This is a genomic window from Variovorax trehalosi, assembly GCF_051216415.1.
Lineage (GTDB): Bacteria > Pseudomonadota > Gammaproteobacteria > Burkholderiales > Burkholderiaceae_C > Variovorax.
In genome coordinates, this window is sequence record NZ_JBPJZG010000001.1 from 1,624,566 (window position 1) to 1,680,913 (window position 56,348).

A 56,348-nucleotide genomic window follows, 5' to 3' on the forward strand; every position below is an offset into this window, starting at 1 on the left:
TATGCGCGCGCGCTCACGGGCAACACGTGGGCGGCCGACGACCTGGTGCAGGACACCCTCGAGCGGGCCTGCAGCAAGTGGCGGCTCTGGGTGGTGGGGAGCGACCTGCGCGCATGGCTCTTCACGGTCATGCACAACATCTTCGCGAGCCAGGTGCGGCGCACGCCGCCGCCGCACAGCGTGGTGCCGCTGGACGATGCCACGCACGAGTTGCATGGTGGCATCGATCCGGGCCGCGACCAGGGCGCGAGCCTCGACCTGCAGCGCTGCCTGCTGCAATTGCCCGAGGAACAGCGCGCCGTGCTTCTGCTGGTGACGCTCGAAGACATGTCCTATGCCGAGGTGGCGAAGGTGCTGGGCATTCCCGCCGGTACCGTGATGTCGCGCCTCTCGCGCGCCCGCGTGCGGCTGCAAGAACTGCTCGACGGTGCCGCCGCCCCGCATCGTCCGGGCCTCCGCCGCCTCAAGTGAAACCCGCCGCCGCACCATGAACCGCCCCGCCCCGCCCCCCATCGATGTCACCGACGACGAATTGCATGCGCTGGTCGACGGCCAGCTCGGCCCGGATCGCCGGCTCGCGGTCGAGGAGGCTCTGGCGCGCGACCCGGCCATGGCAGCGAAGGTCGCGGCCTGGCACACGCAACGCGATGCCCTGCGCCGCTTGCATGGCGAACTGCTGGACGCCCCCATTCCGGCGCCGCTGATGAGCGCACTCGACCGCAACCTGCCCCGGCAGGCCCGGCGCAGCAGCTGGATGCGCTGGGGCGGCATGGCGGCCGGTGTGCTCGTCGCGTTTGCCGCGGGCTGGCTCGGCAACGCGCAATGGTCGGCATCGCGCAACCCGTCGGCCGTGCTGGCCAAGGCGCCCGCGATGCGCGAGTTCGTGCACGACGCGTCGATCGCCCATGTCGTCTACGCGCCCGAGAAAAGACACCCGGTCGAAGTGGCCGCTTCCGAGCAGCAGCACCTCGTGCAATGGCTCTCGAAGCGCCTCGACAGGCCGCTCAAGGTGCCCGACCTGAGCACCCTGGGATACACGCTCGTCGGCGGCCGTCTGCTGCCTGGGGAAACCGGCGCACGCGCCCAGTTCATGTTCGAAGACGCGGCGGGCGAGCGCATCACGCTCTACATCGGGACCCTCGACGCGCAGGCCGCGGGATCGTCGTCGGCCGCGCTGAAGGAAACCGCCTTCCGCTTCGCCTCCGAAGGCCCGGTGCCGAGTTTCTACTGGGTCGACCAGGGCTTCGGGTATGCCGTTGCCGGCAAGCTACCGCGTGATGTTTTGCTGAAACTCGCGACCCTCGCCTACCGCGATTTGTCGTGAGGCCGGCATAAACTGCCGGCTCGCGCAACAACCCGCTTGCCTTGTTTGTTTTCGCGATTTTTCAACCGAAGGAGAAACTGCATGAAATTGCTCAGCGCCTCGATCCTCGCGGCGGCCCTGCTCGCCGGCTGCGGCGGCATGTCCAACAAGACCGCCAGCGCCCCCGATACGCCCACCCGCACCGCCGACGGCGTGCTGGTCGGACCGAACGGCATGACGCTCTACACCTTCACCAAGGACACGGCCGGCAGCGGCACCTCCGTCTGCAACGCCCAGTGCGCAGCCAACTGGCCGCCGCTCCCCGTGGCCGACACCGCCAAGCCCATCGGCGGCTACACCATCATCATTCGCGAAGACGCCAAGCGCCAATGGGCCTACAAGGGCTGGCCGCTGTACTACTGGGCCAAGGATGCCAAGCCGGGCGACAAGACCGGCGACGGCGTGGGCGGCAACTGGAAGATCGCCCGCCCCTGACCGGCACGGCAGTCACCTGATCGCAAAGGCTCCGGCTCACGCCGGGGCCTTTTTTATTGGCGCCTGCGCCACGGCAGAATCGCCGCATGAATCCTGCAGCTGCGAATCCGGATGCGTTCCTCGCCCTTCTCTCCTACGGCCTGATCACCGACGCGCAGCACGACGCCGTGCTCGCCCATCCCGAGACCGCCACACTCCCGCCGATTCCCGGCCCTACGCACGCGCTGGCCTGGATGTGCGTGAAGGGCCTTGTCACCCAGGAAGAAATCGACGCTGCCGTCGAACGGCTCGAGGAGGCTTCGCCGCCCGTCGCCACCGCCGACGATGCGGCCGAGGTCGCCTATGACGCCGAGGAATTCGTGGAGCTCGGCGACCGCGGCATCACGCACGAAGCGGTGAACGCGCTCTTCAATGACGGCCTCGTCGATGCCGAGACACGGGACATGGCCCTCGAAGAAACGCCGCTGGTCGGCAGCGTGGCCGCCGCACCGGCCGCCACGCTGGCCTGGATGGTGATCGACGGGCCACTCGAGAAGGAGCTTTTCGAGGTCACATGCGCCGAGGTCGCGGCCGAGCCGGCCTTTGCCATGGCAGCGGACCGGGCCCGCATCGTGGCCGAGGCGCAAGAAGAGATCGCGGCCGACGAAAAGGCAGTCGGCGCGTGGCGGTCCGCCGCGCAAGGCAAGCGGCGCCGGGGTGCCTGGCTCTCCCGACTGGTCACGCTGGCGGTCGTGGGCGGCCTCGGCTGGTACTTCTTCGCGCCGGAAGGCGTGCCGGCCTGCAACGCCGACACCACGCACAAGACGCTGGAGAGCCTGATGCTCCGCGTATCGATCGACGCGCGCACCCAGGGCCTGCGCGAAGTCGGCATCCCGACCCTGAGCGGACTGCGCGAAATCGGCTACCGCAAGGACGAGCGCATCCGAGGTTGCATGGCGACGATGGCCCGGGGCGACGAGACCAAGTCGATCGCGTACACGATCGGCCCGACCTCTGCCGACGACGACAAGATGATGGTGCGCGGTGCCGACCCGGTCATCGTGGAGGCTCGCTTCGGCAATCTGGATGCCAAAGGCAAGCCGCTCTACAACGCCGAGCCTATCGGGCGCGTGGCAGCGGAGAAGGCCTTCCGTGACGGCGTGACCGCCGTGCAGTCGAGTTCGCCCGCCGCGGCGATGCTTCAGCGCCAGCTCGAACGCCAGCGCGCCCGCCAGCGTTCCACCACCGGCCTCGTGGTCACCGACGCCGACCGCGAACGCGAAATCGCCGATTTCGAACCTACCGGCCCCTGCCGCGTGCATGAAGACGGCGTGAGCCGAGTCTGTCCGTTGGTCGTCGAATACAACGACAGCCTGCTGGCCACCATCGGTCGTGCGCAGTCGCTGCCGCTGATCGGCGAGTTCACCTTCGTGCAGGACAACGGCAACTGGCGCATGAGCGACGATTTTGCGAAGCGCTTTACCCGGGCAGTGACGGAGGCCCGACTTATCGGCCTGGGCGTGACGGACGCCGTTGCGATGCCCGAGTAGGTCTTCGGGCGCCTAGTGCGCGCCCGGCACTGCGGTGTCGGCCACCGTCGTGCGGCGCCCACGCAGCGCCAGCAGTTCGTTGAACACCAGCGCGCCGATGACGAGCGCACCGCCGGTCAACACGCTCGCCGCCGGCGCCTCGTCCGCGCCGATCCAGGCCAGCGCGATGCCGAAGATCACTTCGAGCAGCGCCAGCAAGGCCACTTCAGGCGCCTTCAGCACTTGCGCGCAGAGCACCGACAGCACGCAGGGAATGGCCAGCTGGAACACGCCCAGGAAGGCCAGCAGGCCGAGGTCGTGCGCACTCGCCTGGAACGGCAAGGCAAAGGGCAAGGTGAACAAGGCGGTGAGCACCGCGCCGATCAGCACGGCGGGCACCAGGTCGATGTCATGTCCCTTGGCCTGCGCATGTTGAACCACCGTCCAGTTGGTGGCGCCGGCCAACGGCACGCACAGCGCGACCAGGGTGCCGAGCAGCGAACTACCGCCCGCCCCACCCTGCATCAGCTGCGTGCCGTACATCCAGCCAATGCCCAGCCCGGCCACCACGATGGCCGCCCAGGTGCGGGCAGGAAGGCGGTGGCCGATGAAGATGCGCGCCGCGAGCGCGGTGAGCAGCGGCCCGAGCGACATCGTGACCAGCACGCTCGCCGTCGAAGCCATCGTGAGCGCCACCATGAAGGCCGTGAACATCACGGCCCAGCAGACGCCCGAGATCCAGAGTTCGCGCCCGCCGCTGCGCAACTGCGTGAACGCGGCGCGCCCCCGCCAAAGCGGCAAGATCACCAGCAGCGCCAGCGTCGTGAAGAGGCTGCGCCAGAAGGTGATCTCGAAACTGTGCGCCTCTGCGAGGTGCCGTGTGACGACGCCCGCCGTGCCCCACATCAGGGTCACGACGACCATCAGCCACACAGCCCCGCCGTGCGTCAGGCGCATGCAACCCGCAGACGGTCAGCCCATCGACGTGTCGCGGCCGGCGCGCTTGCGCTCGTGTTCCTTCAGGAAGCGCTTGCGAAGACGCACGCTCTTGGGCGTGATTTCGACCAGCTCGTCGTCCTCGATGAATTCCACGCCGTATTCGAGCGTGAGGTCGATCGGGGGCGTGATCTTGATCGCGTCTTCCTTGCCCGAGACGCGGAAGTTCGTCAGCTGCTTGGTGCGCGTGGCGTTCACCACCAGGTCGTTGTCGCGGCTGTGGATGCCCACGATCATGCCTTCGTACACCGGGTCGTTGGCGCGCACGAACATGCGGCCGCGGTCGTCCAGCTTGCCCAGGGCGTAGGTGAAGATTTCACCGTCGTCCATCGAGATCAGCACGCCGTTCTTGCGGCTGCCGATGTCGCCCTTGTGCGGCTCGTAGCTGTCGAAGATGTTGCTGATGAGGCCCGAGCCACGCGTCAGGTTCAGGAATTCGTTGGTGAAGCCGATCAGGCCACGCGCCGGAATGCGGTACTCCAGGCGCACACGGCCGCGGCCGTCCGGTTCCATGTTGACCAGCTCGCCCTTGCGCTCGCCCAGGGCCTGCATCACGCCGCCCTGGTGCTGGTCCTCGATGTCTGCGGTCACCAGTTCGATGGGTTCGTGCTTTTCGCCGTTGACGGTGCGGAACACCACGCGCGGCTTCGACACGGCCATTTCATAGCCTTCGCGGCGCATGTTTTCCAGCAGGATGGTCAGGTGCAGTTCGCCGCGGCCCATCACTTCGAAGATGCCTTCTTCGTCGGTCTCGTTCACGCGCAGCGCGACGTTGTGCTGCAGTTCCTTCTGCAGGCGGTCCCAGATCTGGCGGCTGGTGACGAACTTGCCTTCGCGGCCGGCCAGCGGGCTGGTGTTCACGCAGAAGTTCATGGTCAGGGTCGGTTCGTCGACCTTGAGCATCGGCAGCGGCGCCGGATTGGTGGGGTCGGTCACGGTCACGCCGATGCCGATGTCAGTGATGCCGTTGATCAGCACGATCTCGCCCGGGCCGGCTTCGGTGGTCTGCACACGGTCCAGGCCCTGGAAGGTCAGCACCTGGTTGACGCGGCCCTTGACGGCCTTGCCGTCCGGACCTTCCATGACCACCACGTCCATCATCGGACGCAGCGTGCCCTGGCTGATGCGGCCCACGCCGATGCGGCCGACGAAGGTCGAGAAGTCGAGCGCGGAGATCTGCAGTTGCAGCGGCGCTGCAGGGTCGCCCTTCTGTGCCGGCACGTGCTTCAGGATGGTGTTGAACAGGGCCGACATGTCAGGGCCCCACTGCTCGCCGGGAGCGCCTTCTTCGAGCGACGACCAACCGTTGATGCCCGAGGCGTACACCACGGGGAAGTCGAGCTGTTCGTCGGTCGCGCCGAGCTTGTCGAACAGGTCAAAGGCGGCGTTGACCACCTTGTCGGGGTTGGCGCCGGGCTTGTCGACCTTGTTCACGACCAGGATGGGCTTCAGGCCCAGGGCCAGCGCCTTCTTGGTCACGAAGCGCGTCTGCGGCATCGGGCCTTCCTGCGCGTCGATCAGCAGCACCACGCCGTCGACCATCGACAGCGCGCGTTCCACTTCACCGCCGAAGTCCGCGTGGCCCGGGGTGTCGACGATGTTGATGTGCGTGCCTTCCCAGGTCACGGCGCAGTTCTTGGCCAGGATCGTGATGCCACGTTCCTTTTCGATGGCGTTGTTGTCCATCACCGTGTCGACGACCTTCTCGTGATCGGCGAAGGTGCCCGACTGGCGCAGCAACTGGTCGACCATGGTGGTCTTGCCATGGTCCACGTGGGCAATGATGGCGATATTGCGGATTTGCTTGGTACTCATGGTGTCGCTTCTGTCTGTTGTGCGTTCAAAAGAATTTGCTGAATTTCGATGGGGTTCAGCAAGCGCCCCGGGATCAGTTCGTTGGCGGCGATGTGCGCCGTACCGAGGAAGGCAGGCGGCGTGTCGCCGAACACCGCCACATGGTCGGCGTCAGACCAGGAGCCACGGCGGCGCAGGCCGGACAAAAAGCGCCCCGCATCTTCGCTGCCGAGCATGACGATCGTGTGGCCCTCGACCAGGGATTCGGCAGGCAACAACCGGGCCAGCCGCTCTTCCTCGTCCATGGCTTCGAGCGCTTCGAGCGTGATGCACTGCGCCACGCCGAAACCGCCGGTGGCCGTGCGGCGCAGCGACGTGAGGTGCGCGCCACAGCCCAGCGCCTCGCCGATGTCTTCGCCCAGTGTGCGGATGTAGGTGCCCTTGCTCACCGAGGCCACGATGCGGATCGCGTTGCCAGCCGATTCGGAAGCGGCCTGGGTGATCTTCAAGGCGTGGATCACCACGTCGCGCGGTGCGCGTTCGATCTCGATGCCTTCACGGGCATATTCGTAGAGCGCCTTGCCGTCCTTCTTGAGGGCGCTGTGCATCGGCGGAACCTGGCGGATCGGACCGGTGAACTGCGCCTCGGCGCGGGCCAGGTCTTCCGCAGTGACATGCACCGGACGCTCGGCAATCACCTCGCCCTCGGCGTCGCCGGTCGAGGTCTTGATGCCCAGGCGTGCCGTGGCTTCGTAGGTCTTGTCCGCATCCAGGTGCAGCTGGCTGAACTTGGTGGCTGCGCCAAAGCACAGCGGCAGGACGCCGGTGGCCAGCGGATCGAGCGTGCCGGTATGGCCCGCCTTTTCGGCGCGCAGCAACCACTTGGCCTTCTGCAAGGCCTGGTTGCTGGAGAGTCCCAGCGGTTTGTCGAGCAACAACACCCCATGCACAGGGCGCCGCTGCACCCTTGTGCGTGGCGCATTCATCGCTATTCGTCTTTCGAACGGGAAGCGACAGCCTGCGCGATGAGCGCATTCATGTCGGCCGCACGCTCGGTGGTGCGGTCGAACAGGAAGTGCAGCGTCGGCACGGTGTGGATATGGAGGCGCTTGAACAGGCCGTTGCGGAGGAACCCCGCGGCCTGGTTGAGCGCTGCGGTGGTCTCGTCAACGTCGCCCGTGAGCATGCTGAAGTAGATCTTCGCGTGCGCATAGTCGGGCGTGACCTCGACCGCCTGGATCGTGACCATGCCCACGCGCGGGTCCTTCAACTCGCGCGCGATCAACTCCGTCAGATCCCGCTGGATCTGGTCGGCGACCTTGAAGGCGCGGTTTGGGGCTGCTGCTTTTCTTTTGGGCATTGACTCGGTCGCATCGAACGCTTACAGCGTCCGGGCGATTTCCTTGATTTCAAAGAATTCGAGTTGATCGCCCTCTTTGATGTCGTTGTAGTTCTTGAGCTTGATACCGCACTCAAAACCTTCGCGGACTTCGCGGACATCGTCCTTCATGCGCTTGATCGAGTCGACTTCGCCGGTGTAGATCACCACGTTGTCGCGCAGCAGGCGGAAATGCGCACTGCGGTTGACCGAGCCCGAGGTGATGTACGAACCTGCGACCGTACCGATCTTCGAAGCCACGAACACCGTGCGGATCTCGGCCGAGCCGATGATCTCTTCGCGGCGCTCCGGAGCCAGCATGCCCGACATCGCAACCTTGATCTCGTCCACAGCGTCGTAAATGATGCTGTAGTAGTTCAGTTGCACGCCGTTGCTCTCGGCCAGCTTGCGCGCACCGGAATCGGCACGCACGTTGAAGCCGATCACGATCGCCTTGGAGGCGATGGCGAGGTTGATGTCGCTTTCGCTGATGCCGCCGACGCCGGCGTACACCATCTGAACCTTGACTTCCTCGTTCGCCAGCTTGAGCAGCGACTGGGCCAGCGCTTCCTGCGAGCCCTGCACGTCGGCCTTGATGATGATCCGCAGCGTCTGCACTTCGCCCGCCGACAGGTCGGTGAACATGTTCTGCAGGTTCGCGGCCTGGGCCTTTGCCAGCTTCGTGTTGCGGAACTTGCCGGCACGGTAAGTGGCGATTTCGCGCGCACGGCGCTCGTCGGCCATCACCATGAACTCGTCGCCCGCTTGCGGCACTTCGGTCAGGCCCTGGATCTCGACCGGAATCGACGGACCCGCGGTCTTGATGGTCTTGCCGTCTTCGTCCAGCATGGCGCGCACGCGGCCATAGGTCGAGCCGGCCAGCACCACGTCGCCGGTCTTGAGCGTGCCGGACTGCACCAGCACGGTCGCGACCGGACCGCGGCCCTTGTCGAGCTGCGCTTCGATGACCAGGCCCTTGGCGGCGGCATCCACCGGCGCCTTGAGTTCCAGCACTTCGGCCTGCAGCAGCACCTGTTCGAGCAGGTCGTCGATGCCCTGGCCGGTCTTGGCCGACACCGGCACGAACGGCACGTCGCCGCCGTACTCTTCAGGCACGACCTCTTCGGCCACCAGTTCCTGCTTGACGCGGTCCAGGTTGGCGTCGGGCTTGTCCACCTTGTTGATCGCAACCACGATCGGCACACCAGCAGCCTTCGCGTGCTTGATGGCTTCCTTGGTCTGGGGCATGACGCCGTCGTCGGCCGCCACCACCAGGATCACGATGTCGGTGGCCTGCGCACCGCGGGCACGCATGGCGGTGAACGCCTCGTGACCCGGGGTGTCGAGGAACGACACCATGCCGCGTTCGGTTTCGACGTGGTACGCACCGATGTGCTGCGTGATGCCGCCGGCTTCGCCCGCAGCGACCTTGGCGCGGCGGATGTAGTCGAGCAGCGAGGTCTTGCCGTGGTCGACGTGACCCATGACGGTCACGACCGGTGCGCGCGGCAGGGCTTCCGCCGTTTGCGCCGACACGTCCTCGTCGGTGAAGGCTTCCGGATCGTCCAGCGCGGCAACCACCGCGTTGTGACCCATTTCCTCCACCAGGATCATGGCCGTGTCCTGGTCGAGCGACTGGTTGATGGTCGCCATCTGGCCCAGCTTCATCAATTGCTTGATGACTTCGCCGGCCTTCACGGCCATCTTGTGCGCGAGCTCGGCCACCGTGATGGTTTCCGGCACGTGCACTTCCAGGATGCGCGCCTCGACCGGTGCGGCCGGTGCGTGTTCCTCGTGACCACCGCGATCGTTGCCGCGACGGCCGCGCGGGCCTCCGCGCCAGTTGCCGCGGCCGACACCACCGCTGGCATCGCCGCGGGTCTTGATTTCCTTCTTCTTGGCAGGATCACCAGCCCAGCTCGACGAAAGCTTGGCCGACTTGACTTCCTTGCCGGCACCGGCTGCTGCGCCAGGGGCTGCAGCAGCACCCGGTGCGGCTGGCGCACCAGGACGCGCGGCGGGGGTAGCTGGCTTGTGCAGCGTGCCCTTGACCGCGGCCTTTTCGGGCTGCGGCTTCTCGGGCGCCTTGTGCGGCACCAGCACGCGGGCCGGTGCGTTCATCATGGCCCGGATGGCTTCGGCCTCGGCGAGGGCCTTGCGGCGACGCTCGTCCAGGTCCTTGGCGCGGGCGGCTTCCTCGTCGGCACGGGCCTTCGATTCGGCGGCGGCCTTGGCCTTCGCGTCTTCCTTGGCTTGCGTGGCGGCGGTCTGTGCGGCCAGTTTGGTATCGGCGGCTTGCTGTTCGGCGGCGGCCGCAGCGGCTGCGGCAGGCGCTGCAACCGGCTTGGCTGCTTCCTTGGCAGGCGCAACGGCAGCGGCTTCGGCAGCAGCCTTCTTTTCGGCGGCGATGCGTGCGGCTTCCTGCTCCTGCTCGGCGCGCTCGGCCTTTTCGGCCTGCTCGCGTTCGCGGGCTTCGGCTTCTTCGCGGAGGCGGCGCTTCTCGACCAGTTCTTCTTCCTGGCGGCGGATCAGCTCGGCTTGGCGGCGTGCCTCTTCCTCGCGGCGGGCCAGTTCGGCCTCGTCCACGCGCGGTTCGGCCGGCGCGGCGGCGGGCGCCTCGGCGGCTTGCTGCACCGGCTCGGCCGGGTGGCCTTCATCGCGCTGGATGAAAGTGCGCTTCTTGCGCACTTCGACCTGGATGGTGCGGGCGCGGCCGGTGGCGTCGGCCTGCTTGATCTCGCTGGTCGACTTCTTGGTCAGCGTGATCTTCTTGCGCTCGGGCTCGGCGGTGCCGTGGCTGGCTTTGAGAAAGCCGAGCAGGCGCTGCTTGTCAGCCTCGGTGAGTGCATCGGTGGGTGCCGCTTTGGGCACGCCTGCGCTCTTGAGCTGGTCAAGCAAGGTTTCGGGAGTCTTCTTGAGCTCGTTCGCGAACTCGGCGACAGTGGTACTGGACATATTGGTTTCGTGCCTCCATGGCCATCACTCTTGGCCGGCGAACCAATGTTCGCGGGCTTTCAAGATGAGGGCTTTGGCGTCATCGGCGCTGTGGCCGGTGATCTCGGTGAGTTCATCGACCGCGAGGTCGGCGAGGTCGTCACGGGTGTTCACACCCGCTTCGGCCAACTTGGGAATCAGCTCGGGGTCCAGGCCTTCGAGGTCGCGCAGGTTCTGCGATACCGGCGACTGGGTCTCGACGCCCTCTTCCTTGGCGATTTCCATGGTCAGCAGCGCATCCTTGGCACGCGAGCGCAGCTCATTGATGGTGTCTTCGTCGAACGCTTCGATCTCGAGCATTTCGGAAATCGGCACATAGGCGACTTCTTCCAGGCTGTTGAAGCCCTCGGCGATCAGGATGTCGGCGATTTCTTCATCGACATCGAGCTTTTCCATGAAGAGCTTGCGGCTGGCATCCGTTTCGGTCGCCTGCTTCTGGGCCGACTCGTTGGCGTCCATGATGTTGATCTTCCAACCGGTGAGGTCGGAAGCCAGGCGCACGTTCTGGCCGCCGCGGCCGATGGCGATGGCGAGGTTTTCCTCGTCGACCACCACGTCCATGGCGTGCTTTTCCTCGTCCACCACGATGGACGACACGTTCGCCGGCGCCAGGGCGCCGATCACGAATTGGGCCGGGTCTTCGCTCCACAGCACGATGTCGACGCGCTCGCCGGCGAGTTCGTTCGTGACCGCATTCACGCGGGTGCCGCGCACGCCGACGCAGGTGCCGATCGGATCGACCCGCTTGTCGTGCGAGAGCACGGCGATCTTGGCGCGCGAACCCGGGTCACGGGCGCAGCTCTTGATTTCGAGCAGGCCCTGTTCGATTTCGGGCACTTCCTGGCGGAACAGCTCGATCATGAACTCGGGGGCCGAGCGCGACAGGATGATCGGCGCGCCGCGCAGCGTCAGGTCGACTTCCATGATCATGGCCCGCACGCGGTCGCCATTGCGCAGGTTTTCCTTGGCAATCATCTCGCTGCGGCGCAGGCGCCCTTCGACGCGGCCGGCCTCCACGATGATGTCGCCCTTGTCGAGGCGCTTGACGGTGCCCACGAAGATCTTGTCGCCGCGCGACATGAAGTCGTTGAGCAGCATCTCGCGCTCGGCGTCGCGGATCTTCTGCAGGATCACCTGCTTGGCGGCCATGGCGCCGATGCGGCCGATCGGCACCGAGTCCACCGCTTCTTCGATGTACTCGCCGACCTCGATGTCCGACATTTCTTCCTTGGCTTCGAACAGGAGGATTTCCTGGTCGGGCAGCTGCAGGCCGGCTTCGTCGGGAACGACGTGCCAGCGGCGGAAGGTTTCGTAGTCGCCGCTGTCGCGATCGACGGCGACGCGGATGTCCACATCACCCTGATGGAGCTTCTTGGTGGCTTGCGCCAGTGCGGATTCGACCGCGCCGAAGACGACGTCGCGTTCGACGTTCTTCTCGCGCGAGATCGCATCCACCAACATCAACATTTCGCGATTCATGCCACCACTCCTCTTGTCAGTCAGGAACGTTCGTTCCGTCGTCAATATCCGAAAAACCCGGTTGGGTTTTGGCCCTGCGGCCCTTGAAATCCACAATCGGCGCGAGCCGCGCATCGCGCAGTTCGTCCAATACGAAGCCCAGCGCATGCAACGGTGCAGGCGCGCGCTTCTTGCTCACTTTTTGACCCGGCTTGGGCTCGGGCGCATCGCTCCAGACGATTTGCCAGCCCGGGGCTGCGTCAGCCCCTTCTGCCTTTTCAGCACGCTCCAGCGTGCCGCGAAATTTCTTGCGGGTGGCAGACACCTGGCCCGCCGCCGCCACGCCCATGGGCGCCTTGAGCGTGATGTCGATCACCGCGCCCACGAAACGCTCGAAATCCTGCTCGTTGCGCAGCGGCCTGTCGATACCGGGCGAGGACACCTCGAGCCGCTTGTAATCGACACCATCGACCTCGAGCGCGAACTGCAGTTGCCGCGTCACCTTCTCGCAGTCTTCGACCGTCACGAAGGGTTCCGGCACACCCGCAGCCACAGCTTCGGAGGTGGGGGCCGCCCAGGGCAAATCAATCGTCACGCGCAGCAATCCCCCGGCCGAGCGTTCGATCTCGACCAGGTCGTAGCCAAGACCGGCCACGGTTTGTTCTACTATTTGCTGCAATGCCACGTGTTCGAAAGTGCCTTTTAAATACTCAATTCGCCGAATTCGCGATATCCGCCACCGCGAATACCTGAACCTCGGCGAACGCAACGAATGATCAAGAATGCATAGACCAAAAAAAACGGGCGGTTGGTACCCGCCCGTTTGGTCGTGAGCCTCGAATTATATGCTATTCGTGTGATAAATGAAGGGGCATTGCAGCTCAGACAGTCACCGGACGACGAGATTTCGACCAGACCACCGCAAACAGCACCGCGCCGAGCGCCAATGCCGCCGCCGCAACCAGCAGTGGCTGCTCGAACGAGCCAGTGCGCTGCGCCAGGGGCGCCGCGAACAGCGGGCCGATGATCTGCCCCACCCCGTAGGACGCCGTGGCATAGCCGATCAGCCCCGCCGCAGCATTGCCGCGCAGCCGACGTGCTTCCCGCATCGCGAAAAGAGTGATTGCAGTGAACGGCATCCCCAGTAGCAGGCTGCCCAGCGCAAACCCAATGATCGTGGGCCATGCCACGGAAAGCACCACGCCCAGCGCCTGCAATGCATAGGCGGCCGCCAGCAGGAGCCGGTTGTCCCAATGGGTAGGCGCGCGGGCGCCGATCAGTGCGCCCGGAATGATGGCCGCGCCGAACAGCGGCCAGAAAAAATCGGGCCAGGACGATCCCGGCAGCGCCTGGCGCGCGATCACCGGCAGGAAAGTGGCCGTGATGATGTAGCCGAAGCCCGCCAGCCCATAGAGCGCGACCAGCCAGATCGCATCGCTGCGATCCGCGCCGGATGCGATTGCGCTGCTTGCGGTCACAGGGGCTTTGGCGCTGCCGCCCTGCGCGACTTCACCGTCATCGAACACCCGCCAGATGATCGCGATGAGCACCACGGCCAGCAGGCCCAGGCCGATCCATCCCACCTCGGAACCCCAGCGGCCCAACGCCCCGCCGAGCAACCCGGTCATGGCGATCCCGATGCCCGGCCCGGTGTAGATCACCCCAGCCAGCGTCGGCGAATTCGTTTCGGCCAGCCGCCGCAGGCCCCAACCCGAGGCAAAGACGAAGACCCAGGCGCTCATCACACCGGCTGTCGCGCGCAGGATACCCCAGCCCGCGAAGCTGTGGAGCAGGCCCATGCCGATCAGCAATGCCGCCGTCGCGGCCAGCCCGCCCCGGACCATGCTCGACGCCTTGATCCCGATGGCCGCGCAGCTCACCGCCCCGAGAAAATAGCCTAGGTAATTGAGCGACGCCAGCACGCCGCCCCCGGCCAGCTCCAGTTTTCCCTCGCCCAGCATGATGGGAAGCATGGGCGTGAAGGCGAAGCGCCCGAGGCCCATGGCCACCGCCAGCGTGACCATGCAGGCCAGCGCCGCGCGCCAGGCGCCGCGGCGGTCCTGTCCGTTTACCGACATTTCTTCGTCTCTTTTCGTTCTATTCCAGCAGCGCCGCGGCCACCAGCTTCTGCGTATAGGGATGTGCCGGCGCATCGAGCACGCGCTCGACCGACCCGGTTTCGAGGATGGCCCCGTCCTTCATCACGATGACCTGGTGCGCCATGGCGCGGATCACCTCGACGTCGTGGGTAATCAAGAGGTAGCTCAGCCCCCGCTCGCGCTGCAGGCGTTGCAGCAAGCCCAGCACCTGCTTCTGGATCGTCACGTCGAGCGCACTGGTCGGCTCGTCGAGCACCAGCAATTGCGGATCGACGATCAATGCACGCGCGATCGCGAGCCGCTGCCGCTGGCCGCCCGAGAACTCGTGCGGATAGCGGTCGAGCAGCGCAGGAAACTGCGCCTCGGTCAGCCCCACGTCCGCCAGCGCCGCGAGCGAACGGGCCCTGCGCGCCTTCGTGTCGAGTTCCGGCGCATGGACGCGCAGCCCCTCCCCCACGATCTGCTCGACCGTCATGCGCGGCGAGAGCGAGGAAAACGGGTCCTGGAACACCACCTGCATCGTGCGGCGAAGGGCCAGATCCGAGGCGCGATCGACCGCCCAGCCCTTGCCGTCCACCTTCAGTTCGCCTCGGTATTTCAAGAGTCCGAGCGCCGCAAGCGCGAGCGTCGACTTGCCCGAGCCCGACTCGCCGACCACGCCCAGCGTCTCGCCCGGCACGATGCGGAAATCGGCCCCCTGCACTGCAATGAACTCGCCCTTGCGGAACCACCCGGCAAAACCAGGCCTCGCCACCGGATAGCTCACGCGCAGCGCCTTGGCTTCGAGTACAGGGGCGGCGTCGGCACGCGCTGCCACCGCCGCCACGTCGCGCTCCGGATGGCTGTCGATCAGCTTGCGGGTGTAGGCGTGCTGCGGGGCGTCGAAGACAGTGGCCACGGCGCCGTGCTCGACGATGTGGCCGTTCTCCATTACCGCGACGCGGTCAGCGAAGCGGCGCACGAGGTTCAGGTCGTGGGTGATCAGCAGCACGGCCATGCCGTACTTGCGCTGCAGGTCGGCCAGCAGCTCGAGGATCTGCGCGCGCACCGTGACGTCCAGCGCGGTGGTCGGTTCGTCGGCCAGCAAGAGGCGCGGCTTGCAAGCGAGCGCCATGGCGATCATGGCTCGCTGGCGCTGGCCGCCCGAGAGCTGGTGCGGGAACGACCGCGCCCGCCGCGCCGGCTCGGGAATGCCGGTGTCGGCCAACAGTTGGACGGCAGCCGCCTGCGCCGCGCGGGCAGACAGCCCCTCGTGCAGCTCGAGCACCTCGGCGATCTGGTCTCCCACGCTGTAGAGCGCGTTGAGCGCGGTCATCGGCTCCTGAAAGATCATTGCGATCTCCTTGCCGCGGATGCCACGCAACTCGCGCTCGGGAATCGCCAGCAGGTCGCGCGCGCCCTGCGAGGATTCGGGGCCGAAGAGCCTTGCGACACCTGCGAGGTCGGCGTTCTGTACCAGACGCAGCAGCGATAGCGCCGTGACGGTCTTGCCCGAGCCCGACTCGCCCACCAGCGCGAGCTTTTCGCCCGCGCCGACCTGGAAGTCGACGCCGTGCACGACTTCCTTGCCGCTGAAGGAGACGCACAGGCCCTTCACGTCGATCAAGGGCTTCTTGGGTGGATGCATGTCGCTCACTTGTCGGCCTTCCGCGGATCGAGCGCATCGCGCAGCGCGTCGCCCATGAAGGTCAGAAGCATCAGCGTGACGACCAGCACGCAAAAGGTGGAGAGAGAAATCCACCAGGCATCGATGTTGGCCTTGCCCTGGCTCAGCAGTTCGCCAAGCGACGGCGTCCCTGGCGGCACGCCCAGGCCCAGGAAATCGAGCGAGGTCAGCGCCAGGATGGCCGCGCTCATGCGGAACGGCAGGAAAGTCACGACCGGCACCATGCTGTTGGGCAGGATGTGGCGCCACATGATCTGCAGGTTGCTCACCCCCAGGGCGCGCGCGGCGCGCACGTAGTCCATCTGGCGGTTGCGGAGGAACTCGGCGCGGACGTAGTCCGAGAGCGCCATCCAGCCGAACATGCTCAGCAAGATGAGCAGCAGCGAGACGCTGGGCGTGAAGATGGCACTGAAGATGATCAGCAGGTAGAGCTCCGGCATGGAACTCCAGATTTCGATGAAGCGCTGGAACAGCAGGTCGGTCTTGCCGCCGAAGAACCCCTGTATCGCGCCCGTGATGATCCCGAGCACCACCCCGATTGCGGTGAGCGCAAGCGCGAACAGCACGCTCACGCGGAACCCATAGATCAACTGCGCCAGCAAGTCGCGCCCTCTGTCGTCAGAGCCGAGAAAGTTCTCCCTCGACGGCGCGGCAGGATTGGGTTGGGTTGCGAAGTAATTGAGGGTGCGCGGACCATAGCGGTTGGGCGCGTAGATCGCCCAGTTCGTGCCCGCGGTGATGCGCTCCCGGATGAAGGGATCCAGGTAGTCCGCCGACGTTTCGAAATCACCGCCGAAGGTTTTCTCCGAGTAGTCCCGCAGCACCGGGAAATAGGTTTGTCCTTCGTAGCGCACGACAAGCGGCTTGTCGGTGGAAATCAACTCCGCGAAGAGACTCAGCACCACGAGAGTCGAGAAGACGACAAGGCTCCAGAAACCCAGCGGATTGCGGCGGAAGCGACGCCAGGCGCGAAGGCGCGGGCTGACCGACTCGGCGGACGCGCTAGTCAAACTTCACCCTCGGATCGACCCAGACATAGCAAAGATCGGAAATCAGCTTGGTCACCAGACCGATCAGCGTGAACAGGTAGAGCGTGCCCAGCACCACCGGATAGTCGCGCCGGATCACGCTTTCGTAGCTCAGAAGACCCAGACCGTCGAGCGTGAACAACGTCTCTATCAGCAGCGCACCGGTAAAGAAGGCACCAATGAACGCAGCCGGAAAGCCCGTGATGATAGGGATCAGCGCGTTGCGAAAGACATGCTTCCATAGCACTTGGCGCTCGGCGAGCCCTTTGGCCCGGGCCGTCAGTACGTACTGCTTGCGGATCTCCTCGAGAAAGGAGTTCTTGGTCAGCATGGCCGTGACGGCAAAACTGCCGAGCACCATGGCCGAGACCGGCAAGGCGATGTGCCAGAGGTAGTCGACGATGCGTGCGCCCCAAGTCAGGGTCTCCCAGTTTGGCGAGGTCAGTCCTCGAAGTGGAAACCACTGCAACTTTCCGCCGAAGATCACCAGCAGCGCCACGCCAAGTACGAAGCCCGGAATGGCATAGCCGATGAGCACGATGAGCGTGGTGACGAAGTCAAAGCGCGAGCCGGCCCGCACAGCCTTCGCCACGCCCAGTGGAACGGCGATGAGGTAGCTGATGAAAAAGGTCCAGAGTCCCAGGCTGATGGAGACCGGCAGCTTCTCCTTCACCAAGTCCCACACAGCCTTGCGCTGATAGAAGCTCGTGCCAAGATCAAGCCGCGCAAACGACTTCAGCATGACCCAGAAGCGCTCGTGGGCTGGCTTGTCGAAACCGTAGAGCACCTTGATTTCCTCGATGCGCTGCGGGTCCAGCCCCTGGCGGCCGCGATACCCGGCGCCGCTGGCCGCCGCGCCCTCGCCGCCCGAGTCCCTGCCTTGAAGCTGGGAAACCAGTTGCTCCACCGGTCCGCCCGGCACGAACTGGATGACGGCGAAGGTGACGACCAGCACGCCGAGCAGCGTGGGGATCATCAACAGCAGACGCTTGAGGATGTAGCTTGCCATGGATATTCGTGCCTGACTCTACTTGTTGGAAGACGACGCCCACCAGGTCGAGAGCGCCCAGTCGTCGGCCTGGTAGTAAGGCGGAATCGTCGGTGGCAGCACGAAGCTGCGCGGACGGTATCCGATCAGGAATGAATTGCTGTAGTACATCGGGATCGAGTAATACCCGTTCGACAGCACGCGATCGAGCGTGCGCATCGCTGTGGCCAGTTCTACGCGCGTGGTCGCCGTAGCCACCTTGCCCAGAATCGCGTCGACAGCCGGGTCGGCAATGCCCCACGAGTTGGCCGAACCCGGGGTGTCCGCAGCCTTCAGTCCGAAAAGTTCGAAGAGTTCGCCGCCCGGCGCCATGCTCCCGAGCAGGCGCCTCGACGTCATTTCGAAGTCGAAGTTGTCCATGCGCTGCTGCGCTAGCGAGAAGTCGACCGTCCGGAAAGTCATCTCGATCCCCAACTTGCGCAGCGCGGACTGGAACGGCGTCGCCACTCGGATCAACGTAGGCTGGTCGTTGAGGAACTCGATGGTGAAGGCCTCACCCTTCGCATTTCGCAGCGCGCCATCCTTGTAGTTCCAACCGGCCTCGGCCAGCAATGCACGTGCCTGGCGCAGGTTCTCGCGCAGGCTGTGGGGCGGCACGGTGCTCGATGGGAGCGGAGCCGGGCCAAAGACCTCCGGCCGCAGTTTGGACCGAAGCGGCTCCAGGAGCGCCAGTTCGTCTGGCTTGGGCAAGCCTTCGGCATGGAACTCGCTGTTCGGAAAGTAGCCCTGCACGCGCGTGTAGATGCCGTAGAAGAGTTGGCGGTTGAGCCACTCGAAGTCCATTGCCAGCCCGATGGCCTGGCGCACGCGAACGTCCTTGAACTTCTCCTTGCGTGCATTGAAGACGTAGCCCTGGAAATCCCCAGGGTTGTTGTTGGTGAACTCGCGCTTGAGGATCTCGCCGCTATCGAACTGCTTGCCCTTGTACTGCCGCGCCCAATTGCGCGAGGTGAATTCGCGCATGAAGTCGAACTCGCCGGCCTTGAGCCCTTCGAAGCGCGAGGTTTCGTCGAGGTAGACCTTGTAGGTGACACGATCGAAGTTGAACTGGCCCTTGCGCACTGCGAGTTCGGCGCCCCAATAGTCCGCGTTGCGTACATAGGTGATGTCGCGACCCAGTCGGTCGCTGGCCGGCCGGTACGGTCCGGAGGCGATCGGCACCTCCGTCGTGATCTGGTCGAAGGGCTTGCCCGCACCCCATTTACGGCTGAACACCGCCATGCCACCGACCACCAGGGGCAATTCGCGATTCGGGTTGGCGAAATCGAAGCGAACGGTGCGCTCATTCAATGCGCTCGCACCCTTCACTTCAGCGTAGACGGTGCGGTACACCGGCGAAGCGAGCTTGCCCGTCAGCGTCTTGAACGAATGCACGACGTCCGCGGCGAGCACGGGCGATCCGTCGTTGAAGCGTGCCTTCGGGTTGATGCGGAAGGTGGCAGAAAGCCGATCCGGCGCGACCTCCACGTCCTCGGCCAGCAGGCCGTAGACAGTGGTCGGCTCCTCCATGTTGCCGATGAGCAAGCTCTCGAACATCAGTGGACCAAGTCCGGATGGCGCCGTGCCCTTGAGAGTGAAGGGATTGAACTTGTCGAAGTTGGTGGGGCGGGTCGGCGGCACCATGCGGATCTCGCCGCCTTTCGGTGCCTGCGGGTTCACATAGCCGAAGTGCGTGAACCCGGCCGGATACTTGATGTCCCCGAACTGCGCATAGGCATGGGCAGCCCACGAAGGAGCCGCCGAGAGCGCCAACATCATCCAAAGCAGCCAACCTCGCATGCGAGAATTCTGCCCAAGATTTTCACAAGGCAACTTCATGGGCTTTCTTTCCGGCAAAAAACTGTTGATCACCGGTGTGTTGAGCAATCGCTCGATCGCTTACGGCATCGCCAAGGCGTGCCACGAACAAGGCGCGGAGCTCGCCTTCAGTTATGTCGGCGAACGATTCAAGGACCGTATCACCGAATATGCCGCAGACTTCGGCTCGAGCCTGATTTTTGATTGCGACGTGAGCGACGACGCGCAGATCGACAAGCTCTTCGCCGACCTCGCCCAGGCCTGGCCCAAGTTCGACGGCTTCGTCCACAGCATCGGCTTCGCCCCGCGCGAAGCCATTGCCGGCGACTTCCTCGACGGCCTCTCGCGCGAAGGCTTCAGGATCGCGCACGACATCAGTGCCTACAGCTTCCCGGCCATGGCCAAGGCGGCCCTGCCCTACCTCAACGACAAGTCGGCCCTGCTCACGCTCACCTACCTGGGCGCCGAGCGCGCGCTGCCCAACTACAACACCATGGGCCTGGCCAAGGCCTCGCTCGAAGCCTCGGTGCGCTACACCGCCTCGTCGCTGGGCCCGAAGGGCATGCGCGTGAACGGCATCAGCGCCGGTCCCATCAAGACGCTGGCCGCGAGCGGCATCAAGGGCTTCGGCAAGATGCTGGCGGCCGTGGCCGACGCCTCGCCGATCCGCCGCAACGTGACGATCGAGGAAGTGGGCAACGTCGCCGCCTTCCTGCTGAGCGACCTGGCCAGCGGCGTGACGGCCGAGATTACCTACGTGGACGGCGGCTTCAGCAACGTCGTCGGGGGCATGGCGGAGTAAGCCTGCCCTCTTCCCGACGGCTTGCAGCGATCGTCGAACGGTCGCTACTCATTTCATAGCATCGTGCTCAATCGACGTTCCCTCCTGCTCGCAGTCTTGGCCGCGGCCCTGGTCTCCCCGGCGCAGGCGCGCAATACCGCGCCTGCGCTGATGCTGGCCGACGTGTACCGCCCCGGCATGTCGCTGGCCGACTACTGGGTCAGCGAGAAGTACGACGGCGTGCGCGGCTACTGGGACGGCAAGCAGCTCTGGACACGCGGCGGCGAGCCCGTCGCGGCGCCCGCATGGTTCATCGCGTCGCTGCCGAAGCAGCCGCTCGATGGCGAGCTGTGGGCCGGCCGCGGCCGCTTTTCGCACGCGGTCTCCACCGCACGCAGCCAGACGCCGAACGAGGTCGCCTGGCGCGAGATGCGCTTCATGGTCTTCGACATGCCGGCCCAGCCCGGCGACTTCACTGCCCGCCTGGCGGCCCTGCGCAAGCTGCTGCCGATCACCGATGCACCGTGGGTCGTCCTCGTGCCGCAGGAACGCGCCACCACGCACGCCGAACTGCAGGCCCTGCTCGACAAGACGGTGAAGATGGGCGGCGAAGGCCTGATGCTGCACCGCGGCGGCTCGCTCTACCGCAGCGAGCGCAACAACGACCTGCTCAAGGTCAAGCCTTACGACGATGCCGAAGCCCGCGTAGTCGGTCATGTGACTGGCAAGGGCCGCAACAGCCATCGGCTTGGCGCACTCGTCGTCGAGACACCTGAAGGCAAGCGCTTCAAGCTTGGCACCGGCTTGACCGATGCCGAGCGAGAGAACCCGCCCGCCATCGGCGCCTGGGTCACCTATCGATTCAATGGCACGAATGCCAGCGGCCTGCCGCGGTTTGCTCGCTTCATGCGGGTGCGCGAAGACGCCCCGCACTCCTGAACCAGATCAGCCCACCTTGCGCACGCAGTCGGCGTAGTAGCGCTTCTTGCCCGTCTCGTCGACACGCGCCACGAGGCCGTGGATGTCGGTCTCGAAGCCCGGGCACTGCAGGTTGAATTCGCGCGAGAACTTCAGGTAGTCGACGATCTTCTTGTTGAACACTTCGCCCGGAATCAGGAGCGGAATGCCCGGCGGATACGGCGTGATCAGGCTGGTCGTGATGCGGCCTTCGAGCTCGTCGATTTCCACGCGCTCGGTCTTGCGGTGCGCGATGTGGGCGAAGGCGTCGCTGGGCTTCATGGCCGGCGTGAGATCGCTCAGGTACATCTCGGTCGTCAGGCGCGCCACGTCGTAGCGGGCGTAGAGCTGGTGGATGTGCTGGCACAGATCGCGCAGCCCCAGGCGCTCGTAGCCGGGGTGCTGCTGGCAGAACTCGGGAAGGATGCGCCACATCGGCTGGTTGCGCGCGTAGTCGTCCTTGAACTGCTGCAGCGCCGTGAGCAGCGTGTTCCAGCGGCCCTTGGTGATGCCGATGGTGAACATGATGAAGAAGCTGTAGAGGCCGGTCTTTTCCACGATCACGCCGTGCTCGGCAAGGAACTTGGTCACCACGCTCGCGGGAATGCCGGTCTCGGCGAAGTTGCCTTCCAGGTCGAGGCCGGGCGTCACGATGGTCGACTTGATCGGGTCGAGCATGTTGAAGCCATCGGCCAGATCGCCGAAGCCGTGCCAGTTGCGCGGGCTCTTCTTGTTCTTGGGCTTTCCGTCCTTCTCGCCCTTCATGATCCAGTCGTCGGCACGGCCGATGCCTTCGTCGACGAGCTTCTCGGGGCCCCAGACCTTGAACCACCACTCGTCCTTGCCGAACTCTTCCTCGACCTTGCGCATGGCGCGGCGGAAGTCGAGCGCCTCGAGGATGCTTTCTTCCACCAGCGCGGTGCCGCCGGGCGGCTCCATCATGGCAGCGGCCACGTCGCAGCTCGCGATGATCGCGTACTGGGGGCTGGTGGACGAGTGCATCAGGTAGGCCTCGTTGAAGAGGTCGCGGTCGAGCGCGCGATTCTGCGAGTCCTGCACGAGCACGTGGCTGGCCTGGCTGATGCCGGCCAGCAGCTTGTGCGTGGACTGCGTGGCGAACACCAGCGATTCCTTCGGGCGCACGCGGCGCTTGCCCATCGCGTGGTAGGCGCCATAGAACGGGTGGAAGGCGGCGTGCGGCAGCCAGGCCTCGTCGAAATGCAGCGTGTCGACGTAGCCGTCGAGCATGTTCTTGATGGTCTCGGTGTTGTAGATCACGCCGTCGTAGGTCGACTGGGTGAGCGTCATCACGCGCGGCTTGACCTTCTCGTGGTCCGCGTCGGCCAGGAGCGGGTTGGCCTTGATCTTGGCCTTGATGGCGCTCTGCTCGAACTCGCTCTTGGGAATCGGGCCGATGATGCCGAAGTGGTTGCGCGTGGGCTTCATGAACACCGGAATCGCGCCGGTCATGATGATCGCGTGCAGGATCGACTTGTGGCAGTTGCGGTCGACCACCACCACGTCGTCGGGCGCCACCGTGTGATGCCACACCATCTTGTTGCTGGTGCTGGTGCCGTTGGTCACGAAGAAGCAATGGTCGGCGTTGAAGATGCGCGCGGCATTGCGCTCGCTGGCCGCCACCGGGCCGGTGTGGTCGAGCAGCTGGCCCAGTTCTTCCACCGCGTTGCACACGTCGGCGCGCAGCATGTTCTCGCCGAAGAACTGGTGGAACATGCGGCCCACCGGGCTCTTGAGAAACGCCACGCCGCCCGAGTGGCCCGGGCAATGCCAGGAGTACGAGCCGTCTTCCGCATAGTCGATCAGCGCCCTGAAGAACGGCGGCTGCACGCCTTCCAGATAACTCTTGGCCTCGCGGATGATGTGGCGCGCCACGAACTCCGGCGTGTCCTCGAACATGTGGATGAAGCCATGGAGCTCGCGCAGGATGTCGTTGGGGATGTGGCGCGCGGTCTTGGTTTCGCCGTAGATGTAGATCGGCACGTCCGCGTTCTTGCGCCGCACCTCGCCGATGAAGGTGCGCAGGTTCAGCACGGCCGGGTCGAGGTCGGGGCCGACCGTGAATTCCTCGTCATCGATCGACAAGATAAAGGCGCTGGCGCGGCTTTGCTGCTGAGCGAACTGGCTCAGGTCGCCGTAGCTCGTGACGCCCAGCACCTCGAAGCCCTCGCTTTCGAAGGCCTGCGCGAGCGCGCGAATGCCGAGGCCCGAGGTGTTTTCGGAGCGGAAGTCCTCGTCGATGATGACGATGGGGAAGCGGAATTTCATGAGCAGGGCTCCGGACAGGCAATAAGGCGAGGCAATGAGGCGAGGCGCGAAGTGTACGGAATTCAGATGAAGAATCTGGTCAGCCTGGTGCAAGACATTCGAGCAATGGCGGTACAGGGCACTCCCCTGGGGCCAGTACCCCTACGCGGGGCAAGCGCTTGGCGCCCTATGCCTCAGAATGGCGCGCATCGAACAAGCAAAAAAGAGGAGTTGTCATGGCGAATTCCACCATCTGGTGGCTGATCGCAGGAGCCGCCATCGTGGTCGAGTTGCTCTCGGGCACGGTCTACCTGCTCCTGCTGGCGGCCGGCTTCGCGGCAGCAGCCATCGCGGCGCACCTGGGCTTCGGCACTATCACCCAATTGATCGTGGCGGCGGTGATCGGCGTGGGTGCCGTGCTGGTCTGGTACTCGATTCAGCGCAAACGCCCGCGAGCAGCAGCCGCCGGCACCAACCGCGACGTGAATCTCGACATTGGCGAGAGCGTGCATGTCGATGCATGGAACCCCGATGGCACCGCCACCGTACGCTACCGCGGCGCCCAATGGACCGTCGTGCAGCGCGCGGGCCATGCGCCTTCGACGGGCGAATACCGCGTGGTCGAGGTGGTCGGCAGCCGCCTCGTCGTCGACAAAATCTAGTCAGTCAGAACTCAAGAACTCGGAACAAGGAAGAGCACCATGGAATTCTCGGTCCCCCTCATCATCCTGGTCATCGCGATCATCTTCATCAGCCAGTCGGTCAAGTTCGTGCCGCAGCAGAACGCCTGGGTGCGCGAGCGCCTGGGCAAGTACCACGGCACCATGACGCCCGGCCCCAATTTCCTGATCCCGTTCATCGACCGGGTGGCCTACAAGCACAGCCTGAAGGAAATCCCGCTCGACGTGCCGAGCCAGATCTGCATCACGCGCGACAACACGCAGCTGCAGGTTGACGGCATCCTCTACTTCCAGGTGACCGACCCGATGCGCGCGAGCTACGGCTCGTCGAACTACATCGTGGCCGTGACGCAGCTCGCGCAAACGTCGCTGCGCAGCGTGATCGGCAAGCTCGAACTCGACAAGACCTTCGAGGAACGCGACGTCATCAACGCCCAGGTGGTGGCCGCGATCGACGAGGCCGCGCTCAATTGGGGCGTGAAGGTGCTGCGCTACGAAATCAAGGACCTGACGCCGCCGAAGGAAATCCTCTTGGCCATGCAGGCGCAGATCACCGCCGAGCGCGGCAAGCGCGCGCTGATCGCGGCGTCGGAAGGCCGCCGCCAGGAGCAGATCAACATCGCCACCGGCGAGCGCGAGGCCTTCATCGCCCGCTCCGAAGGTGAAAAGCAGGCCCAGATCAACAACGCCCAGGGCGAGGCAGCCGCCATCACCGCGGTGGCCACGGCGACGGCGGATGCCATCGAACGCGTGGCGGCCGCCATCCAGCAGCCCGGCGGCGAACAGGCCGTGCAACTCAAGGTGGCCGAACGCGCGGTCGACGCCTACGGCAAGGTTGCAGCCGATTCCAAGACCACGCTGATCGTGCCGAGCAACATGAGCGAGACCGCGGCGCTCATTGCCTCGGCGATGCGCATGGTCCAGGCCGGCAAGCCGTCGAATCCGAGTTGAGCGACTGCTATAATCGTGGGCTCAGGAGCGGTGGATGAGCGGTTTAAGTCGCACGCCTGGAAAGCGTGTGAGGGTTAATAGCCCTCCGCGGGTTCGAATCCCGCCTGCTCCGCCAGAGATTGATTGTTCGTAACCGTTCACGAACATGCAGACAGAGACAGCAGGAAGCCCAAGTCGCCACAAGCACTTGGGCTTTTTGTCTTCCAGAGTGTCATATGACACGTTGCTTCCCAACAACCGGGATCAAGGCGCCAATGGGCTCATCCGGCGGTACGATCCAAAGGTTTTACTTTCAAGCGCTAGAAATTCGCAAGGAGCCTCGATGGCTGGACAGACCGCAACAACGTCGCGTGACAAGACCACTCTGGACAAGACGCTTCAAAAAAGCGAAGAAGTCGCTGCTGACGTGCAACGGGCGTCGGACAACCTGGCCGTGGTGAGCACGGTGCTCGAGCAGGAGCTGCCCGACGAGATCCAGGTCGGCGAAGTGGCGCAAGCCATCGAACACACGAGCCAGCTCGAGGAAAAGCTGGCCAAGTCGGCGGAAAAACTGGCCGAGGTGAATGCCGCGCTGAGCGAAGAGATCGAAAAGCGCCTCGAAGTGACTGCCGAGCGCGACGAGAGCCAGGCGCTGGCCGAAAAGCTCAAGGCAAAGATCCGCGGCGCCGACGGCTCGAATTGAACCGGCCCGAGAACAACGTTCCCTCGGTCCGTCTCCCTTCTCCTACGCTGCGGCCACGCTCGGCACGCTACGCTATTGGTTCTCAAAGCGAAACCAAGGCATGGCCCTCATCACGTTCCTCGTCGAGGACAACAAGACCATCAGAGACAATCTGGTCCCGGCACTGGAGGATCTGGTCAACGGCCGGGTGGTCGGCTTTGCCGAGACCGAGTCGGACGCGCTGGCATGGCTCGCGGCTCACCCCGACGACTGGCAACTCCTGATCGTCGACCTGTTCCTGAAAGAAGGCTCCGGCCTGGGTGTGCTGGCCGGTTGCAAGACCCGCTCGGCGGATCAGCGGGTCGTGGTGCTGAGCAACTACGTGACCGTGGACATCCGGGCCCGCTGCGAAGCGCTGGGGGCCGACGCAGTGTTCGACAAGTCGCGCGATCTCGACGCCTTCATCGAGTATTGCAACACCGACCGCCCCTCGGGCCTCGCCGCGCTCTGACGACGCTGCGCTTGCTCACTTGCAGCGCACCATGAGAAAAGGGCCCGAAGGCCCTTTTCTCTTTAGCAGGCGAACCGCGCGAATGCGCGGTTGCCAATGTGCTTCAGCGCACCACGGCGATCTGCGTACGCACGCCACCCTTGTACGTGAACAAGGTCAGCGCGCCGTTCTTGATGTCGCCCTTTTCGTCGAAGGCGATCGGGCCGGTCACGCCCTTGTATTGCAGCTTGCCGATTTCGGGCAGGTACTTTTCCGGTTCCGACGAACCGGCCTTGACCATGGCCTCGGCCAGCACGTTGACCGCGTCATAGACGTACGGTGCATAGATCTGCACTTCGACGCCGTTCTTGGTCTTGAACTTGGCCTTGAAGTCTTCCAGCGGCTGCTTGAAGTCACCGTCGACACCGCCGGCTTCAGCGCAGACCACCATGTCTTCGCCGATGGCATCGCCAGCCAGCTTCGGCAGTTCGCCGGTGCACAGGCCGTCGCCGCCCATGAACTTGACGTTCAGGCCGAGTTGCTTGACTTGCTTGAGCATCGGGCCGCCGACGGCGTCCATGCCGCCGAAGAACAGAACGTCGGGCTTGGCAGCCTTCAGCTTGGTCAGGATGGCGTTGAAGTCGGTCGACTTGTCGGTGGTGAACTCGTGGCCCACGATGGTGCCGCCGGCTGCCTTGGCGGCCTTCTCGAATTCTTCGGCAACGCCTTGGCCATAAGCCGTGCGGTCGTCGATCACGGCAATGTTCTTGCCCTTGAGCGTGTCGACGGCGTACTTGCCGAGCGTGCCGCCCAGTTGCGTGTCGTCAGCCACCACGCGGAACGTGGTCTTGAAGCCCTGGCGCGTGTACTTGGGGTTGGTTGCCGACGGCGAGACCTGCGGGATGCCAGCGTCGCTGTAGAGCTTGGAAGCAGGAATGGTGGTGCCCGAATTCAGGTGACCGACCACGCCGTTGACCTTTTCGTCGACCAGCTTCTGGGCAACGGCCGTGCCTTGCTTCGGATCGCCAGCGTCGTCTTCCGGCACCAGCACGAACTTGGCAACCTTGTCGCCGATCTTGAGGCCCTTTGCATTCAGGTCTTCGATGGCCATCTTGGCGCCGAACTCGTTGTCCTTGCCAAGGTGGGCAATGGGACCGCTGGTCGGGCCGACGTGACCGATCTTGACGACCAGTGCGTCGGCAGGAGGTGCTGCGGGCGCGGGGGCAGCCGCCGTGGGCGCCGGCGTTGCAGCGGGTGCAGCAGCTTCTTCTTTCTTGCCGCAAGCCACCAGCGTGAGTGCAGCCAGTGCGACCGCAGTCCATTTCAATTGCATGGGAAACCTCCAGAACTTGGATGAAAACAATAAAAAACCGGTCGTGTGATCCGGGCGCGCAGACCTCGCAAGTTTCGCGCCGCAGACCAGCGGCACCCTCACGCCATTCCGACCTGCGGCGCAGTTTAGCCGAGGATTTATGCGCCGGAAGCTGGCGTAGACCCTGTGTTTTCGGAGAGTTCGGCGGCCATCGATTCGATCACCAGCGCGCGCAAAACGGCTTCGATTTCACCGCGCAGGCGCGGCACCATGTCATCGAGTTGTTGCTGGACTGCGGCGGACACCGCATCGCTCAATCGCTCTTCGAGAGAGAGGTCGACGCGTTGCAGCACGCGATGCAAAAGCTGCTCTTCGAGGCTGACGATTTCAGCCTGCGTGAGCTGCGCCACGGGCGGCAATGCGACCGCGCTGGCTGGGTCTGGCTGTGGCGCCGGCGCATCGGCCGGCTCGGGACTCGCGGGCTCCGCCGGGATATCGAGCACCGTGGTCAGCGTGGGAACGAACCGGGGCGGCGTGCGCAGCGTGCTGGCCATGTCAGGAAGCGCTCCTTGCGAAGTCGTGCGGCTGGATGGTGTAGCCGCGGTCGGCGTAATGGCGCCAGCGCGAGCGGCCGATCTGCCGGTCGTTGGCTTCGTCGCTCACGATGTCGATCAGGCGCTCGAAGCGCTCGAACCCGGCCGGCACTTCGAGACCCAGGTTCACCAGCATCTCGCGGTGCGGCAGCGATGCCGCATCGGCGCCCTCCGAAGAAAGGATCACAGGCGAACGGGCCACCACGTGGGCTTGCGCATCGCCGCGGCAGTGCGCGACGAAGTCGACGGGCGACAGTTGCCAGAGCGCGGCATCGACCGCATCGAGCGCCTGTGCATCGCCGACCACCACCACCCGCAGACCGCGGGCATTCACCGCCTTGCGAACGAGCCGGCAAGCGTAGTTCAGCTTGTCGGGCGCATTGAAGTGAAAGCCGATTTCCGTCACTTCGGGGACCGGGCCTTGCGTGCCGAGGCCTTCGGCTCTGTCTTGGCTTTGACCTTGGGCGTGGCGGAGGCAGCCTTGTCGGCCACGCGAGTCGTCAAGTAGGACACCAGCAGCCCCACGGGCCGGCCCGTCGAGCCCTTGGCCGCCCCGCTCTTCCATGCGGTGCCCGCGATGTCCAGGTGCGCCCAGGGGAAGTCGCCGACAAAGCGCTGCAGGAACTTGGCCGCGACGACCGCACCGCCGGCACGGCCGCCGATGTTGGCCACGTCGGCGAAGTTGCTCTTGAGGCCTTCGGCGTACTCGTCGTCCAGCGGCAGGCGCCAGCAACGGTCTTGCGATGCCTCGCCGGCCGCCTGCAGCGCTGCTGCCAGCGTCTCGTCGCTCGCGAACATGCCGCTACGCACGCCGCCGAGCGCGATCACGCAGGCCCCGGTGAGCGTGGCGATGTCGATCACCGCCGCCGGTTCGAAGCGCTTGGCATAGGTCAGCGCATCGCACAGGATGAGCCGGCCTTCGGCGTCGGTGTTGAGCACCTCGATGGTCTGCCCGCTCATGCTGGTGACCACGTCGCCGGGCTTGACGGCCTTGCCGTCGTTCATGTTCTCGCACGAAGGAATGAGACCGACCACATTGATCGCCGGCTGGATCTCGCCGAGCGCGCGGAAGGTGCCCAGCACGCTCGCGGCGCCGCACATGTCGAACTTCATCTCGTCCATCTCGGCCGCGGGCTTGAGCGAGACGCCGCCGGTGTCGAAGGTGATGCCCTTGCCGATCAGCACCACCGGCGCCTGATCCTTGGGCGCGCCCTGGTAGCGCAGCACGATGAAGCGCAGCGGCTCGGCCGAACCCTGCGCCACTGCGGCGAAGGAGCCCATGCCCAGCTTCTCGACCTCCTTGGGCCCGAGCACTTCGCACTTGATATTGTCGAGCTTGGCCAGTCCCTTGGCGGCTTCGGCCAGCAGCGTGGGCGTGGCGTGGTTGGCGGGGCGGTTGCCCCACTCCTTGGCCAGCTCGATACCCAGCACGGTGGCGCGGGCCTCGTCGAAGGCTTTGCCTGCACCGGCTGTGTCGGCCACGCCGACGGTGAGGTGACGGATGCTGCGCGCCTCGGCTTTCGACTTGGTGGTCGTGTAGACATAGCTGGCATCGGCCGCAGCCGAGACGGCGCTGGCCACGGCGGCACCGTCCGCCGGCTGGGCAAAGACGACGACGGCCCGCTTGGGCCGATGGGCCTTGGCCGCATTGACTGCCGCGATCACGCCGCTGCGCACCGACGCGGGCTTGCCGTCGCCGATGGCCGCGAGCACCACGCGGGAGGCCACGACGTCGTCGGGGCGGTAGAGTGACAGGAGCTTGCCGGCCTTGTCGGGCAGATCGCCGGCCTTGCGGGCACTGGCGGCCAGCACGGAAAGAGCGTCTTTGGAGGTGATGGCCGCGCTGCCGACGAGCACGATGAGGACGTCGGATTTTTCGGCTGCGGCCTGGGCGATGGTGAGGGGCTTGAGTTGAAAGTCCATAATCCTTTTTTTCCTCTAACGATGTTATTCCATTCTTCCCTACGCAAGGAGCTGTCGCGCAGCTTCGGAGCGACCCTCGTGGTTCTGGTCACCATCGTGATGACCATGATGCTCATCCGTACCCTCGGGCTCGCGTCCAAGGGCAGTGTGAACCCGCAAGAGGTGTTCCTGGTGATGACCTACACGGTGCTCGGCTACATGCCGACCATCCTGAGTCTGAGCCTGTTCATCGCCATCGTCGGGACCCTCTCGCGCATGTACCGCGACAGCGAAATGGTGATCTGGTTCTCCAGCGGCCGGGGCCTCGCCGACTTCGTGGAGCCGCTGTTCCGCTTCGCCTGGCCGGTGCTGCTCCTGATCGCCGTGATGGCGATGGTGGGCTGGCCCTGGGCCAATTCGCAGACCATGGGCATGCGCCAACAGTACGAGCAGCGCAGCGACATCGAACGCGTCACGCCCGGCGAGTTCCGTGAATCGTCGGGCCGCATGCGCGTCTTCTTCATCGACAAGGACACGCCGGACGGCGCCACCGCCACCAACGTCTTCATCTGGGCGATCGAGCGCGGCCTGCAGATCACCACCTCGGCGCGCAGCGGCCGCATCGAGGACGTGGGACCCAACCGCTTCCTGATGCTGAGCAACGGCCAGCGCCTGGAGCGCCCGCTGCTGCCGACTTCGGGCCTCAAGATCAGCGAGTTCAAGACCTACGGCACCCGCGCCGGCGGCAGTTCCGATGCCACGGCCAACACCACGCCACCGCGCGCCCGCACCACCCTGTCGCTGCTGCGCGACCGCAGCAACGCGAGTCTGGGCGAGCTGGGCTGGCGCATCGGCATGCTGCTGGCAGCCATCAACTTCGTGCTGCTGGCGCTGACCGTCTCCAGCGTCAATCCGCGCGTGGGGCGCAGCGGCAACCTGCTGTTCGCGCTGTTTGCCTTCGTTATTTACTACAACCTGCTGAACCTGGGGCAGAGCTGGATCAGCTCCGGCCGCTACGGCATGGGCACGTTCATGCTCCTCTTGCACGGCGGCGTCTTCCTCATCGGCGTGGCGTGGCTGGGCCTGCGCAACAACAACTGGGGTCGCCGCACCACCCCCGGGCGCGTGATCGCCGGCGGCCTGGCGACCCCGCAGTCTTCCAAGATCGACCCGACCACGTGAAAACAATCCGACGCCTGATCTACGTCGAGGCACTGAAGGCGGTGGCCTTCGTGACGCTCGGCTTCCTGTGCCTGTTCTTCTTCTTCGACTTCGTCGACGAGCTGCAATCCGTCGGCAAGCCCGAAAGCCTCGCCTATGGACCGATGCAGGCGCTGATCTACGTGGCGCTGCTGGTTCCCAGCCACCTCTACGAGCTGCTGCCGATCACCGTGCTGATCGGCTGCATCTTCGTGATGGCGCGCCTCGCGCAGAGCTCCGAATACACCATCCTGCGCACCAGCGGGCTGGGCCCATGGCGCGCGTTGCGCACCCTCCTCTTACTCGGCGTGGGCTTCGTCATCCTGACCTTCGCCATCGGCGACTACATAGCGCCGCTGTCCGAGCGCACCGGCCAACTGCTCAAGTCGCGCTACCAGGGCACGTACTCGCTGGTGGGCAACACCGGCGCCTGGCTCAAGGAGAAGCGCGACAACGTGTCGTATGCCGTGAACGTGCTGTCGATCTCGCGCGACGGCTCGCTCAAGAACGCGCGCATCTTCGAATTCGATGCCAACGGCTATGTGAGCAAGCAGCTGGTCGTCAAGTCTGCCCGCATCCTTGACGGGCACTGGGCGCTGGCGGACATCGAGAAGCAGGACTACGACACCCGCAGTGCCGCCGACAAGGCCCGCATCGTCACCACCGAAATCCCGCAGATGGACTGGCCGACTTCGCTGACGGCCGAAATGGTGTCGGTGGCGCTGCTGCGGCCGGACCGCATGAGCACGATCGACCTGTTCGACTACATCCGCCACCTGGACGCCAACGGCCAGACGGCGCAGCGCTACGAGATCGAGTTCTGGCGCAAGGTGTTCTATCCGCTGTCGTGCCTGGTGATGGTGGTGCTCGCCCTGCCCTTCGCCTACCTGCACTTCCGCCAGGCCGGCATCACGACCTATGTGTTCGGCGGCGTGATGATCGGCATCAGCTTCTTCCTGCTGAACAACGTGTTCGGCTACCTTGGCAATCTCAGCAATTGGTCGCCATGGCTCACGGCGGCGGCGCCGGGGCTCATCTACTCGGTGATGTCGTTGACGGCCTTCAGCTGGCTGGTTTTACGAAGATGACCATCGGCGCTGCCACGCGAGGCATCGTGCTGCTGGCGCATGGTTCGCGCGACGAGCGCTGGCGCGAGCCCATCGAGGCGGTGGCCGCGCGGGTCCTCCAGGACGACCCCGCGGCCCGCGTCGTGTGCGCATACATGGAGCTCGCCACACCGGACCTTCATTCGGCCGTGGCAGGCCTGATTGCCGGCGGCGCCACCGCCATCCGCATCGTTCCGCTGTTCCTCGGCATGGGCAAACATGCCCGCGAAGACATGCCGCTGCAGCTCGACACCCTCCGCAAGACCTGGCCGCAGGTCGATTTCTCGCTCGCCCGCATCGTCGGCGAGGAGCCCGAACTGGTCGAATTGCTGGCCAGAATTGCGGTCAAATCCTGAGACCCGGAAATTTCGATAGATTGCGAAGGCATAATGAATTCCGCAATAAGACGGAATTTGATATGAATCTGCACCAATTCAAGTTTGTTCAGGAAGCCGTGCGGCGCAACCTGAACCTTACCGAGGCCGCCAAGGCGCTCCACACCTCGCAGCCCGGCGTCTCCAAGGCGATCATCGAACTCGAAGAAGAGTTGGGCGTCGAGATCTTTGCGCGCCACGGCAAGCGCCTCAAGCGCGTGACGGAGCCGGGCCAGCATGTCATTGCCAGCATCGAACTGATCATGCGCGAGGTGGGCAACCTCAAGCGCATCGGCGAACAGTTCAGCGCACAGGACAGCGGCACCCTCTCCATCGCCACCACCCACACGCAGGCGCGCTACGTGCTGCCGGTGCCCGTGGCCAACCTGCGAGAGGCCTATCCGAAGGTCAACGTGAGCCTGCACCAAGGCTCGCCCGACCAGGTGGCGCGCATGGTGATCGACGAAATCGCCGAGATCGGCATCGCCACCGAATCGCTCGACGGCTACGCCGAACTCGTGACCCTGCCCTGCTACGAGTGGCAGCATGTGCTGGTGCTGCCCAAGGACCATCCGCTGGCCGGCAAGGAGCGCATCTCGCTCGAAGACCTGGCGCTCGAGCCGATCATCACCTACCACCCGTCGTTCACCGGCCGCACGCGCATCGACCACGCCTTCGCGCAGAAGAAGCTCACGCCGCGCATCGCGCTCGAGGCCATCGACTCCGACGTGATCAAGACCTACGTGCGCCTGGGCCTGGGCGTCGGCATCGTGGCCGAGATGGCGGTGCGCGACGAATCGAACGCCGACCTCGTGGTGCGCCCGATGGGCCATGTGTTCGGCCAGAATATTGCCCGTGTCGCGTTCAAGCGCAGCGCGTACCTGCGCAACTTCGTCTTCAAGTTCGCCGAGCTGCTGTCCGACCGGCTCGACCGCAACCTGATCGCAAAAGCCCTGAGCGGCCATCAACAAAACTACGAACTATGAGTACTGTGCTTTCCCCACGCACGCCCGAGATCACCACCAAGCTGCCGGCAGTCGGCACCACCATCTTCACCGTCATGTCGGCGCTGGCCGCCGAGAAGAACGCGGTCAACCTCGGGCAGGGCTTTCCGGATTTCCATTGCGATCCGAAGCTGCTCGAAGACGTGACGGCCGCCATGGCCGCGGGCCACAACCAGTACCCGCCGATGCCGGGCATTCCGGCGCTGCGCGATGCGATCGCCGCCAAGATTTCCGCGCTCTACGGCCACAGCTACAGCGCCGCCACCGAGATCACGGTCACCGCGGGCGCAACGCAGGCCATCATCACCGCCATCCTCGCCATCGTGCGGCCTGGCGACGAGGTGATCGTGCTGGAGCCCTGCTACGACAGCTACGTGCCCAACATCGAGTTGGCCGGCGGCAGCGTGGTGCGCGTGCCGCTCGTGCCCGGGACCTTCCGCCCCGACTTCGACAAGATCGCCGCGGCGATGGGCCCGCGCACGCGCGCGATCATCATCAATACGCCGCACAACCCGAGCGCCACGGTCTGGACCGAGGCCGAGATGCGCAAGCTCGAGGAACTGCTCGCCCCGACCGACGTGTTCGTGATCGCCGACGAGGTCTACGAGCACATGGTGTTCGATGCCGCCCGCCACGAAAGCGTGGCCCGCTTTCCGGGCCTGGCGGCGCGCAGCTTCATCGTCAGCAGCTTCGGCAAGACCTACCACGTGACCGGCTGGAAGGTCGGCTACGTGGCCGCGCCCGCGCCGCTGATGGCCGAGTTCCGCAAGGTGCACCAGTTCAACGTGTTCACCGTCAACACGCCGATGCAGCACGCACTCGCTCAGTACATGGCCGAACCGAAGCCGTATCTCGAACTGCCGGCCTTCTACCAGCGCAAGCGCGACCTGTTCGCCGCAGGCCTCGCCGAAAAGACGCGCTTCAAGCTGCTGCGCAGCGAAGGCAGCTACTTCCAGTGCGTGGACATCTCGGCCGTGAGCGATCTCTCCGAGGCCGACTTCTGCCTATGGCTCACCGGCGAAATCGGCGTGGCAGCGATTCCGCTGTCGGCGTTCTACGGCGACGGCTTCGACCAGCGCGTGGTGCGCTTCTGCTTCGCAAAGAAGGACGAGACGCTGCTCGCCGCGCTGGACCGGCTCGCGAAGCTCTGACGCTGGCGGCGAGGACCCGGGTGCCGCGATGACGATGAACCGGCCGCGCTGGATCCTGCTGGTGCTGGGCGTTTCCTTCCTCGCAGTGGGCGTTGCCGACGCCTTCGTGCCCCCGCTTCGTGGCAAGGACTACAGCGCGCTCGACGTGGCGCATGCGTTCCTGATCTCGGCGCTCTGCTACACGTGGTGCCGGGCCGAGGGCCTGACGCGTGGCGTGATCCCGCCCGGCCGCTCGGCGCTGCTCGCGGGCGTCTTTCCGCTGCTGGGCATTCCGGTCTATTTCTTTCGCACGCGGCCTTGGCGACGGGCACTGGTTTCCACGTTGGGGGCCGCAGGCTTCCTGGTCGCGGGCCTGCTGCTCGCGGCCGCCGGCACCCTGTTGACCGAGTCGGTGCGGGCCTGAGAGGATCGCCCGCATGAACTCCGTCCGCATCGTCAAGATCGTCTTCGGCCTCGTCGGCGCATCGATGCTTGTCGGCGCATGGTTGCTCCACCGGAACACCTCGGCATTCATCGCCTCGGCCAGCAAGGCACAGGGCGAGGTGATCGAGTTGCAGTCCGTGGGAAGTTCGCGCCGCAACAGCTCGCCGACATGGCGCCCGCTGGTGCGCTTCAAGGCGCCTTCGGGCGCGATCATCGAGTTCGCGCCGTCGAGCAGCAGCAACCCGCCCGCGTATAGCGAGGGCGAGGTCGTGGGGGTGTTCTTCAACCCCGCCAACCCGCAAGACGCCCGGCTCGACGGCTTCTTCGACCTCTGGGGCGGTGCGACCATCGTCGGCGGGCTGGGCGCCGTCTTCCTGGCCTTTGCCGTGGCCATGCACTTCCTGCTTGCAGGCGCACCGGCAAAGCGCCGACGCCCACGGTAGGACAGCCCTGACCGCCGAAGGGGTGGCTCTCCGGCCCTTCGCGCACCCCGGGACGGCCAGCATCAAGGCTCGTTACAACAAACGTCCCAGGAGAAAACCATGTCCCTCTCGTTCATTCTGCTGATCGTCCTGATCCTGATACTGATCGGCGCGCTGCCGAGCTGGGGCTACAGCCGGTCCTGGGGCTACGGACCCAGCGGCGGCGTCGGCCTCATCGTGCTGATCGTCGTCATCCTGGTGCTCATGGGCCGCATATAGCAGCGCCCACACCGCAATGAAGAAAGCCCCACCGGAAACGGCGGGGCTTTTTTTCAAGCCTGCAGCTGGGCCCAGGCCTTGTCCAGCCGCTTCACGCTCACCGGTTGCGGCGTGCGCAGCTCCTGGGCAAAGAAGCTCACGCGAAGCTCCTCGAGCAGCCAGCGGAATTCGAGCATGCGGTCGTCCACCACGCCCTTGCGTTCGGCAACCAGCCGCCAGTAACGCTGCTCCTGCGGGCGCAGCTCGGCCAGCTTGGCGGTGTCGCGCGCGGGATCGGCGCGCAGCTTGTCCAGGCGCAGCACGATGGCCTTCAGGTAGCGCGCGAAGTGCTGCAGCTGCGTCCATGGCGAGTCGGCGATGAAGCGCTTGCCGACGAGCTTCTGCAACTGCTGCGCGGCATCCTGCACGGCCTCGGGCTGGATCTTGGTGTCCTTGATCTTGCGCGCGGCAGCGGCGTACTCGACGAGGATGGTGGACGCAAGCCGCGCCACCTCGTTCGCGATCAACGTGAGCCGCCCGCGCCCCTCTTCCAGCCGGCGCTTGAAGGCGAACTCGTCGGTCGGCAGCGGCTCCTGCAGGAAGGCCCGGTCGATGGCCACGTCGATGATCTGCGCGCGCAACTCCTCGGAGGGGCCGAGCGGCATGTAGGCCACGGCCATCTTCTGCAGGTCGGGGATGTTCTTCTCGAGGTACTTGAGCGCGTCCTTCAGCTGCAGCGCGAACAGGCGGCGCAGGCCCGCACGGTGCTTCGCGGCGGCCACGGTGGGTTCGTCGAACACCTCGATCGTCACCGCATCGCCTTCGTCGCGCAGCGCGGGAAAGCCGATGAGCGACTGCGAACCGCGGCGCACTTCCATCAGCTCTGGCAGCTCACCGAAGGTCCAGGCCGTGTAGCGCTGGCCTGCGGGCAGCGCGGGCGCCGCCTTTTCGGGCGCGGCACTTTTCGCAGGCGCCTTGCCTTCATCGGCGGCTGAGGCCTTCGGCGCGGGCGACGCTTTCACGTTGAGCCCAGCCAATGCCTGGAAGGCGCCGCGTGCCTGCACGCCCAGCTCGGCCTTCAGTGCACCCAGATTGCGCCCCATACCCAACTGGCGACCGTGCTCGTCGACGATGCGCAGGTTCATGAACAGGTGCGGCGGCAGCATGTCGAGCTTGAAGTCGGCGCGCTTCACGTCGATGCTGGTCATGTCGCGCACGCGCTTGAGCAGCACGTCGGTGAGCGATCCGGTACCGAACAGCTCGGGCTCCGACAGCGCCTCGGCCAGCTTCGTCGCCGACTCGGGCAGCGGCACCAGCCGCGAGCGCGGGCGCTGCGGCAGGCTCTTGAGCAGCGCCTGGATTTTGTCCTTGAGCATGCCCGTCACCAGCCACTCGCAGCGCTCCTCGCTCACCTGGTTGAGCACGAAGAGCGGCACGCTGACGGTGAGGCCGTCCTTCGCGTCGCCGGGTTCGTGGAGGTAGGCCGCGGCGCAGTCGACGCCGCCGAGCCGCAGCGTGGCCGGGAACGATTGCGTCGTGATGCCGGCTGCCTGGTGGCGCATCAATTCGTCGCGCGTCAGGTACAGGAGGCGCGGCTGTTCTCTCGAGGCATGGCGATACCAGTTCTCGAAGCTGATGCCGCTCGCCACGTCGGCGGGCAGTTGCGCGTCGTAGAACGCGAAGATCAGCTCCTCATCGACCAGCACATCCTGCCGACGCGCCTTGTGCTCCAGGCCTTCGACCTCGCGCACCAGCTTGCGGTTGGCCGTGAGGAACGGGGATTTGCTTTCCCACTGGCCGCCGACCAGCGCTTCGCGGATGAAGATCTCGCGCGCCGCGACCGGATCGACCTTGGTGAAGTCGACGCGGCGCCCGCTGTACACCACGAGGCCGTACAACGTCGCACGCTCCAACGCCGAGACCTGCGCGCCCTTCTTCTCCCAATGCGGATCGAGCAGTTGCTTCTTCAGCAGATGCCCCGCCACCTGTTCGAGCCACTGCGGCTCGATGTTGGCGATGCCGCGGCCGAAAAGCCGCGTGGTTTCGACCAACTCGGCCGCGACGATCCAGCGGCCGGGCTTCTTCTTCAGGTGCGCGCCGGGGTGCTTGTAGAACTTGATGCCGCGCGCGCCGAGGTACGCCTCGTCGTCCTCGAGCTTCCAGCCGACGTTGCCCAGCAGGCCGGCGAGCATCGACAGGTGCAGCGGCTCGTAGCCGGCCGGCTCCGCGTTGATGCGCCACTTGTGCTCGGTGACCACCGTGAGCAACTGCGAGTGGATGTCGCGCCATTCGCGCACGCGGCGGATGTTGATGAAGTTCTGGCGCAGCAACTGTTCGTACTGGCGGTTGCTGAGCTTGTGCGTGTCACCGTGGCCGCCACGTGCGTCGGCAATCCATTTCCACAGGCGCAGGTAGCCGCTGAATTCGCTCTTCTCGTCGTCGAACTTCGAATGCGCCTGGTCGGCCTGCTGCTGCGCTTCCATGGGCCGGTCGCGCACGTCCTGCACGCTGAGGGCGGAGGCGATGACCAGCACCTCTTCGAGCGCGCCGCGCGTGCGGGCTTCGAGAATCATCCGGCCGACGCGCGGGTCGAGCGGCAGCTTGGCAAGCTCGGCGCCGGTGGCGGTGAGCTCGTTCGCGTCGTCGACCGCGCCGAGTTCGTTGAGCAGCTGGTAGCCGTCGGCGATCGCTCGCGGCGACGGCGCTTCGAGAAACGGAAACTGCGCCACGTCGCCCAGCCGCAGCGACTTCATCCGCAGGATCACGCCCGCGAGCGAGGAGCGCAGGATTTCCGGATCGGTGAAGCGCGGGCGGCCTTGGAAATCCTTCTCGTCGTACAGCCGGATGCAGATGCCGTTCGCCACGCGGCCGCAACGGCCCGCGCGCTGATTGGCCGCGGCCTGGCTGATCGGCTCGACCAGCAACTGCTCGACCTTGCTGCGGAAGCTGTAGCGCTTGACGCGCGCCGTACCGGTGTCGATCACGTAGCGGGTGCCCGGCACCGTCAGCGAGGTTTCGGCCACGTTGGTGGCGAGCACGATGCGCCGGCCGGTGTGGCTGTCGAAGATGCGGTCCTGCTCGGGACCCGAGAGCCGTGCGAACAGCGGCAGCACCTCGGCGTTGCGGAAGAGCGGCTGGTGACTCAGGTGGCGACGCAGGTGGTCGGCGGCTTCACGGATCTCACGCTCGCCGGGCAGGAAGACGAGGATGTCGCCCGCGTTGTGCGGATCGCGCCAGAGTTCGTCGACGCCGTCGGCGATCGCGTCGTTCAGGTCGTGTTCGCGCGATTCTTCGAAGGGACGGTAGCGCTGCTCGACCGGGAAGGTGCGGCCCGACACATAGATGATCGGCGCCGGGCCCTTCGAGGATGCGAAGTGCTGCGCGAAGCGGTCGGCGTCGATGGTCGCCGAGGTCACGATCACCTTCAGGTCGGGACGACGCGGAAGGATCTCGCGCAGATAGCCGAGCAGGAAGTCGATGTTCAGAGAACGCTCGTGGGCCTCGTCGATGATGAGCGTGTCGTAGGCCTTGAGCAGCGGATCGGTCTGCGTTTCGGCGAGCAGGATGCCGTCGGTCATGAGCTTGACCGAGGCGTCGCGGCTCAGGCGGTCCTGGAAGCGCACCTTGAAGCCGACCACGTCGCCCAGCGGCGTCTTCAGTTCTTCGGCGATGCGCTTGGCCACCGAGCTTGCGGCAATGCGCCGCGGCTGCGTGTGGCCGATGAGCCGGCCCTTGCCCGGCTCGGCGTTGATCTTGCCGCGGCCGAGCGCCAGCGCGATCTTGGGCAACTGCGTGGTCTTGCCCGAGCCGGTTTCGCCGCAGACGATCACGACCTGGTTCGCCTGGATGGCGGCCATGATTTCGTCGCGCCGGCCGGAGACGGGAAGCGATTCGGGAAACTCGATGCGCAAGGGGGCGGAGGGTGTCGTGGTCGTCAAGGGAGAGCAGTCGTCGTCGGCACGCGGCGGGCAAACCGTCGATTATCGGCGCGCACCGCGGCTGTTGCACAGCTTCCACAGTGCGGTGTGCCTGTGCAACGGGTGGCGTAAATAGTCTTTACTCTACCGCAACCCCTCGCTAGGATCGCGTCCATGTCCTTCCTTGCCCTCACCCCGTTGCGCAGCCGCTGCGCACGCCATGCGCTCCCAACGCATGGCCGGGTCAGGTTGCTCCGCCCGGCCTGAGGCCCGCGCCACTTTCTCGAGTCGCGCGCTTCAGGCACAGAAGCGCAGCAACCGTCCCTTCACAGCGTCTGCCTGCCGCTCCCTCCTTGCGAGGGGGTGGCCGCTTTTTCGTACCTGTTTTATTCAAAAAAATCATTCCATGTCCACCGACATCCATTCCGAACTGCATGCCGAGCTCGCCGAGCGAACGAAGCACCTGCAGACCGTCGCCCGATCGCTGAAGGAAGAACTCTTCGGCATCGACGACATCATCGATCGCGTGATCGAATCGCTGCGCGCCTGGTATGTGCTGCCGCAACTCATCAGCCGCCCCGTCATCGTCTGTCTCTGGGGCCTGACCGGCACCGGCAAGACGCAGCTGGTGCGCAAGCTCGCCCAGCACCTGGGCTTCTACGACCGCTTCATCGAAGTGCAGATGGACGGCTTCAGCCACGGCTCGGGCCACCACAGCCGCGGCTCCATCTCGGCCATGCTGGCCGAGTCGGGCATCGTCGAGGGCACGCCGGGCATCCTGGTGCTCGACGAGTTCCAGCGCTTTCGCACCGTGGACGGCAACGGCCACGATGCCAAGGTCGAGCGCTACCAGGACGTGTGGGCACTGCTGTCCGACGGTCGCCTGCCGCCGGCGCTCTCGATGCTCGGCGAGATCGAGTCCTCGCTCGCCTACGCCGAGTACGAGCAGGACCGTGACGGCCCTGCCGACAAGAAGAAGCTCAAGAAGCGCAAGCTGCACCTCTCGCCCTGGGAGGCGCGCGAAGTCAAGCGCTGCCTGAAGCTGCCCGAGACCCTGCTGCAGATCATGGCGTGGAAGCCTGCCGAGGTGCATGCGCGCCTGCGCGCCTTCCGCGACACGCAGAAGAACTGGGAAACCGACTACAGCAAGCTTCTGGTGTTCGTCTCGGGCAACCTGGACGAGATGTACGCCGAGACCGCCCAGCGCGTCGAGGACTGCGACACCGATGCCGACATCTTCCACGCGCTGACCAAGAAGCTCTCGGTCATCGACGTGAAGAAGGCGCTCGCCAATCGTTTCCGTCCCGAGCAGATCGCGCGCCTGGGCAACAACCACGTCATCTACCCGTCGTTCAACCGCGCGACCTACGTGCAACTGATCCTGTCGATCTGCGACCGCTACGTGAGCGAGATCCAGGAAAGCTCCGGCGTGCGCTTCGTGCTCGACGCGGGCGTGTACGAGCAGATCTATGCCAACGCCGTGTTCCCGGCGCAGGGCACGCGCCCGCTGTTCTCGTCGATCCACTCGATCCTGAGCGCGACGCTGGTCAACGCGGCGCTGTGGGCGCTGGAGCACGGCGCGGACGGCGGCGAGCCGGTGTGGCTCTCGCTGGACGCGAGCGTGCCCTGCATCGTGGCGAAGTACCGCAAGGCGCGCCGCCAGTTCCCGGTGGTGCTGGAGCTCAACCGCCTCAAGCAACGTTCGAGCGAGGACTTCCGCGCCCTGCTCGCGGTGCACGAGGCCGGCCACGGCGTGATCTACGGCGTGCTCTTCGGCCGCGCGCCGCAGGAGATCAAGATCAACGTGGCCTCGTTCGAGGGCGGCTACAACAGCTACGAGCAGCGCAAGACCTGGTCGAAGGAGAACCTGCGCGACCGCATCTGCGTGAGCCTGGCGGGCCGCGCCGCCGAGCAGATGGTGTTCGGCGGCGAGGCCTGCACCTCGGGCGCCTCGCAGGACTTCATGCAGGCCACGGCCAACGCGGCGCAGTACGTGCGCCACTACGCCTTCGGCTCGCGTCTGAGCCGCACCGACGTCGCGAACGACGCCGACGACAACCTGAACACCGACCTCGAGGCGACGAACCCGGAGATCGAGGCGCTGCTCGTGCAGGAGCACGCTCGCGCGCTCGCACTGCTCGAAACGCACACGGCCGCGCTGATGGCGGTGGTCGATGCTCTGATGCGCGAAGGCTCCATCGCCCCGGCCGAACTGGCCGCCGTGCTCGACCTGCCGGCCACCCCGGCGGGCGAGTCGACCGACGCCTACGCGGCGCTGCTCGCGACCTTCCGCGCCCGCAAGGGCGGCCTGCCGCTCCCGGCACCGGAGCCCGACCTGAGCGCAGGCCTCCCGGCGGTCGCGGCCCGCGTGCTGCGCGCATTGGCCTGAACCGTACGAAACCCTTCCCAAGAATGCACAATCACGCCCCATGTCCACCGTCTTCAATTTCACCTTCGTGCCCTGGTTCCGCTCGGTCGCGCCCTACATCCACACGCACCGCGGTAAGACTTTCGTGGTCGGGCTCGCGGGCGAGGCGATCGCGGCGGGCAAGCTGCAGAACATCGCGCAAGACCTGGCGCTGATCCAGAGCATGGGCGTGAAGATCGTGCTGGTGCACGGCTTCCGTCCGCAGGTCAACGAACAGCTGGCCGCCAAGGGCCACGAGGCGCAGTACTCGCATGGCATCCGCATCACCGATGCGGTGGCGCTCGACTCGGCCCAGGAAGCCGCCGGCCAACTGCGCTACGAGATCGAGGCGGCCTTCAGCCAGGGCCTGCCGAACACGCCGATGGCCGGCTCGACGGTGCGGGTGATCTCGGGCAACTTCATCACCGCGCGCCCCGTGGGCGTGGTCGACGGGGTCGACTTCAAGCATTCGGGCCTGGTGCGCAAGGTGGATGCCTCGGGCATCCGCCGCACGCTGGACTTCGGCGCCATGGTGCTCATGTCGCCCTTCGGCTTCTCGCCGACCGGCGAAGCCTTCAACCTCACGATGGAAGAAGTCGCCACCAGCGTGGCCATCTCGATCCAGGCCGACAAGCTGATCTTCCTGACCGAGATTCCCGGCATCCGCATGGACAGCGAGCTGCCCGAGAGCGAAGACAACCCGATCGACACCGAACTGCCGCTGGACGCCGCCGAGAAACTGCTCGCGTCCCTGCCTCCGGCGCAAAAACCCACCGACACCGCCTTCTACCTGCAGCACTGCGTGAAGGCCTGCAAGGGCGGCGTGGAGCGCAACCACATCCTGCCCTTCGCGCTCGACGGTTCGCTGCTGCTGGAGGTGTACGTGCACGATGGCGTCGGCACCATGGTGATCGACGAAAAACTCGAAAGCCTGCGCGAAGCGACGGTGGACGACATCGGCGGCATCCTGCAACTGATCGAGCCCTTCGAGCGCGACGGCACGCTGGTCAAGCGCGACCGCACCGAGATCGAGCGCGACGTGGGCCATTACACGGTGATCGAGCACGACGGCGTGATCTTTGGCTGCGCGGCACTCTACCCGTATCCCGAGGCGAAGACCGCCGAGATGGCGGCGCTGACCGTCTCTCCGCTGTCGCAGTCGCAGGGCGACGGCGAACGCATCTTGAAGCGCATCGAGCACCGCGCCAAGTCGATGGGCCTCGATAGCATCTTCGTGCTCACCACGCGCACGATGCACTGGTTCCTCAAGCGCGGGTTCCAGCAGGTCAACCCCGACTGGCTGCCCGAAGCCCGCAAGCGCAAGTACAACTGGGACCGCAAGAGCATGGTCCTGGTCAAGAAGATCTAAGACACATCCCGAGGAGACACCAAGATGACGTTCGCCACCGCCCTGCTGTTCGCCATCGTGGCCTTCGCCGCCATCGCCACGCCCGGCCCCACGGTGCTGCTGGCGCTGAGCAACGGCTCGCGCCATGGCGTGCGCCGGGCACTGCCGGGCATGCTGGGCGCGGTGCTGTCGGACTTCGTGCTGGTCGGCGCCGTGGCGCTCGGCCTCGGCGCGCTGCTGGCGGCGTCGGAGTTCTGGTTCTCGATGCTCAAATGGGTCGGCGCGGTCTACCTGGCCTGGCTCGGCCTGCGCATGCTGCGCTCCAAGGGCGGCTTCCAGCTGCCGGATGCCGACGCCGCAGCAACGGTCACGGCGGGCGAAAGCCGGCGCATCTTCTTCAAGTCCTTCCTTGTGGCGGTGACCAACCCCAAGGGCTACATCTTCTGTTCGGCGCTGCTGCCGCAGTTCATCGACCCGACGGCCGCGCAGGTGCCGCAGTACCTGATCATCGCGCTGATCTTCGCGGGCCTCGACACGCTGGTGATGCTGGCCTACGCCTTCGTCGGTGCCCGTGCGATCCGACTCCTGACGATTTCGGCCACGCGCTGGATCGACCGCGCCTGCGGCGGCATGCTGCTGGCGCTGGCGGGCTCGCTCGCCTTCTACCGGCGCAGCGCCGCCTGACCCTTCGACCGCTGTCCTCAGGCAGCGGCGCCCCTCCCCCACGATGTCTCGCGCGAGCCGTGCCACGGCTCGCCTTTGCTGTTTTCTTAACGGAGGAAAAGAAAGAATGAAGTACCAGACCCTTTTTGGAGCCACCCTCGTCGCCATTTCGGCGCTCCTCGCAGGTTGCGGCGACAAGGCGGACAAGACCTCGCAGCCCCAGGTCGCCGCCAAACAGTCCAGCAACGAGCAGCAACTCATCGAGAAATACAACATCTACGTCGACGTTTCCAACAGCCTGAGCACCTCGTTCCAGGAAGCGCGCGAGAACTACACCGAAAACCAGGTGCCGCTGCTGCAGGCCAAGGCGCCACTGACCAGCCTGCGCATCCAGAACGACATCCTGGTCGACCGCTCGGCCAAGAAGCTGGATGCGGCTGTCGCCATCGCCGCACCACTGCCCGAGATCGACGAATCGGCCAAGGCGTTCTCGGCCGCGCTCAAGGTGCTGTCGCCCCTGAGCCGCGAGCTGAACGACTACGCCAACTCCAAGGGCTACCTCGCCGACAACGGTGACAAGGCACGCCAGATGAACAAGGACTACCTGGCCGCGCTCACCACCGTTGCCGAGGCCGAAGCGGCCTTCGACAAGGGCCTGAGCGCCCGCGACCAGGCGCTGACCAAGGAAGCCTTCGAGAAGGCGCCCAAGGACACGGCCGCTTACTACCGCGCCGGCCTGATCTATCACGGCAAGTTGAACCACGCCGATGCCATGACGCTGTTCGCGGCGCCCAACGATCCGAAGGCGCTCGCCGCCTTCGAAGCCTCGCTGGCGCTGGTGGCCGACTCGGCTGCAGGCTGGAGCAAGAAGATGGCCGAGCAGTCGACCCAGAGCGGCAAGAGCTGCAGCGGCGGCATGCTGCAGATCAACGAGTTCATCGGCCAGTCGCGCTCGATGGTCAAGGACATCAAGGACGGCGTGTTCGCCCGCAAGGAAACCGGCGCGATGGCCCGGATGCCCGCGCACATGCGCAGCTCCAGCATCGTCAGCTCGGCCAACCGCTACAACCAGAACTTCGCCAACATGATCGGACAGTTCAACCATCCGCTCTGCTGAGGCAGCCCCCAGCCCCGGGTGAGGCCCTGTCGCCGATAATCCCGGGCATGAATCCCTTGCTTTCCAGGTTGCAGCCGTACCCCTTCGAGCGGCTGAAGCAACTGTTCGCGGGCGTCACGCCCGTTCCCGAATACGCACCCATCAGCCTCGGCATCGGCGAACCCAAGCACGCCACGCCGGACTTCATCAAGGAAGCCCTCCGCGCCAGCCTCGGCGCGCTGGCTGCCTACCCCGCCACCGCCGGCGACCTGAAACTGCGCACCGCCTTCACCGACTGGCTCCAGACCCGCTACAGCCTCGCGCTCGATCCGGCCACGCAGGTGCTCCCCGTCAACGGCTCGCGCGAGGCCTTGTTCTCGCTGGCGCAAACGGTGATCGACGCCACCGTCTCGCCGCAGCCAGTGGTGCTGTCGCCCAATCCGTTCTATCAAATCTACGAGGGTGCCGCGCTGCTCTCGGGCGCCGAGCCGTATTACGTGCCGAGCGTGCCGTCGCGCAATTTCGCGGTCGACTGGGACAGCGTGCCGGAAGAAATCTGGGCCCGCACCCAGCTCGTATTCGTCTGCTCGCCGGGCAATCCGACGGGCGCGGTGATGCCGCTGGACGAATGGCAGAAGCTCTTTGCCCTGTCGGACCGCCACGGCTTCGTGATCGCGGCCGACGAGTGCTACAGCGAGATCTACTTCCGCGACGAGCCCCCGTTGAGCGGCCTCGAAGCCTCGGTGAAACTGGGCCGGCCCGATTTCAGGAACCTGATCGCCCTCACGTCGCTGTCCAAGCGCAGCAACGTGCCGGGCCTGCGCAGCGGCTTCGTGGCGGGTGACGCGGCCATCATCAAGAAATTCCTGCTCTACCGCACCTACCACGGCAGCGCCATGAGCGGCACCGTGGCCGCCGCCAGCATCGCGGCCTGGGGCGACGAGGCGCATGTGGTCGAGAACCGCGCCAAGTACCGCGCCAAGTTCGCCGCCGTCACCCCACTGCTCGAACCCGTGCTCGACGTGCGCCTGCCCGACGCCAGTTTCTACCTCTGGGCCGGCGTGCCCGAAGTGTGGGCTGGCGACGACGAAGCCTTCGCCCGCGCGCTCTACGCTCAATACAATGTCACGGTTCTGCCGGGGAGCTATCTGGCGCGAAACACGACGCACAGCGCCAACCCTGGCCGGGGCCGCATTCGCATGGCCCTGGTGGCCGAAACGGCCGAGTGCGTGGAAGCCGCCGGGCGCATCGTCCGCTTCGTCCAGGACGGCCGGCACTGACGCACCGCTTCCCAAGGCTCCTGGCCCCGATTTTTCACCCGAGACTCTCTCCATGACCCAGCAACTGCAACAAATCATCGACGCCGCGTGGGAAGACCGCGCCAACATCTCGTCCTCCGCCGCCTCCGCCGAAGTGCGCGACGCCGTCGAGCACGTGATCACCGAGCTCAACAACGGCAAGCTGCGCGTTGCCACCCGCGAAAGCGTCGGCAAGTGGACTGTGCACCAGTGGATCAAGAAGGCCGTGCTGCTGTCGTTCCGCCTGAAGGACAACGAACAGATGCAGGCCGGCTCGCTCGGCTTCTTCGACAAGGTGCCGACCAAGTTCTCGCACCTGTCGGCCGCCGAACTCAAGGAATCGGGCGTGCGCATCGTGCCGCCGGCCGTGGCCCGCCGCGGCAGCTACATCGCCAAGGGCGCGATCCTGATGCCCTCGTACGTGAACATCGGCGCCTACGTGGGCGAAGGCACCATGGTCGACACCTGGGCCACCGTGGGTTCGTGCGCACAGATCGGCGCCAACGTGCACCTGTCGGGCGGCGTCGGCATCGGCGGCGTGCTCGAGCCGCTGCAGGCCGGCCCGACCATCATCGAGGACAACTGCTTCATCGGCGCGCGCTCCGAAGTGGTCGAAGGCGTGGTCATCGAAGAAAACTCGGTGCTCGGCATGGGCGTGTACATCGGCCAGAGCACCCCGATCTTCAACCGCGACACCGGCGAGACCTCCTTCGGCCGCGTGCCCTCCGGCAGCGTCGTCATCAGCGGCAACCTGCCCAAGAAGACCAAGTCGGGCCAGGACTACAGCACCTACGCCGCGATCATCGTGAAGACAGTCGATGCGCAAACGCGCTCCAAGACCAGCCTGAACGACCTGCTGCGCGACTGAACCCCTGCCTTTGTCCCGTTAGAAAACAACAGACCCGAGGAGAGAGACCGATGAACATGATGGAGCGAATTCTTCGTTTGATGGCCGAGCGCAAGGCCTCCGACATCTACCTCTCGGCTCACTCCCCGGTGATGATCCGCATCAACGGCATCTGCGTGCCGATCAATGCGCAGGTCCTGCCCGCGACGGCGCCGCTCGCGCTGCTGTCCGAGGTGGTGCCCGAAGCCCGGATCCAGGAGCTGGAGAACACGGGCGAACTGAACATGGCCGTCGCCCTGGAAGGCGCCGGCAACTACCGCATCAGTGCCATGCGCCAGCGCGGCACCTATGCGGTGGTGGTGCGGCACATCGCCTCGGTCATCCCGAGCTTTGCCGACCTGAACCTGCCCGACATCCTGAAGACGCTGATCATGGACAAGCGCGGGCTGATCCTGATGGTCGGCGCGACCGGCGCGGGCAAGACCACCACCCTGGCCTCGATGCTCGATTACCGCAACGAGAACGCCAGCGGCCACATCCTCACGGTGGAAGAGCCGATCGAGTTCACCTACACCAACAAGAAATCGCTGGTGAACCAGCGCGACGTGGGCAGCGACACCACCTCGCTGCACATCGCGCTCAAGAACGCGCTGCGCCAGGCGCCCGACGTGATCCAGATCGGCGAAATCCGCGACCGCGAAACCATGACGGCCGCCATCGCCTATGCGCAGTCGGGGCACCTCTGCGTGGCCACGCTGCACGCCAACAACAGCTACCGGGCGCTGAACCGCATCCTGAGCTTCTTCCCGGTGGAAGTGCGCCCCACGCTGCTGGGCGACCTGGGCGGCGCGCTGCGCGCCATCGTGTCGCAGCGCCTCCTGCGCACGCCGGCCGGCGCGCGCGTGCCGGCGCTCGAGGTCATGCTGAACACCGCGCTCGTCGCCGACCTGATCGAAAAGGGCGACTTCTCCGCAGTGAAGGAGGCCATGCAGCAGTCGATGGCCGAAGGCTCGCAGACCTTCGAGGAAGACATCGCCCGCCTCATCATCGAGGAGCGGGTGACGCGCGAAGAGGGCCTGGCCCACTCCGACTCGCCCACCAACCTGCTGTGGCGCCTGCAGAACCGCGCGGCGCCCAAGCAGCAGGCCGACGACCGCCACTTGACCGACCAGGTCGACGAACCGACCTTTACCGACATCACGCTCGACGTGAAGTTCTGAACGAACCTTTTTCCCGATGTCCCGCACGCTCCAGCTCGCCGAACAACTCATCTCGCGCCCCTCGGTCACCCCTGACGACGCGGGCTGCCAACAGATCCTCGGCGAACGGCTGGCGCAACTGGGCTTCGCGCTCGAAACCATCGAGAGCGGGCCTGCCGACTTCCGCGTGACCAACCTCTGGGCGGTGCGCCGCTCGGCCAACGCCGCAGGCAGCAAGACGCTGGTGTTCGCCGGTCACACCGACGTGGTGCCCACTGGCCCCGTCGAACAGTGGACCAGCCACCCGTTCACGCCCACGCACCGCGACGGCAAGCTGTACGGCCGCGGCGCCTGCGACATGAAGACCTCGGTGGCTGCGTTCGTCGTGTCCATCGAAGAATTCCTGCAGGCCACGCCCGACCCGAAGCTCACGCTGGCCCTGCTGCTCACGAGCGACGAAGAAGGCCCGGGCGTCGACGGCACCGTGGTCGTCTGCAACGCGCTGGCCGGGCGCGGCGAGGTCATCGACTACTGCATCGTCGGCGAGCCCACGGCCGTGGAGCGCTGCGGCGACATGATCAAGAACGGCCGCCGCGGCACCATGAGCGGCAAGCTCACGGTCAAGGGCGTGCAGGGCCACATCGCCTACCCGCACCTGGCAAAGAACCCCGTGCATGCGGTGGCGCCCGCGCTGGCTGATCTGGTGGCCATCAACACGGCCGGCGGCTGGGACGCGGGCAACGACTATTTCCAGCCGACCAGCTGGCAGATCAGCAATTTCCATTCGGGCACGGGCGCGAGCAACGTGATTCCGGGCAATGCGGTGATCGACTTCAACTTCCGCTTTTCGACCGAATCGACGCCCGAATCGCTGCAGCAGCGCGTGCATGCCGTGCTCGATGCGCACGGCGTGGACTACACGCTCGCCTGGACGGTCGGCGGCCTGCCCTTCCTGACCACGCCCGGCGAACTCGTCAGCTCGGTGCAGGCGGCGATTGCCGACGAGACCGGCATCGCGACCGAACTCTCGACCAGCGGCGGCACGAGCGACGCACGCTTCATCGCGAAGATCTGCAAGCAGGTGGTCGAGCTGGGCCCGGTCAACGCCAGCATCCACAAGATCGACGAGCACATCGACGTGGCCGAGATCGAGACGCTGAAGAACATCTACAGGCGCACGCTGGACCGGCTCGAAGCCTCGCTCAGCCAATGAGCACAGTCATCGAACTCATTGAAGCCGGCGCGAAGCGGCTGGAAGAGGCCGGCGTCGCCTTCGGTCACGGAACAGCCAACGCCTTCGACGAGGCCGCGTGGCTGGTGCTGTGGCGCCTGAAGCTGCCGTTGGACGACATCGACGCGGTGGCTGACACGGCGGTCTCGCCGGCCGATGCCGGCAAGGTCGCGGCACTGCTCGACGAACGCATCGCCACGCGCAAACCCGCGGCCTACCTCACCAAGGAAGCCTGGCTGCAAGGCGTGCCCTTCTACGTGGACGAGCGCGCCATCGTGCCGCGCAGCTTCATCGCCGAACTGATCGCCGATGGCAGCATCGACTACTGGCTCGGCCCGCACACGCAGCGCGTGCTCGACCTGTGCACCGGCAACGGCAGCCTGGCCGTGCTCGCGGCGCTGACGTACCCGGACGTGACGGTGGACGCCGCCGACCTCTCGGTCGAGGCGCTCGAGGTCGCGGCAATCAATGTCACCCGGCACGAACTCGATGCGCGCGTGAAGCTGGTCGAATCCGATGGCCTGGCGAACCTGCCTGGCCCGTACGACCTGGTGCTCTGCAATCCGCCCTATGTGAACAGCGCCAGCATGGCCGCCCTGCCCGCCGAGTACCAAGCCGAGCCCGAGCTGGCGTTGGCCGGCGGCACTGACGGCATGGACTTCATCCGCACGCTGTTCGCCGACGCGCCTTCCCGCATGAGCGAACAGGCGGTGCTGGTGCTGGAAATCGGCAACGAGCGCGACTACTTCGAGGCGGCATTCCCGCAGCTCGAGGTGGTGTGGCTCGAAACCTCGGCGGGCGAGGACCAGGTCCTACTCGTGACCCGGACCGCCCTCCTGGCCGGTGCCGGCGCGCGTTAGCTGCGCCCGCCCAAGCCCCTTTTCGCCGATCTGTCGCAGCGTTGGCTGCGGTCCCCCTTCATCGGGTGATGTCCCCCTTTGCCCCTTCGCGCCAGGACGCCCCGGGCCGGACGGGATAATCGCCCCTACGGTTCCTATTTCATGATTACTCTCAAAAACGTCATTCTTCGCCGCAGCGCCAAGAAACTGCTCGACGGCGCCACCGTCACCATCAACCCCGGTGAAAAGGTCGGCCTCGTCGGGCGCAACGGCGCGGGCAAGTCGACGCTGTTCGCGCTGTTCAACGGCTCGCTGCACGAAGACGGCGGCGATTTCTATGTGCCCAAGCAGTGGCGCATGGCCCAGGTGGCGCAGGACATGCCCGAGACCGAGGAGTCGGCCACCGACTTCGTGGTGGGCGGCGACACCCGCCTGGCCGAGTTGCGCGCCACGCTCGCGGCCATCGAGGCCGCCTACGCCGAGAACCCCGACGACGCCGACATCGGCATGGAACTGGCCCACGCCTACACCGACCTGGCCGACGCCGGCGAGCACGACGCGGTGCCGCGCGCGCAGGCGCTCATCCTGGGCCTGGGTTTCAAATCGCACGAGCTCGACGGGCCCGTCAACAGCTTCTCGGGCGGCTGGCGCATGCGCCTGCAGCTCGCCCGCGCGCTGATGTGCCCGAGCGACCTGCTGCTGCTGGACGAACCCACCAACCACTTGGACCTGGACGCGCTCGTCTGGCTCGAAGCCTGGCTGCAGAAGTACGCCGGCACCATGATCGTCATCAGCCACGACCGCGAGTTTCTCGATGCCGTGACCGACGTCACCCTGCACATCGCCAACGCCCAGCTCACGCGCTACGGCGGCAACTACAGCAAGTTCGAGGACATGCGCGCGCTGCAGATGGAGCAGCAGCAGGTCGCGTTCTCCAAGCAGCAGGACAAGATCGCCCACCTGCAGAAATTCATCGACCGCTTCAAGGCCAAGGCCAGCAAGGCCAAGCAGGCGCAAAGCCGCGTGAAGGCGCTCGAGCGGATGGAAAAGGTGGCGCCGCTGCTGGCCGAAGCCGACTTCACCTTCGAGTTCAAGGAGCCGGGAAACATTCCTAACCCGATGCTCTCGATCAGCAATGCGAGCTTCGGCTACGAGATCGAGGACGAAGCGCCCAAGACCATCCTGCGCGGCGTGAGCCGCTCGGTGCTGGCGGGCCAGCGCATCGGCATCCTGGGCGCCAACGGCCAGGGCAAGTCGACACTGGTGAAGACCATCGCGCGCGAAATGGGCGCGCTGGCCGGCGAAGTCACCGAGGGCAAGGGCCTGAACATCGGCTACTTCGCGCAGCAGGAACTGGACGTGCTGCGCCCACAGGACAACCCGCTCGAACACATGGTGCGCATGGCCCGCGAACTGGGCAGCGCCGCGAAGGAAAGCACCGGCGAGCAGGCGCTGCGCGGGTTCCTGGGCAGCTTCAATTTCAGCGGCGACATGGTCAAGCAGCCCGTGGGCACCATGAGCGGCGGCGAAAAGGCCCGCCTCGTGCTCGCGATGATGGTCTGGCAGCGCCCCAACCTCCTGCTGCTGGACGAGCCCACCAACCACCTGGACCTGGCCACCCGCGAGGCCCTGGCCGTGGCGCTCAACGAGTTCGAAGGCACGCTGATGCTGGTGAGCCACGACCGCGCGCTCCTGCGCTCGGTGTGCGATGAGTTCTGGCTCGTGGGCCGCGGCGTCGTCACCGACTTCGACGGCGACCTGGACGACTACCAGCGCTACCTGCTGGACGAAGCCAAGCGCCTGCGCGAAGAGGCCAAGATCGCGGTGCGCGAGGCGGAAAGCGCAGTGGCCGCGGCTGCGGCGGCAGCCACTGCCGCCAAGCCCAACGCGCAGGAGCGCCAGCAACGCAGCGACCAGGCCAAGCCGATCAAGCGCGAAATTGCCCAGATCGATGAACGCCTGGCCGCCGCCGGCGTCGAACGGACTGCGCTGGAGGCCCGCCTGGGCGAGCCCCTCGCGCCGGCCGAGATCGCCGACGCAGGCAAGCGGCTGAAGGCCCTGAACGACGAAATCGCCAAGCTCGAGGAGCGCTGGCTGGCCCTCTCGGACCAGCTGGAGGCCCTGGCAGCCTGAACTCACCGGTCCCACCAAGGAGACACGCCACATGCCGTCCGCGATCGAACTGGCCCATGGTGACGAAAAGCTCATCGCGGCCATCCACCGCAGCCGGAAGCTGATCGGCCGCAAGGCCCTGATGGCGGCGGCCGCCAGCGCGATTCCGCTGCCCGGCATCGACTGGGCGGCCGATGCGGCCCTGCTCTCGCGGCTGGTGCCGCAGATCAGCGCCGAATTCGGGCTCTCGGTCACCCAGGTCGAAAAGCTTGCGCCGCACCAACGCGAGCGCATCCAGAAAGCCGCCACCACCGTCGGAGCGCTGCTGGTCGGCCGGCTCGTCACGCGCGACTTGCTGATCAAGCTCGCCAAGCACGCCGGCGTGCGCCTGACGGCCAAGCAGGCCACCAAGTACGTACCGATCGCAGGGCAGATCGTGTCGGCGGCGCTCGGCTATGCGGCCTTGCGCGCCCTGGGCGAGCAGCACATCAAGGACTGCGTGCGCGTCAGCGCCACACTCGGTCTAGCGCCTCCCGCACAGCACGTGCCCGTTGGCGCCTAGCGTCGTCCAGCAGCACGCTCGCCACCCAGGCCGCCCCGGACAGGCCGAACGCCGCCATGCCGGTCACCGCTGGGGCGCCTGTCAGGACCCCGTAGAACAACGCAGCCATGGACAGCAGCGCCAGCAACGCGCACAGTGCGCAGTCGAGCCCGAGGCCCGGCGACACAGGACAGCGCACCGCTCAGTCGTTGACGCGGGGCCAGTGGAACGAAGTCGGCGCCGGAGCCAGCTCGGTGGCTTGCAGCTTCACCTGATGTTCGTAGGCGGTCAGCAACGCGACGTAGTGGCGCGACATGACATCGCGCACCCGTCCGAGGCCGATCTTGCTGACCGTGGGTTGCGGAATCCCGGTGCGTTCCTGGATCTGCTTTTGTGTGAGGCCCATGGCCCGCAACGCCTGCACCAACTCGCGTGGCTTCATTGAAAACTCCCATTTTTATATTCTGCATTCTATTTATAATATTCATCCAAGCTTAAATCTCCGCCCATGGAGACTATTGCCAAACGTGCAAAGGCAGCACGCGAATATGCCAAACTGACTCAGAAGCAAGCCGAAGCAGCCTCGGGCGTGAAACAGGCGAGCATCTCGAAGATCGAGCGCGGGGACACCATCCGCAGCACGAGCCTCCTGGCCCTGGCGCGCATCTACCGCGCCGATCCCAACTGGCTGGACACCGGCGACGGCCCGGCGCCGTGGGACCCCGTCCAGATCCGCAAGGCGCAGCACCAGGCCAACGAGCCCGCGGCCATCTACAGGGTCGTGCGCGTGCCGCCGGAGCTGCCGTACTTCGCGCCCGGAACGCCCGACACGGTGCCGCTCATTTCCTGGTCGCAGGCCGCCAACTGGGACATTGCGGGCAAACATACGGCCGACCGCTGGATTCCCTGCATCGCGCACCACAGCCCGGAGAAGACCTACGCGTTGCGCGTGGAAGGCGACAGCATGGCCGCGGCGAGCGGCGCTTCGAAGAGCTATCCCGAGGGCTCGATCATCTTCGTCGACACCAACCTCAAGATTCCCGCGGATGGCGAGCGCGTCATCGCCCTGGTCACGGAGAGCAACAAGCTCACCTTCAAGGAATTCAAGGAGCAGGACGGCCCGCGCTGGCTGTTGCCGCTCAACCCGAAGCACGAGCCGATCCGCACCGCCTTCGTCGTGCTCGGCACCGTCATCGGCAAGTGGGAAGACGAAGACTGAGCCAGAACCGATCAGCGCAGGCGCGGCGGCGGCACGTGGGGCTCGAGCGCCCAGTTCGCCATGGCCTTCTCCGCATCGCGAGCGCGACGCAGGTTGATCTTCTTCGCGGCAAGCTGGGCCGACACCTCGAGTTTCTTCAGATCGCGCTGCGCCAACTGCTCGTTGGGCGCAAAGCTGAAGCAGCAGAGCGTGCCGTAGATGCGGCCATCGTCGAGCACGATGGGTGTGCTCAGGTGGGCGCCAATCGAAAAATCGGTAGGTGGCAACTCATCGAAAATCGGCAGCGTGGCCACGTTCTGCACGAGCCTCGGCAGCCGGCCATCGATCACGCGCTGGCAGAACGACTCCTCGAGCGGTGACGATTGCTCCGGCTCGATCACCCGCGCCTCGGGCTTCGTCTCGACGCGGCGGAACACGCGGCGGCCATCGCAGAACTCCGAGACGAAGACCACATCCATCCGCAGGTGATCGAGCACCATGCGCAGAACCTCCGTCACCGAAGCGTCGATGAGATCGTCGGTGCCATCGGGCGTGGCCACCAGCAGCTCGGACACACGGACTTCGAACGCGTCCGGCGCGTAATCGGGATCGTAGAAAACCATGCGGCGAATTTTATTTTTCTGCCGCGACGGCGCAAGCGCTGCGACAAGGTCAGGTTGCTTTCAGTTTCGCCGCGCATAGTTGGGTCTCTCCCGTGGCCTGCATCCTCTCTGATCCTCCCTCCTCCAGCAGGTCACCTTCCAGCCCGCCTCGTGCGGGCTGTTTTTTTTAGGGCTTGTTGCTCGCCCCCAGGCTGCGCGCACTTCGTGTCGCTTCGCCTACCCCCTACCGGGGGCAACATCTGCGGCCCGGCAAAGCCGGTTCCGCGATGTTCGCTGGAAGAAGACAGGGGCGGATGCGGCCTGGCCTTATTACTTGGGCAGCAGCACCTTGTCGACCACGTGGATCACACCGTTCGACTGGTAGACGTTCGGGATCGTGACCGTGGCGGTGCCGCCCTTCTCGTCGGTAAGCGTGATCTTGCCGCCCTTGCTCTTTGCGATGAGCGTGCCGCCGGCAACAGTCTTCAGTTCGGCGGAGCCTTTGCCGGCCTTGATCTCCTTCTTGAGCTCGGCCGCATCGAGCTTGCCCGACACCACGTGGTAGGTCAGCACGCCGGTCAGCGCATCCTTGCTCTCGGGCTTGAGCAGCGTATCGACCGTGCCGGCCGGCAGCTTCGCGAAGGCCGCATTGGTCGGTGCGAACACGGTGAACGGACCCGGGCCCTTGAGCGTGTCGACAAGGCCCGCCGCCTTCACGGCCGCCACCAGCGTGGTGTGGTCCTTGGAGTTGACCGCGTTGTCGATGATGTCCTTGGTGGGCAGCATCGGCGCGCCGCCGACCATGACACTGGCCGCCATCGCCGAATAAGCCCCGGCTGAAAGCGCGACGGCGAGGGTGATGACTGCGAAGCGATGAAGTTTGCTGTGCATGAAGGTGCTCCTGTTGTGTGACGGGCACGCCGCGAAATGCGCGACGGCTGCCTTCAATACGGCGC

General features: G+C 65.7%; 51 protein-coding genes and 1 tRNA gene (1 of these 52 only partly in view). 31 read left to right on the forward strand and 21 right to left on the reverse strand.

Annotated features, from left to right (window positions below):
- The 4 genes from ACSFA7_RS07535 to ACSFA7_RS07550 all read left to right on the forward strand — a co-directional run.
- A protein-coding gene (locus tag ACSFA7_RS07535) for a sigma-70 family RNA polymerase sigma factor (RefSeq protein WP_435498795.1) crosses the window boundary here: on the forward strand, positions 1-471 show its 3' portion. It extends 45 nt beyond the left edge of the window; the window shows 471 of its 516 coding nt (coding positions 46-516); its start codon lies off the left edge, out of view; it ends in the stop codon at positions 469-471.
- Between the two features lie 16 nt (positions 472-487).
- A complete protein-coding gene (locus ACSFA7_RS07540; RefSeq protein ID WP_435498796.1) occupies positions 488-1,324 on the forward strand; it encodes an anti-sigma factor family protein in 837 nt (278 codons plus the stop codon).
- Positions 1,325-1,405: 81 nt separating this feature from the next.
- A complete protein-coding gene (locus ACSFA7_RS07545; RefSeq protein WP_206173501.1) occupies positions 1,406-1,798 on the forward strand; it encodes a COG4315 family predicted lipoprotein in 393 nt (130 codons plus the stop codon).
- 86 nt (positions 1,799-1,884) lie between these two features.
- Complete coding sequence (locus tag ACSFA7_RS07550; protein WP_435498797.1) at positions 1,885-3,327, forward strand: hypothetical protein; 1,443 nt, start codon at positions 1,885-1,887, stop codon at positions 3,325-3,327.
- 12 nt (positions 3,328-3,339) lie between these two features.
- Here ACSFA7_RS07550 and ACSFA7_RS07555 read toward each other — a convergent pair whose 3' ends face one another.
- The 12 genes from ACSFA7_RS07555 to ACSFA7_RS07610 form a co-directional block, all read right to left on the reverse strand.
- Positions 3,340-4,263 (reverse strand): DMT family transporter, encoded by a 924-nt coding sequence (locus ACSFA7_RS07555; protein ID WP_435498798.1) that lies wholly within the window; start codon positions 4,261-4,263, stop codon positions 3,340-3,342.
- A 15-nt stretch (positions 4,264-4,278) separates the two neighbouring features.
- Positions 4,279-6,117 carry a translational GTPase TypA gene (gene typA / locus ACSFA7_RS07560; RefSeq protein ID WP_435498799.1) on the reverse strand — a complete coding sequence of 613 codons (1,839 nt, stop codon included), beginning with the start codon at positions 6,115-6,117 and terminating at the stop codon, positions 4,279-4,281.
- Positions 6,114-7,082 carry a tRNA pseudouridine(55) synthase TruB gene (truB, locus tag ACSFA7_RS07565; protein WP_435498800.1) on the reverse strand — a complete coding sequence of 323 codons (969 nt, stop codon included), beginning with the start codon at positions 7,080-7,082 and terminating at the stop codon, positions 6,114-6,116. The genes typA and truB overlap by 4 nt, the downstream gene beginning before the upstream one ends.
- Positions 7,083-7,084: 2 nt before the next feature.
- On the reverse strand, positions 7,085-7,456 hold the full coding sequence (rbfA, locus tag ACSFA7_RS07570) for a 30S ribosome-binding factor RbfA (protein WP_042576812.1): 372 nt from the start codon (positions 7,454-7,456) through the stop codon (positions 7,085-7,087).
- 21 nt (positions 7,457-7,477) lie between these two features.
- Entirely contained in the window at positions 7,478-10,429 is a 2,952-nt protein-coding gene (infB, locus tag ACSFA7_RS07575; protein ID WP_435498801.1) for a translation initiation factor IF-2, read from the reverse strand.
- A gap of 24 nt (positions 10,430-10,453) precedes the next feature.
- A complete protein-coding gene (gene nusA, locus ACSFA7_RS07580) occupies positions 10,454-11,947 on the reverse strand; it encodes a transcription termination factor NusA (RefSeq protein ID WP_198784016.1) in 1,494 nt (497 codons plus the stop codon).
- Positions 11,948-11,963: 16 nt separating this feature from the next.
- Positions 11,964-12,611, reverse strand: a complete 648-nt coding sequence (rimP, locus tag ACSFA7_RS07585) for a ribosome maturation factor RimP (protein ID WP_435498802.1) — start codon at positions 12,609-12,611, stop codon at positions 11,964-11,966.
- A 196-nt stretch (positions 12,612-12,807) separates the two neighbouring features.
- The gene (locus ACSFA7_RS07590; protein ID WP_435498803.1) at positions 12,808-14,004 is read right to left on the reverse strand and encodes a YbfB/YjiJ family MFS transporter; all 1,197 of its coding nucleotides are present in this window, start codon (positions 14,002-14,004) and stop codon (positions 12,808-12,810) included.
- Positions 14,005-14,023: 19 nt separating this feature from the next.
- Positions 14,024-15,652 carry an ABC transporter ATP-binding protein gene (locus ACSFA7_RS07595; protein ID WP_435498804.1) on the reverse strand — a complete coding sequence of 543 codons (1,629 nt, stop codon included), beginning with the start codon at positions 15,650-15,652 and terminating at the stop codon, positions 14,024-14,026.
- 5 nt (positions 15,653-15,657) lie between these two features.
- Positions 15,658-16,701 carry an ABC transporter permease gene (locus tag ACSFA7_RS07600; RefSeq protein ID WP_435498805.1) on the reverse strand — a complete coding sequence of 348 codons (1,044 nt, stop codon included), beginning with the start codon at positions 16,699-16,701 and terminating at the stop codon, positions 15,658-15,660.
- Positions 16,694-17,728 (reverse strand): microcin C ABC transporter permease YejB, encoded by a 1,035-nt coding sequence (locus ACSFA7_RS07605; protein WP_435498806.1) that lies wholly within the window; start codon positions 17,726-17,728, stop codon positions 16,694-16,696. Before ACSFA7_RS07605 ends, ACSFA7_RS07600 begins: the two co-directional genes overlap by 8 nt.
- An 18-nt stretch (positions 17,729-17,746) precedes the next feature.
- Positions 17,747-19,546 (reverse strand): extracellular solute-binding protein, encoded by a 1,800-nt coding sequence (locus tag ACSFA7_RS07610; RefSeq protein WP_435498807.1) that lies wholly within the window; start codon positions 19,544-19,546, stop codon positions 17,747-17,749.
- A 37-nt stretch (positions 19,547-19,583) separates the two neighbouring features.
- Between ACSFA7_RS07610 and fabI the strand changes: the two genes are divergently transcribed.
- Both fabI and ACSFA7_RS07620 read left to right on the forward strand, forming a co-directional pair.
- Entirely contained in the window at positions 19,584-20,366 is a 783-nt protein-coding gene (gene fabI / locus ACSFA7_RS07615) for an enoyl-ACP reductase FabI (protein WP_435498808.1), read from the forward strand.
- 63 nt (positions 20,367-20,429) lie between these two features.
- A complete protein-coding gene (locus ACSFA7_RS07620) occupies positions 20,430-21,284 on the forward strand; it encodes a DNA ligase (protein WP_435498809.1) in 855 nt (284 codons plus the stop codon).
- A gap of 6 nt (positions 21,285-21,290) precedes the next feature.
- Here the strand turns inward: ACSFA7_RS07620 and ACSFA7_RS07625 are convergent, their stop codons facing one another.
- A complete protein-coding gene (locus tag ACSFA7_RS07625; RefSeq protein WP_435498810.1) occupies positions 21,291-23,588 on the reverse strand; it encodes an Orn/Lys/Arg family decarboxylase in 2,298 nt (765 codons plus the stop codon).
- Positions 23,589-23,803: 215 nt separating this feature from the next.
- Between ACSFA7_RS07625 and ACSFA7_RS07630 the strand changes: the two genes are divergently transcribed.
- The 5 genes from ACSFA7_RS07630 (at position 23,804) to ACSFA7_RS07650 (ending at position 26,370) form a co-directional block, all read left to right on the forward strand.
- On the forward strand, positions 23,804-24,229 hold the full coding sequence (locus ACSFA7_RS07630) for an NfeD family protein (protein WP_435498811.1): 426 nt from the start codon (positions 23,804-23,806) through the stop codon (positions 24,227-24,229).
- Positions 24,230-24,268: 39 nt separating this feature from the next.
- Positions 24,269-25,198: an SPFH domain-containing protein gene (locus ACSFA7_RS07635; protein ID WP_042579791.1), complete on the forward strand. Its 930-nt coding sequence runs from the start codon at positions 24,269-24,271 to the stop codon at positions 25,196-25,198.
- 24 nt (positions 25,199-25,222) lie between these two features.
- Positions 25,223-25,313, forward strand: a tRNA-Ser gene (locus ACSFA7_RS07640).
- A gap of 207 nt (positions 25,314-25,520) precedes the next feature.
- A complete protein-coding gene (locus ACSFA7_RS07645) occupies positions 25,521-25,880 on the forward strand; it encodes a hypothetical protein (protein ID WP_435498812.1) in 360 nt (119 codons plus the stop codon).
- Positions 25,881-25,980: 100 nt separating this feature from the next.
- Entirely contained in the window at positions 25,981-26,370 is a 390-nt protein-coding gene (locus tag ACSFA7_RS07650) for a response regulator (protein WP_435498813.1), read from the forward strand.
- A 103-nt stretch (positions 26,371-26,473) separates the two neighbouring features.
- Here the strand turns inward: ACSFA7_RS07650 and ACSFA7_RS07655 are convergent, their stop codons facing one another.
- The 4 genes from ACSFA7_RS07655 to ACSFA7_RS07670 all read right to left on the reverse strand — a co-directional run bounded on the left by ACSFA7_RS07655 (position 26,474) and on the right by ACSFA7_RS07670 (position 30,177).
- Positions 26,474-27,682, reverse strand: a complete 1,209-nt coding sequence (locus ACSFA7_RS07655) for a branched-chain amino acid ABC transporter substrate-binding protein (RefSeq protein ID WP_435498814.1) — start codon at positions 27,680-27,682, stop codon at positions 26,474-26,476.
- Between the two features lie 137 nt (positions 27,683-27,819).
- Positions 27,820-28,215 (reverse strand): hypothetical protein, encoded by a 396-nt coding sequence (locus tag ACSFA7_RS07660; protein WP_435498815.1) that lies wholly within the window; start codon positions 28,213-28,215, stop codon positions 27,820-27,822.
- Position 28,216: 1 nt separating this feature from the next.
- Entirely contained in the window at positions 28,217-28,660 is a 444-nt protein-coding gene (locus ACSFA7_RS07665; protein WP_093432372.1) for a DNA polymerase III subunit chi, read from the reverse strand.
- Positions 28,657-30,177 (reverse strand): leucyl aminopeptidase, encoded by a 1,521-nt coding sequence (locus tag ACSFA7_RS07670; protein WP_435498816.1) that lies wholly within the window; start codon positions 30,175-30,177, stop codon positions 28,657-28,659. The genes ACSFA7_RS07665 and ACSFA7_RS07670 overlap by 4 nt, the downstream gene beginning before the upstream one ends.
- A 21-nt stretch (positions 30,178-30,198) precedes the next feature.
- Between ACSFA7_RS07670 and lptF the strand changes: the two genes are divergently transcribed.
- From lptF to ACSFA7_RS07710, 8 genes are all read left to right on the forward strand, one after another.
- Positions 30,199-31,338, forward strand: a complete 1,140-nt coding sequence (gene lptF / locus ACSFA7_RS07675; protein ID WP_435498817.1) for an LPS export ABC transporter permease LptF — start codon at positions 30,199-30,201, stop codon at positions 31,336-31,338.
- The gene (gene lptG, locus ACSFA7_RS07680) at positions 31,335-32,444 is read left to right on the forward strand and encodes an LPS export ABC transporter permease LptG (protein ID WP_435498818.1); all 1,110 of its coding nucleotides are present in this window, start codon (positions 31,335-31,337) and stop codon (positions 32,442-32,444) included. The genes lptF and lptG overlap by 4 nt, the downstream gene beginning before the upstream one ends.
- Positions 32,441-32,818, forward strand: a complete 378-nt coding sequence (locus ACSFA7_RS07685; RefSeq protein WP_435498819.1) for a sirohydrochlorin chelatase — start codon at positions 32,441-32,443, stop codon at positions 32,816-32,818. The genes lptG and ACSFA7_RS07685 overlap by 4 nt, the downstream gene beginning before the upstream one ends.
- A 62-nt stretch (positions 32,819-32,880) precedes the next feature.
- The gene (locus ACSFA7_RS07690; protein WP_435498820.1) at positions 32,881-33,822 is read left to right on the forward strand and encodes a CysB family HTH-type transcriptional regulator; all 942 of its coding nucleotides are present in this window, start codon (positions 32,881-32,883) and stop codon (positions 33,820-33,822) included.
- The gene (locus tag ACSFA7_RS07695) at positions 33,819-34,991 is read left to right on the forward strand and encodes a pyridoxal phosphate-dependent aminotransferase (RefSeq protein WP_435498821.1); all 1,173 of its coding nucleotides are present in this window, start codon (positions 33,819-33,821) and stop codon (positions 34,989-34,991) included. Before ACSFA7_RS07690 ends, ACSFA7_RS07695 begins: the two co-directional genes overlap by 4 nt.
- Before the next feature lie 28 nt (positions 34,992-35,019).
- Positions 35,020-35,394 (forward strand): rard protein, encoded by a 375-nt coding sequence (locus ACSFA7_RS07700; protein WP_435498822.1) that lies wholly within the window; start codon positions 35,020-35,022, stop codon positions 35,392-35,394.
- 13 nt (positions 35,395-35,407) lie between these two features.
- A complete protein-coding gene (locus ACSFA7_RS07705) occupies positions 35,408-35,857 on the forward strand; it encodes a DUF3592 domain-containing protein (protein WP_435498823.1) in 450 nt (149 codons plus the stop codon).
- Between the two features lie 99 nt (positions 35,858-35,956).
- Entirely contained in the window at positions 35,957-36,115 is a 159-nt protein-coding gene (locus ACSFA7_RS07710; protein WP_013541242.1) for a DUF3309 family protein, read from the forward strand.
- A gap of 53 nt (positions 36,116-36,168) precedes the next feature.
- Here the strand turns inward: ACSFA7_RS07710 and hrpA are convergent, their stop codons facing one another.
- The gene (gene hrpA / locus ACSFA7_RS07715) at positions 36,169-40,032 is read right to left on the reverse strand and encodes an ATP-dependent RNA helicase HrpA (RefSeq protein ID WP_435498824.1); all 3,864 of its coding nucleotides are present in this window, start codon (positions 40,030-40,032) and stop codon (positions 36,169-36,171) included.
- A 385-nt stretch (positions 40,033-40,417) separates the two neighbouring features.
- Here hrpA and ACSFA7_RS07720 point away from each other — a divergent pair, with 385 nt between their 5' ends.
- From ACSFA7_RS07720 to ACSFA7_RS07770, 11 genes are all read left to right on the forward strand, one after another.
- Entirely contained in the window at positions 40,418-42,400 is a 1,983-nt protein-coding gene (locus ACSFA7_RS07720; RefSeq protein ID WP_435498825.1) for an AAA family ATPase, read from the forward strand.
- Between the two features lie 40 nt (positions 42,401-42,440).
- Positions 42,441-43,787: an amino-acid N-acetyltransferase gene (gene argA, locus ACSFA7_RS07725; RefSeq protein ID WP_435498826.1), complete on the forward strand. Its 1,347-nt coding sequence runs from the start codon at positions 42,441-42,443 to the stop codon at positions 43,785-43,787.
- A 24-nt stretch (positions 43,788-43,811) separates the two neighbouring features.
- A complete protein-coding gene (locus ACSFA7_RS07730) occupies positions 43,812-44,450 on the forward strand; it encodes a LysE family translocator (protein WP_435498827.1) in 639 nt (212 codons plus the stop codon).
- Positions 44,451-44,556: 106 nt separating this feature from the next.
- The gene (locus tag ACSFA7_RS07735; protein ID WP_435498828.1) at positions 44,557-45,546 is read left to right on the forward strand and encodes a DUF3829 domain-containing protein; all 990 of its coding nucleotides are present in this window, start codon (positions 44,557-44,559) and stop codon (positions 45,544-45,546) included.
- A 47-nt stretch (positions 45,547-45,593) separates the two neighbouring features.
- Positions 45,594-46,805, forward strand: coding sequence for a succinyldiaminopimelate transaminase (dapC, locus tag ACSFA7_RS07740; RefSeq protein WP_435498829.1), 1,212 nt, complete (start codon positions 45,594-45,596; stop codon positions 46,803-46,805).
- A gap of 52 nt (positions 46,806-46,857) precedes the next feature.
- A complete protein-coding gene (gene dapD / locus ACSFA7_RS07745) occupies positions 46,858-47,691 on the forward strand; it encodes a 2,3,4,5-tetrahydropyridine-2,6-dicarboxylate N-succinyltransferase (protein WP_435498830.1) in 834 nt (277 codons plus the stop codon).
- A 50-nt stretch (positions 47,692-47,741) separates the two neighbouring features.
- Entirely contained in the window at positions 47,742-48,890 is a 1,149-nt protein-coding gene (locus ACSFA7_RS07750; protein WP_435498831.1) for a PilT/PilU family type 4a pilus ATPase, read from the forward strand.
- A gap of 16 nt (positions 48,891-48,906) precedes the next feature.
- The gene (gene dapE / locus ACSFA7_RS07755) at positions 48,907-50,082 is read left to right on the forward strand and encodes a succinyl-diaminopimelate desuccinylase (RefSeq protein ID WP_435498832.1); all 1,176 of its coding nucleotides are present in this window, start codon (positions 48,907-48,909) and stop codon (positions 50,080-50,082) included.
- On the forward strand, positions 50,079-50,960 hold the full coding sequence (gene prmB, locus ACSFA7_RS07760) for a 50S ribosomal protein L3 N(5)-glutamine methyltransferase (protein WP_435498833.1): 882 nt from the start codon (positions 50,079-50,081) through the stop codon (positions 50,958-50,960). Before dapE ends, prmB begins: the two co-directional genes overlap by 4 nt.
- A gap of 141 nt (positions 50,961-51,101) precedes the next feature.
- The gene (locus ACSFA7_RS07765; protein WP_435498834.1) at positions 51,102-53,072 is read left to right on the forward strand and encodes an ABC-F family ATP-binding cassette domain-containing protein; all 1,971 of its coding nucleotides are present in this window, start codon (positions 51,102-51,104) and stop codon (positions 53,070-53,072) included.
- A 31-nt stretch (positions 53,073-53,103) separates the two neighbouring features.
- Positions 53,104-53,613 (forward strand): hypothetical protein, encoded by a 510-nt coding sequence (locus ACSFA7_RS07770; RefSeq protein WP_257860073.1) that lies wholly within the window; start codon positions 53,104-53,106, stop codon positions 53,611-53,613.
- A gap of 181 nt (positions 53,614-53,794) precedes the next feature.
- Here ACSFA7_RS07770 and ACSFA7_RS07775 read toward each other — a convergent pair whose 3' ends face one another.
- A complete protein-coding gene (locus tag ACSFA7_RS07775) occupies positions 53,795-54,034 on the reverse strand; it encodes a helix-turn-helix domain-containing protein (RefSeq protein WP_435498835.1) in 240 nt (79 codons plus the stop codon).
- 66 nt (positions 54,035-54,100) lie between these two features.
- On the opposite strand from ACSFA7_RS07775, the gene ACSFA7_RS07780 reads away from it, so the two are divergent.
- The gene (locus ACSFA7_RS07780; protein WP_435498836.1) at positions 54,101-54,811 is read left to right on the forward strand and encodes a helix-turn-helix domain-containing protein; all 711 of its coding nucleotides are present in this window, start codon (positions 54,101-54,103) and stop codon (positions 54,809-54,811) included.
- A gap of 11 nt (positions 54,812-54,822) precedes the next feature.
- On the opposite strand, the gene ACSFA7_RS07785 is transcribed toward ACSFA7_RS07780, so the two are convergent.
- Complete coding sequence (locus ACSFA7_RS07785; RefSeq protein ID WP_435498837.1) at positions 54,823-55,413, reverse strand: GAF domain-containing protein; 591 nt, start codon at positions 55,411-55,413, stop codon at positions 54,823-54,825.
- A gap of 309 nt (positions 55,414-55,722) precedes the next feature.
- Complete coding sequence (locus tag ACSFA7_RS07790; protein WP_435498838.1) at positions 55,723-56,283, reverse strand: fasciclin domain-containing protein; 561 nt, start codon at positions 56,281-56,283, stop codon at positions 55,723-55,725.
- Positions 56,284-56,348 lie beyond the last annotated feature (65 nt).

Coding starts and splice junctions, on each gene's coding strand:
- ACSFA7_RS07690 (WP_435498820.1), top strand. CDS start 32,881: ATGAATCTGCACCAATTCAAGTTTGTTCAGGAAGCCGTGCGGCGCAAC.
- ACSFA7_RS07635 (WP_042579791.1), top strand. CDS start 24,269: ATGGAATTCTCGGTCCCCCTCATCATCCTGGTCATCGCGATCATCTTC.
- ACSFA7_RS07785 (WP_435498837.1), bottom strand. CDS start 55,413: ATGGTTTTCTACGATCCCGATTACGCGCCGGACGCGTTCGAAGTCCGT.
- ACSFA7_RS07610 (WP_435498807.1), bottom strand. CDS start 19,546: ATGCGAGGTTGGCTGCTTTGGATGATGTTGGCGCTCTCGGCGGCTCCT.
- ACSFA7_RS07780 (WP_435498836.1), top strand. CDS start 54,101: ATGGAGACTATTGCCAAACGTGCAAAGGCAGCACGCGAATATGCCAAA.
- ACSFA7_RS07660 (WP_435498815.1), bottom strand. CDS start 28,215: ATGGCCAGCACGCTGCGCACGCCGCCCCGGTTCGTTCCCACGCTGACC.
- lptF (WP_435498817.1), top strand. CDS start 30,199: ATGTTATTCCATTCTTCCCTACGCAAGGAGCTGTCGCGCAGCTTCGGA.
- ACSFA7_RS07545 (WP_206173501.1), top strand. CDS start 1,406: ATGAAATTGCTCAGCGCCTCGATCCTCGCGGCGGCCCTGCTCGCCGGC.
- ACSFA7_RS07655 (WP_435498814.1), bottom strand. CDS start 27,682: ATGCAATTGAAATGGACTGCGGTCGCACTGGCTGCACTCACGCTGGTG.
- ACSFA7_RS07630 (WP_435498811.1), top strand. CDS start 23,804: ATGGCGAATTCCACCATCTGGTGGCTGATCGCAGGAGCCGCCATCGTG.
- fabI (WP_435498808.1), top strand. CDS start 19,584: ATGGGCTTTCTTTCCGGCAAAAAACTGTTGATCACCGGTGTGTTGAGC.
- ACSFA7_RS07605 (WP_435498806.1), bottom strand. CDS start 17,728: ATGGCAAGCTACATCCTCAAGCGTCTGCTGTTGATGATCCCCACGCTG.
- ACSFA7_RS07765 (WP_435498834.1), top strand. CDS start 51,102: ATGATTACTCTCAAAAACGTCATTCTTCGCCGCAGCGCCAAGAAACTG.
- ACSFA7_RS07590 (WP_435498803.1), bottom strand. CDS start 14,004: ATGTCGGTAAACGGACAGGACCGCCGCGGCGCCTGGCGCGCGGCGCTG.
- ACSFA7_RS07645 (WP_435498812.1), top strand. CDS start 25,521: ATGGCTGGACAGACCGCAACAACGTCGCGTGACAAGACCACTCTGGAC.
- ACSFA7_RS07705 (WP_435498823.1), top strand. CDS start 35,408: ATGAACTCCGTCCGCATCGTCAAGATCGTCTTCGGCCTCGTCGGCGCA.
- truB (WP_435498800.1), bottom strand. CDS start 7,082: ATGAATGCGCCACGCACAAGGGTGCAGCGGCGCCCTGTGCATGGGGTG.
- dapD (WP_435498830.1), top strand. CDS start 46,858: ATGACCCAGCAACTGCAACAAATCATCGACGCCGCGTGGGAAGACCGC.
- prmB (WP_435498833.1), top strand. CDS start 50,079: ATGAGCACAGTCATCGAACTCATTGAAGCCGGCGCGAAGCGGCTGGAA.
- ACSFA7_RS07595 (WP_435498804.1), bottom strand. CDS start 15,652: ATGCATCCACCCAAGAAGCCCTTGATCGACGTGAAGGGCCTGTGCGTC.
- rbfA (WP_042576812.1), bottom strand. CDS start 7,456: ATGCCCAAAAGAAAAGCAGCAGCCCCAAACCGCGCCTTCAAGGTCGCC.
- ACSFA7_RS07550 (WP_435498797.1), top strand. CDS start 1,885: ATGAATCCTGCAGCTGCGAATCCGGATGCGTTCCTCGCCCTTCTCTCC.
- ACSFA7_RS07695 (WP_435498821.1), top strand. CDS start 33,819: ATGAGTACTGTGCTTTCCCCACGCACGCCCGAGATCACCACCAAGCTG.
- ACSFA7_RS07685 (WP_435498819.1), top strand. CDS start 32,441: ATGACCATCGGCGCTGCCACGCGAGGCATCGTGCTGCTGGCGCATGGT.
- dapC (WP_435498829.1), top strand. CDS start 45,594: ATGAATCCCTTGCTTTCCAGGTTGCAGCCGTACCCCTTCGAGCGGCTG.
- ACSFA7_RS07540 (WP_435498796.1), top strand. CDS start 488: ATGAACCGCCCCGCCCCGCCCCCCATCGATGTCACCGACGACGAATTG.
- ACSFA7_RS07650 (WP_435498813.1), top strand. CDS start 25,981: ATGGCCCTCATCACGTTCCTCGTCGAGGACAACAAGACCATCAGAGAC.
- ACSFA7_RS07735 (WP_435498828.1), top strand. CDS start 44,557: ATGAAGTACCAGACCCTTTTTGGAGCCACCCTCGTCGCCATTTCGGCG.
- ACSFA7_RS07720 (WP_435498825.1), top strand. CDS start 40,418: ATGTCCACCGACATCCATTCCGAACTGCATGCCGAGCTCGCCGAGCGA.
- ACSFA7_RS07775 (WP_435498835.1), bottom strand. CDS start 54,034: ATGAAGCCACGCGAGTTGGTGCAGGCGTTGCGGGCCATGGGCCTCACA.
- ACSFA7_RS07730 (WP_435498827.1), top strand. CDS start 43,812: ATGACGTTCGCCACCGCCCTGCTGTTCGCCATCGTGGCCTTCGCCGCC.
- ACSFA7_RS07625 (WP_435498810.1), bottom strand. CDS start 23,588: ATGAAATTCCGCTTCCCCATCGTCATCATCGACGAGGACTTCCGCTCC.
- typA (WP_435498799.1), bottom strand. CDS start 6,117: ATGAGTACCAAGCAAATCCGCAATATCGCCATCATTGCCCACGTGGAC.
- ACSFA7_RS07670 (WP_435498816.1), bottom strand. CDS start 30,177: ATGGACTTTCAACTCAAGCCCCTCACCATCGCCCAGGCCGCAGCCGAA.
- infB (WP_435498801.1), bottom strand. CDS start 10,429: ATGTCCAGTACCACTGTCGCCGAGTTCGCGAACGAGCTCAAGAAGACT.
- argA (WP_435498826.1), top strand. CDS start 42,441: ATGTCCACCGTCTTCAATTTCACCTTCGTGCCCTGGTTCCGCTCGGTC.
- nusA (WP_198784016.1), bottom strand. CDS start 11,947: ATGAATCGCGAAATGTTGATGTTGGTGGATGCGATCTCGCGCGAGAAG.
- ACSFA7_RS07790 (WP_435498838.1), bottom strand. CDS start 56,283: ATGCACAGCAAACTTCATCGCTTCGCAGTCATCACCCTCGCCGTCGCG.
- ACSFA7_RS07750 (WP_435498831.1), top strand. CDS start 47,742: ATGAACATGATGGAGCGAATTCTTCGTTTGATGGCCGAGCGCAAGGCC.
- ACSFA7_RS07555 (WP_435498798.1), bottom strand. CDS start 4,263: ATGCGCCTGACGCACGGCGGGGCTGTGTGGCTGATGGTCGTCGTGACC.
- dapE (WP_435498832.1), top strand. CDS start 48,907: ATGTCCCGCACGCTCCAGCTCGCCGAACAACTCATCTCGCGCCCCTCG.
- ACSFA7_RS07770 (WP_257860073.1), top strand. CDS start 53,104: ATGCCGTCCGCGATCGAACTGGCCCATGGTGACGAAAAGCTCATCGCG.
- ACSFA7_RS07710 (WP_013541242.1), top strand. CDS start 35,957: ATGTCCCTCTCGTTCATTCTGCTGATCGTCCTGATCCTGATACTGATC.
- ACSFA7_RS07700 (WP_435498822.1), top strand. CDS start 35,020: ATGACGATGAACCGGCCGCGCTGGATCCTGCTGGTGCTGGGCGTTTCC.